General features: G+C 39.6%; 47 protein-coding genes and 1 tRNA gene (2 of these 48 running past the window's edge). 32 read left to right on the forward strand and 16 right to left on the reverse strand.

All coding sequences use genetic code 11. The annotated features are described in order from the left end of the window. Positions 1 to 265, reverse strand: the 5' portion of a protein-coding gene (locus B3297_RS10540) for a Sec-independent protein translocase subunit TatA/TatB (RefSeq protein WP_070564886.1). 257 nt of this gene lie to the left of the window's left edge; 265 of the gene's 522 nt are visible here — the first part of the coding sequence; its start codon is at positions 263 to 265; the stop codon falls past the left edge of the window. 241 nt (positions 266 to 506) lie between these two features. Between B3297_RS10540 and B3297_RS10545 the strand changes: the two genes are divergently transcribed. Next, entirely contained in the window at positions 507 to 1,883 is a 1,377-nt protein-coding gene (locus B3297_RS10545; protein WP_070564888.1) for an MATE family efflux transporter, read from the forward strand. Positions 1,884 to 1,946: 63 nt separating this feature from the next. Here B3297_RS10545 and B3297_RS10550 read toward each other — a convergent pair whose 3' ends face one another. The 3 genes from B3297_RS10550 to B3297_RS10560 all read right to left on the reverse strand — a co-directional run bounded on the left by B3297_RS10550 (position 1,947) and on the right by B3297_RS10560 (position 7,590). Then, positions 1,947 to 3,308, reverse strand: coding sequence for a dihydrolipoamide acetyltransferase family protein (locus tag B3297_RS10550; RefSeq protein WP_070564890.1), 1,362 nt, complete (start codon positions 3,306 to 3,308; stop codon positions 1,947 to 1,949). 112 nt (positions 3,309 to 3,420) lie between these two features. Further along, on the reverse strand, positions 3,421 to 4,680 hold the full coding sequence (locus B3297_RS10555; RefSeq protein WP_070564894.1) for a competence/damage-inducible protein A: 1,260 nt from the start codon (positions 4,678 to 4,680) through the stop codon (positions 3,421 to 3,423). 276 nt (positions 4,681 to 4,956) lie between these two features. Further along, entirely contained in the window at positions 4,957 to 7,590 is a 2,634-nt protein-coding gene (locus B3297_RS10560) for a putative LPS assembly protein LptD (protein WP_236560120.1), read from the reverse strand. Positions 7,591 to 7,791: 201 nt separating this feature from the next. Here B3297_RS10560 and B3297_RS10565 point away from each other — a divergent pair, with 201 nt between their 5' ends. Then, a complete protein-coding gene (locus B3297_RS10565) occupies positions 7,792 to 8,592 on the forward strand; it encodes an N-acetylmuramoyl-L-alanine amidase family protein (protein ID WP_046673952.1) in 801 nt (266 codons plus the stop codon). Between the two features lie 61 nt (positions 8,593 to 8,653). Continuing rightward, entirely contained in the window at positions 8,654 to 9,601 is a 948-nt protein-coding gene (locus B3297_RS10570) for an MlaD family protein (RefSeq protein WP_046673953.1), read from the forward strand. A 168-nt stretch (positions 9,602 to 9,769) separates the two neighbouring features. Here the strand turns inward: B3297_RS10570 and B3297_RS10575 are convergent, their stop codons facing one another. From B3297_RS10575 to B3297_RS10595, 5 genes are all read right to left on the reverse strand, one after another. Beyond that, positions 9,770 to 11,851 (reverse strand): S9 family peptidase, encoded by a 2,082-nt coding sequence (locus B3297_RS10575; protein ID WP_115050747.1) that lies wholly within the window; start codon positions 11,849 to 11,851, stop codon positions 9,770 to 9,772. 180 nt (positions 11,852 to 12,031) lie between these two features. Continuing rightward, positions 12,032 to 13,498, reverse strand: coding sequence for a cell envelope integrity protein CreD (gene creD / locus B3297_RS10580; protein WP_115049684.1), 1,467 nt, complete (start codon positions 13,496 to 13,498; stop codon positions 12,032 to 12,034). Positions 13,499 to 13,502: 4 nt separating this feature from the next. Then, positions 13,503 to 13,994, reverse strand: a complete 492-nt coding sequence (locus B3297_RS10585) for a hypothetical protein (protein ID WP_070564903.1) — start codon at positions 13,992 to 13,994, stop codon at positions 13,503 to 13,505. Between the two features lie 51 nt (positions 13,995 to 14,045). Next, complete coding sequence (locus B3297_RS10590; RefSeq protein ID WP_046673956.1) at positions 14,046 to 14,348, reverse strand: winged helix-turn-helix domain-containing protein; 303 nt, start codon at positions 14,346 to 14,348, stop codon at positions 14,046 to 14,048. Beyond that, entirely contained in the window at positions 14,345 to 14,956 is a 612-nt protein-coding gene (locus B3297_RS10595) for a hypothetical protein (RefSeq protein WP_070564906.1), read from the reverse strand. The genes B3297_RS10590 and B3297_RS10595 overlap by 4 nt, the downstream gene beginning before the upstream one ends. A 149-nt stretch (positions 14,957 to 15,105) precedes the next feature. Between B3297_RS10595 and B3297_RS10600 the strand changes: the two genes are divergently transcribed. The 3 genes from B3297_RS10600 (at position 15,106) to B3297_RS10610 (ending at position 16,874) form a co-directional block, all read left to right on the forward strand. Then, positions 15,106 to 15,187, forward strand: a tRNA-Leu gene (locus tag B3297_RS10600). A 68-nt stretch (positions 15,188 to 15,255) separates the two neighbouring features. Continuing rightward, positions 15,256 to 16,581, forward strand: a complete 1,326-nt coding sequence (locus B3297_RS10605) for a trigger factor (protein ID WP_046673958.1) — start codon at positions 15,256 to 15,258, stop codon at positions 16,579 to 16,581. Between the two features lie 134 nt (positions 16,582 to 16,715). After that, positions 16,716 to 16,874 (forward strand): hypothetical protein, encoded by a 159-nt coding sequence (locus B3297_RS10610; RefSeq protein ID WP_159332757.1) that lies wholly within the window; start codon positions 16,716 to 16,718, stop codon positions 16,872 to 16,874. On the opposite strand, the gene B3297_RS10615 is transcribed toward B3297_RS10610, so the two are convergent. Continuing rightward, positions 16,867 to 21,246: a translocation/assembly module TamB domain-containing protein gene (locus B3297_RS10615; protein WP_115049688.1), complete on the reverse strand. Its 4,380-nt coding sequence runs from the start codon at positions 21,244 to 21,246 to the stop codon at positions 16,867 to 16,869. The two genes, B3297_RS10610 and B3297_RS10615, sit on opposite strands and share 8 nt — an antisense overlap. Positions 21,247 to 21,298: 52 nt before the next feature. On the opposite strand from B3297_RS10615, the gene tsaD reads away from it, so the two are divergent. Continuing rightward, positions 21,299 to 22,300 (forward strand): tRNA (adenosine(37)-N6)-threonylcarbamoyltransferase complex transferase subunit TsaD, encoded by a 1,002-nt coding sequence (gene tsaD / locus B3297_RS10620; protein ID WP_046673959.1) that lies wholly within the window; start codon positions 21,299 to 21,301, stop codon positions 22,298 to 22,300. Positions 22,301 to 22,367: 67 nt separating this feature from the next. Here tsaD and B3297_RS10625 read toward each other — a convergent pair whose 3' ends face one another. After that, positions 22,368 to 23,189, reverse strand: coding sequence for a hypothetical protein (locus tag B3297_RS10625; protein WP_070564915.1), 822 nt, complete (start codon positions 23,187 to 23,189; stop codon positions 22,368 to 22,370). Positions 23,190 to 23,261: 72 nt separating this feature from the next. Between B3297_RS10625 and B3297_RS10630 the strand changes: the two genes are divergently transcribed. Both B3297_RS10630 and B3297_RS10635 read left to right on the forward strand, forming a co-directional pair. Next, on the forward strand, positions 23,262 to 24,170 hold the full coding sequence (locus tag B3297_RS10630; protein WP_070564917.1) for an energy transducer TonB: 909 nt from the start codon (positions 23,262 to 23,264) through the stop codon (positions 24,168 to 24,170). A 130-nt stretch (positions 24,171 to 24,300) separates the two neighbouring features. Further along, on the forward strand, positions 24,301 to 24,807 hold the full coding sequence (locus tag B3297_RS10635; RefSeq protein WP_070564921.1) for a hypothetical protein: 507 nt from the start codon (positions 24,301 to 24,303) through the stop codon (positions 24,805 to 24,807). Positions 24,808 to 24,890: 83 nt separating this feature from the next. Here B3297_RS10635 and B3297_RS10640 read toward each other — a convergent pair whose 3' ends face one another. Beyond that, positions 24,891 to 26,279 (reverse strand): LutB/LldF family L-lactate oxidation iron-sulfur protein, encoded by a 1,389-nt coding sequence (locus B3297_RS10640; RefSeq protein WP_286778907.1) that lies wholly within the window; start codon positions 26,277 to 26,279, stop codon positions 24,891 to 24,893. Between the two features lie 96 nt (positions 26,280 to 26,375). Further along, positions 26,376 to 28,127, reverse strand: coding sequence for an aspartate--tRNA ligase (gene aspS / locus B3297_RS10645; RefSeq protein ID WP_070564927.1), 1,752 nt, complete (start codon positions 28,125 to 28,127; stop codon positions 26,376 to 26,378). Positions 28,128 to 28,561: 434 nt separating this feature from the next. Here aspS and mraZ point away from each other — a divergent pair, with 434 nt between their 5' ends. The 14 genes from mraZ to B3297_RS10715 all read left to right on the forward strand — a co-directional run bounded on the left by mraZ (position 28,562) and on the right by B3297_RS10715 (position 45,594). After that, the gene (mraZ, locus tag B3297_RS10650) at positions 28,562 to 29,023 is read left to right on the forward strand and encodes a division/cell wall cluster transcriptional repressor MraZ (protein ID WP_070564930.1); all 462 of its coding nucleotides are present in this window, start codon (positions 28,562 to 28,564) and stop codon (positions 29,021 to 29,023) included. A 4-nt stretch (positions 29,024 to 29,027) separates the two neighbouring features. Beyond that, positions 29,028 to 29,942 (forward strand): 16S rRNA (cytosine(1402)-N(4))-methyltransferase RsmH, encoded by a 915-nt coding sequence (rsmH, locus tag B3297_RS10655; protein WP_070564933.1) that lies wholly within the window; start codon positions 29,028 to 29,030, stop codon positions 29,940 to 29,942. Positions 29,943 to 29,957: 15 nt separating this feature from the next. Next, on the forward strand, positions 29,958 to 30,371 hold the full coding sequence (locus B3297_RS10660) for an FtsL-like putative cell division protein (protein ID WP_070564936.1): 414 nt from the start codon (positions 29,958 to 29,960) through the stop codon (positions 30,369 to 30,371). Between the two features lie 8 nt (positions 30,372 to 30,379). After that, positions 30,380 to 32,497 (forward strand): penicillin-binding protein, encoded by a 2,118-nt coding sequence (locus tag B3297_RS10665; RefSeq protein ID WP_286776690.1) that lies wholly within the window; start codon positions 30,380 to 30,382, stop codon positions 32,495 to 32,497. Beyond that, complete coding sequence (locus B3297_RS10670) at positions 32,498 to 33,958, forward strand: UDP-N-acetylmuramoyl-L-alanyl-D-glutamate--2,6-diaminopimelate ligase (RefSeq protein WP_070564941.1); 1,461 nt, start codon at positions 32,498 to 32,500, stop codon at positions 33,956 to 33,958. It abuts the gene before it with no gap. A 4-nt stretch (positions 33,959 to 33,962) separates the two neighbouring features. Further along, positions 33,963 to 35,207 (forward strand): phospho-N-acetylmuramoyl-pentapeptide-transferase, encoded by a 1,245-nt coding sequence (gene mraY, locus B3297_RS10675; protein ID WP_070564943.1) that lies wholly within the window; start codon positions 33,963 to 33,965, stop codon positions 35,205 to 35,207. A gap of 2 nt (positions 35,208 to 35,209) precedes the next feature. Beyond that, positions 35,210 to 36,583: a UDP-N-acetylmuramoyl-L-alanine--D-glutamate ligase gene (gene murD, locus B3297_RS10680; RefSeq protein ID WP_286778918.1), complete on the forward strand. Its 1,374-nt coding sequence runs from the start codon at positions 35,210 to 35,212 to the stop codon at positions 36,581 to 36,583. A 30-nt stretch (positions 36,584 to 36,613) separates the two neighbouring features. Continuing rightward, the gene (locus B3297_RS10685; protein ID WP_046673971.1) at positions 36,614 to 37,813 is read left to right on the forward strand and encodes an FtsW/RodA/SpoVE family cell cycle protein; all 1,200 of its coding nucleotides are present in this window, start codon (positions 36,614 to 36,616) and stop codon (positions 37,811 to 37,813) included. A 13-nt stretch (positions 37,814 to 37,826) separates the two neighbouring features. Beyond that, entirely contained in the window at positions 37,827 to 38,930 is a 1,104-nt protein-coding gene (gene murG, locus B3297_RS10690; RefSeq protein WP_070564950.1) for an undecaprenyldiphospho-muramoylpentapeptide beta-N-acetylglucosaminyltransferase, read from the forward strand. Between the two features lie 7 nt (positions 38,931 to 38,937). After that, positions 38,938 to 40,293, forward strand: coding sequence for a UDP-N-acetylmuramate--L-alanine ligase (murC, locus tag B3297_RS10695; RefSeq protein WP_070564953.1), 1,356 nt, complete (start codon positions 38,938 to 38,940; stop codon positions 40,291 to 40,293). Further along, a complete protein-coding gene (locus tag B3297_RS10700) occupies positions 40,286 to 41,113 on the forward strand; it encodes a cell division protein FtsQ/DivIB (protein WP_286778908.1) in 828 nt (275 codons plus the stop codon). The genes murC and B3297_RS10700 overlap by 8 nt, the downstream gene beginning before the upstream one ends. A gap of 35 nt (positions 41,114 to 41,148) precedes the next feature. After that, the gene (gene ftsA, locus B3297_RS10705; RefSeq protein WP_070564959.1) at positions 41,149 to 42,525 is read left to right on the forward strand and encodes a cell division protein FtsA; all 1,377 of its coding nucleotides are present in this window, start codon (positions 41,149 to 41,151) and stop codon (positions 42,523 to 42,525) included. 140 nt (positions 42,526 to 42,665) lie between these two features. Continuing rightward, positions 42,666 to 44,363 carry a cell division protein FtsZ gene (gene ftsZ, locus B3297_RS10710; protein ID WP_286727280.1) on the forward strand — a complete coding sequence of 566 codons (1,698 nt, stop codon included), beginning with the start codon at positions 42,666 to 42,668 and terminating at the stop codon, positions 44,361 to 44,363. A gap of 88 nt (positions 44,364 to 44,451) precedes the next feature. Then, positions 44,452 to 45,594 carry a sugar phosphate isomerase/epimerase family protein gene (locus B3297_RS10715; protein ID WP_070564965.1) on the forward strand — a complete coding sequence of 381 codons (1,143 nt, stop codon included), beginning with the start codon at positions 44,452 to 44,454 and terminating at the stop codon, positions 45,592 to 45,594. 29 nt (positions 45,595 to 45,623) lie between these two features. Here the strand turns inward: B3297_RS10715 and B3297_RS10720 are convergent, their stop codons facing one another. Further along, positions 45,624 to 46,265: a response regulator transcription factor gene (locus B3297_RS10720; RefSeq protein WP_070564968.1), complete on the reverse strand. Its 642-nt coding sequence runs from the start codon at positions 46,263 to 46,265 to the stop codon at positions 45,624 to 45,626. Positions 46,266 to 46,543: 278 nt separating this feature from the next. Between B3297_RS10720 and mscL the strand changes: the two genes are divergently transcribed. The 5 genes from mscL (at position 46,544) to tsaB (ending at position 48,765) form a co-directional block, all read left to right on the forward strand. After that, complete coding sequence (gene mscL / locus B3297_RS10725) at positions 46,544 to 46,951, forward strand: large-conductance mechanosensitive channel protein MscL (protein ID WP_046673978.1); 408 nt, start codon at positions 46,544 to 46,546, stop codon at positions 46,949 to 46,951. A 239-nt stretch (positions 46,952 to 47,190) separates the two neighbouring features. Further along, positions 47,191 to 47,349, forward strand: a complete 159-nt coding sequence (gene rpmH / locus B3297_RS10730) for a 50S ribosomal protein L34 (protein WP_075991291.1) — start codon at positions 47,191 to 47,193, stop codon at positions 47,347 to 47,349. Between the two features lie 60 nt (positions 47,350 to 47,409). Continuing rightward, on the forward strand, positions 47,410 to 47,826 hold the full coding sequence (locus tag B3297_RS10735; RefSeq protein ID WP_070564971.1) for a ribonuclease P protein component: 417 nt from the start codon (positions 47,410 to 47,412) through the stop codon (positions 47,824 to 47,826). After that, positions 47,789 to 48,043: a membrane protein insertion efficiency factor YidD gene (gene yidD, locus B3297_RS10740; RefSeq protein ID WP_083295891.1), complete on the forward strand. Its 255-nt coding sequence runs from the start codon at positions 47,789 to 47,791 to the stop codon at positions 48,041 to 48,043. Before B3297_RS10735 ends, yidD begins: the two co-directional genes overlap by 38 nt. 14 nt (positions 48,044 to 48,057) lie before the next feature. After that, positions 48,058 to 48,765, forward strand: a complete 708-nt coding sequence (tsaB, locus tag B3297_RS10745) for a tRNA (adenosine(37)-N6)-threonylcarbamoyltransferase complex dimerization subunit type 1 TsaB (protein ID WP_070565305.1) — start codon at positions 48,058 to 48,060, stop codon at positions 48,763 to 48,765. Here tsaB and B3297_RS10750 read toward each other — a convergent pair. Together B3297_RS10750 and B3297_RS10755 are read right to left on the reverse strand one after the other, a co-directional pair. Then, entirely contained in the window at positions 48,760 to 49,665 is a 906-nt protein-coding gene (locus tag B3297_RS10750) for a CorA family divalent cation transporter (RefSeq protein ID WP_070564974.1), read from the reverse strand. The genes tsaB and B3297_RS10750 overlap by 6 nt on opposite strands. Positions 49,666 to 49,753: 88 nt before the next feature. Next, positions 49,754 to 50,371: an OmpH family outer membrane protein gene (locus B3297_RS10755; protein ID WP_070564977.1), complete on the reverse strand. Its 618-nt coding sequence runs from the start codon at positions 50,369 to 50,371 to the stop codon at positions 49,754 to 49,756. A 191-nt stretch (positions 50,372 to 50,562) separates the two neighbouring features. Here B3297_RS10755 and gyrB point away from each other — a divergent pair, with 191 nt between their 5' ends. The 4 genes from gyrB to B3297_RS10775 form a co-directional block, all read left to right on the forward strand. Continuing rightward, complete coding sequence (gene gyrB / locus B3297_RS10760) at positions 50,563 to 52,521, forward strand: DNA topoisomerase (ATP-hydrolyzing) subunit B (RefSeq protein WP_070564980.1); 1,959 nt, start codon at positions 50,563 to 50,565, stop codon at positions 52,519 to 52,521. Positions 52,522 to 52,680: 159 nt separating this feature from the next. Beyond that, on the forward strand, positions 52,681 to 54,717 hold the full coding sequence (locus B3297_RS10765) for a ComEA family DNA-binding protein (protein ID WP_070564983.1): 2,037 nt from the start codon (positions 52,681 to 52,683) through the stop codon (positions 54,715 to 54,717). Next, positions 54,714 to 56,798 carry a ComEC/Rec2 family competence protein gene (locus B3297_RS10770; RefSeq protein ID WP_070564986.1) on the forward strand — a complete coding sequence of 695 codons (2,085 nt, stop codon included), beginning with the start codon at positions 54,714 to 54,716 and terminating at the stop codon, positions 56,796 to 56,798. The genes B3297_RS10765 and B3297_RS10770 overlap by 4 nt, the downstream gene beginning before the upstream one ends. Next, positions 56,795 to 57,671, forward strand: the 5' end (the start) of a protein-coding gene (locus B3297_RS10775; RefSeq protein ID WP_070564988.1) for a RecQ family ATP-dependent DNA helicase. It continues 1,025 nt past the right edge of the window; only the first 877 of its 1,902 coding nucleotides appear in the window; the start codon lies at positions 56,795 to 56,797; the stop codon falls past the right edge of the window. The genes B3297_RS10770 and B3297_RS10775 overlap by 4 nt, the downstream gene beginning before the upstream one ends.

Genomic DNA, 57,671 nt, shown 5'->3' on the forward strand with positions numbered 1-57,671 from the left:
GCTCTTCAGCCAAACGAACATCATTAGGAACAACTTCTTCTTTTACTTCTGTTTTAACGTCTATGTCTTTCTCGAAATTATTGATCTGATCTGAAATTTCACGTTTGATACCTTCTGATGCATCTTTGAACTCACGTATTCCTCTTCCTAAACCTCTCGCCAATTCAGGAAGTTTTTTGCCTCCAAAAAGTAACAAGATTGCAAACACAATTAAGATCATCTCTTGTGTTCCGATGTTTAGAAATGCTATTACTGGATTGTACATACTCTTTTTCCTCTTCTTTTGATTACTAACTAGATGCTAAGGTACATTTATATTTCTATAGTTCTTAGACCCAAAAGTAAATTTAAGATAATTTTAAGGTATTTGAAACATAAAAATTACTTAACAAAGTGCGGTTATTTGATGGGTGTAAATTGTTATATTTTTGCTAAATATTTTTTAATATGACGATAGGGCGGAAATATCTTCGTATTTTTGTGGCTATTTTTTGGGGAAATCGATTATGTTGGGAAAATTTAAAACATTTAAACCGTATTACAAAAGTACGATGGTATTGGCGGGGCCAGTGGTGATCTCACAATTGGGACATACGCTGGTGCATACCGCAGATAGTGTGATTGTTGGACATTTTGCAGGAACCATTCCATTGGCGGCAGTTTCGTTGGTACATGCTGTTTTTATGGTTGTTATGGTCATTGGTTTGGGGATAGCGTATGGCATCACGCCATTGATTGCGCAAGAGAATGGCCGTGATAATAAAAAAGAATGTGCTATTTTGTTGTCTAATAGCTTTTGGTTAAATATTATTGCGGGACTCTTGTTATTCGCATTGGTCTATTTTGGTTCAATGTTGGCGATCGATCACCTCAACCAAGATCCGGCTGTGGTGAAGGAGGCAAAGCCTTATTTGCTTATTCTGAGTTTATCGATGCTTCCATTAATGGTATTTAGCACCTTTAAGCAATTTGCTGAAGGCCTGGGGTTTACTAAGCAAGCGATGAATGTAACTATTTGGGGGAATGTACTGAACATTATTTTGGCGATCATCTTTGTCAAAGGGATGTTTGGCATCAGCCCAATGGGGGTCAAGGGAGTCGGATACAGTACATTGATCGACCGTGTGTTAATGATGTCTGTGATGATGACCTATGTCTTGCGATCGCAGAAATTTAAAGGATATATTCAATACTTTAAAGTGACATTGGTCGATCGGGAGCGATTGTTGAAGATCGTACGGATCGGGGCACCCGTGGCTATGCAATATGTCTTTGAAATTGGGGCTTTTGCAGGGGCATCCTTATTAGCGGGTACCATAAGTGCGACAGCGCAAGCTTCTCATCAAGTAGCCATACAGCTGGCCGCGATGACGTATATGATGGCGAGTGGTATTGCTGCTGCTGCAACAATCAAGGTGGGGAATAGTTATGGTAATCGAAATCTTTTTCGTCTCGAACGATTTGCCATCACGTCGTATCAATTGGTGTTGATTTTTATGGTGATTACAGCGTCTTTGTTCGCGCTATTGAATGATTATTTGCCTTATATCTTTACCTCAGATCATGCTGTGGTGATTATTGCTTCTCAGCTGTTGATTATTGCGGGCCTTTTCCAATTGTTTGATGGTACGCAAGTTGTCGGTCTGGGAGTGTTACGTGGGATGGGGGATGTGAATATACCAACCCTAATCACATTTATCGCTTATTGGATTATTGGGCTACCAAGCGGCTACCTCATGGGCGTCGTGTTTAACTGGGGTATCAAGGGGATTTGGTACGGGTTAACGCTGGGCCTGCTAAGCTCTTCGCTTTTACTGTACCTGCGGTTTCAATTGGTGATTAAGAAGAAAAAAATACAGTTCGAACAAAGTATGTTTAAGTAACAAAAAGTATATACTAAATAACAAAAAACGGCTCTGTTAAGAGCCGTTTTTTTATTCTGATTGCTAGATTACTCTATTGCTATCCCAGTTTTCCAGGTAGTCGGCCACACGTTTTAAGAAAGTACCTCCGAGGGCACCATCGATTGCACGGTGATCGTAAGAGAGTGACAGATACATCATATGTCTAATACCAATCATATCGCCATACTCTGTTTCTATGACCGCTGGTTTTTTCGTAATGGTACCGACAGCCAAGATTGCAGCTTGCGGTTGGTTAATGATAGGCGTTCCCATAATATTACCGAAAGCGCCGATATTGGTGAATGTAAATGTACCATCTTGGGTATCGTCAGGCTTCAATTTATTCGCCCGTGACCGTTGTGCGAGGTCGTTGACACTTTTACTCAACCCTACTAAGCTTAATTGATCAGCATTTTTGATGACCGGAACGATGAGATTGCCATTAGGCAATGCTGCAGCCATACCAATATTGATGTTTTTCTTCTTGATGATATTGTAACCGTCGATCGATATATTGACCAATGGAAAATCTTTGAGAGCCTTGCTAATAGCCTCGATAAACAAAGGGGTAAACGTGATGTTTTCTCCTTCGCGTTTTTTATAGGCATCTTTAACTTTATTGCGCCACAAAACTAAATTGGTGACATCTGCCTCAACAAAAGAACACACATGGGGAGAGGTCTGTACGCTTTTGACCATATGGTCTGCTATTAATCTCCGCATACGGTCCATTTCAATGATTTCATCACTGCCATTGGCAACGGTGTGAACATGCGACGGAGCGGCGGAGGTTATTTTTGGAGAATCCGTACCCATGCCCGTGCTAGTATTCGTGTGCTCTGCCGGAATGGCTTTTGTCGATTTTGAGGAGGAATCCCGATGCGATACATACGTTAAAATATCTTCCTTAGTCACTCTTCCCTCTGCTCCGGTACCCTGGATACGGTCAAGTTCATCCTGGGACAATCCTTCGTGGCGTGCTATATTTTTCACTAAAGGTGAATAAAAGCGAAGGGTATTTTCGTATGAAGAAGATGGAATTTCAGCTGTTAAATTGGGCAGCTGGTCTACACCTGGGATGTTCAATGCTATGATCTCTTCGGGAGTTGCCGCTGAAGGAGCGATATTTTCTTGTGCTTGAATCGCAGGTTCTTCATTTTCGCCTTCAATTTCTATAATTGCAACGACTTCACCAACTTGGACAGTCTGGTCTACAGTATAGCAATGCTCTTTTAAAACACCTTTTACAGGGGAAGGTACCTCTGAATCAACTTTGTCAGTTGCAATTTCCAATAAAGTGTCATCTTCCTCAATCAGGTCACCAGGTTGTTTTAACCATTTTGTGATTGTTGCCTCGGATACACTTTCTCCCATTTTTGGGAGCAAGAGTTTATATAAAGCCATATTTTTTAGCAATCTCGTTATAGAAAAACGAAGTTAAATAAATTGTGGTTTACTTTCAACAATTTAAAATATTATTCCTTAAATAACGTGTTTTTTGAAATATTATTTTACTTTATTGTGTATCCTGTTCTTTTTCTTTTACAAGCAACTTCCATAGAAGTAATAAAGCATTCATACGGGTACGTTCGATGTTGATCAGTCTGTCGTTATCAAATTGAAACTTCTTGGTTAAAATTTCCTTTTTCCCGGCAACAGCCACCCAAATAGTGCCAACTGGTTTCTCAGCTGTTCCACCACCTGGTCCCGCTATTCCAGTTGTCGCAATAGCATAGTCGGAAGAAAATGCCTTTTTTGAACCGGAAGCCATTTCGATAGCAGTCTGCTCACTTACTGCTCCATATTGGATCAGTGTTTCTTCCTCGACGTTCAACAATTGTTGTTTTAACGCGTTGGAGTATGGGATGGTACCACCAAGGAATATCGTGCTGCTTCCCGCTACAGCGGTTATTGAAGCGGCGAGGCTACCCCCGGTACAACTTTCTGCAGTAGTCAATGTAGCACCTCGGCGGCCAAGCTCTTTAATCAGATAGGGCTCGATGCTTGTGTTATAGTCCGCGATGACATGGTGTTGTAAACGATGGAGTAGCTTTGTTTTAAAAAGGGCAACCTGGAGCATAATGTCAGATTTATTCCTGCTTTTTCCAGAGAGTCTCAATCGGATAAAGGCCAAGGTTGGTAGATAGGCCAATTTTATGCTGGAAGGAAGTTCTGCTTCGATATCCTTTATTTCTTCTGCCAAATATGATTCTCCGATTCCGCCAACCAAAATGGTCTCGTGACAGATAAATAAGTCAGGATCCTGTTTGGCTAATAGGGGCAGCACATGTTTTTCCATCAGAAATTTCATCTCAAAGGGCACGCCAGGCATAAAAATAAACCTCTTTTGGTCCTGATGGACCAGCATGCCGGGCGCGGTGCCATAGTCGTTAAATAGGACCTCACAATTTGCTAAAACATCGGCCTGCTGTAGATTGATGTCGAGCATTGTTAGATTGCGCGATTCAAATATGTTGGTCACATGCCGAAGTACATGCTCATCGCGGATCAAGGTGGTTCCAAAATATGCTGCGGCCGTTTTTTTTGTCACATCATCTTTCGTCGGCCCCAGGCCTCCAGTGATTAAAATAAGATCTGCCCGCGTTGAAGCCTCTTTCAATGTCGTTGAAATAGCCTCTTCTGTATCAGGGATCGATGTCATTTGAACGATATCGACTTCGAATTGGAGCAGTTGTTTGGCAATCCAGCCTGAATTGGTATCAATAATCTGACCGATGAGAATCTCATCGCCTATGGTAATAATCTCTGCTTTCATCTTTAAAATAATTATGCGACACATCCCTACGGTGAAAAATACATATGTGGGTATGTATCGTGTTTGATTTTCTCAATCTTCTGGTGTTAAAATGTCCATGCGCTAGCGCCTAAAAAATGAAAATTCAATCCCAGAAGATTCAGTATATAAACTTACATAAAATTGCGGCTCAACGAAATGTTTAAGATGTATTTGATGGAAGAAGTTTTTTGAAAAGAAACTGAAAATTCTTTTTGGCCAATATGAATATAACATTTCAAAAAAAAAGCAGTTATTTTAAAAATAACTGCCTCCTGAACTGGCTCTTTTTGTGAGCTTAAGATCTTGTAAGATCGATGCCTTGGCACGAATGGTGACGTTGTAGCTTCGGAACCGCCCAAAAGGCATCCAGCCAAATGACATATCCCAACAATGCAGATCGCGATAGATATTGAAAGAGGTCATGACCACTTCCTTCTGTTTGAAATCGTACCCCGATTGAAAGGTGACTTTCCATTTTGGCGTAACACTGAAGTCGCCATGTAAATTCAATGTGCTTGTGATCTGGCTCTGCATTCTTCGTGTACTGGAGTTGAACGATTTTGCCATATTGAAACTGAACGATGCCGCAAGGTTCCATGGGATGTTAAAGTCCACAAATGCGTTTGGATCTGAGCTGATTCGAGCTAAGGCTTGTGCCTGTTCGGGAGTCATACCCGCTCCTGTCATTTCTTTTCTTAAAGAATCAATATTGTTATTACGTGATTTCGCAGCCTTAGGATTCAGACTATAGTCAAAGGAAAGACCAAAGTTTGTCAGGCGCGCAAGGCTACCGTCTTTAATGGCGTAGCGATTGACACGGACACCATTTTCGTTGACCGAATAAGGATCAAATGTACCGTTGAAGTTTACATTCATCTTTTGGTCGAAAAAAGCTGTACGGCCAGAGAAAGTAATTGGGGACAACTTTAGCGAGTCGGCCACAAAGTTGTAATTTCCACTGAACGTCAGACCTTGAAGAATAGGGATTTTCTTCATACCGCCATCCGTGGTGTCAGATTTACTTTTGACCTTTGCTTCGATATTATTGTCAATGGAGAAACCTATCCCCGCAGATTTTCCTGCGGAAGGGGAACCGTAGACACCCTGGCTAAAGATTGAGTATACATTTCTGTTTCCATATTGATCGTTATAATGCTGATAGAAACCATATTTTGGATCCGAAAAGTCGGGTCTATAGTTCAGGTTGATTGACGGTGTAACAACGTGTCTGATCTGCTTAAGGTTACCTATTTTAGGGAAATAATTACCATAAACCTTGGTCGAAAGTCCGGTCGATACCGAGTAATCGTATGCACGATTGAATCCCTGAACGGTATCGATACGTTGTTTATAACCTGCAGCGGTATTGTCGATGCTTTGTCGCGTACTTTGTAAATACCAACGTTCGGTATAGTTTACACTGGTATTGAACTGGAAATATTTAAAAGCATTGAGTGATAGACTGATTGGAATATTGTGTTGGAAACCATTTTGGAATTTTTTGAAACCTCCTGGTTTAAACAACAATGTATCAATGGTACTGACCGAGTTTTGCGCCTGGAAACTATAACCGACATTGATGCGTTGATACCATTTTTGTTCACCGACACGGTCTTTGCTGTCAAATGGATTAAAAGAGGATACGTTTAAGCTGATGTTGGGTAAACTCATCTGTATACTGCGTGTAGCCATGTCCTGGTTATGCGTTAAGCTGGCCGTGAGGTTTACCTTACCATCGGCAAATACTTTTCCATAACTGATGGACGATCCCATACGGTTACGGGCAAGATTTTCATAGGTATTTTGTGTACTTCCGGTTCCGGTATTTTGAAAGAAAGAACTTGTACCAAAGTTAACACTTGCAGAGAAAGATGTTCCTGGATTGGCTTCCTGCCGTTGGGTATGGTTCCATGTGACGTTAAAATCCTTATTAGAGCCGTAATTGGATGTTCCTTCAATACCTGTTTTGGTATTGGCGTAACGGATATTAAAACCACCGTTAAATTTGTAGTTGACGGTATAGCGCGTATTGATGGAAGCTTCCCACGAACCTTTAGAATACAAGGAACCTCTAATCTCACTGTCCCAGTAATCGTTGAAGGCCAAATACCAACCGATATCCCGCATGGAGAATCCTCTGGTATAATCTTCTCCAAAAGAAGGGAAGAGAAACCCGGATGCTCTTTTATCTGGTTTTGGGAAAAATGCAAATGGAAATGCCACGGGCATCGGTACACCCATCACGACAAGGTAGGCCGGACCAGAAATAATCTGATTTTTAGTGACAATTCCTTTGGTGATATGAATTCCAAAATGGGTATGTGGATAAGGTAGATTACAGGTACTATATAATCCCTTGTAAATAGACATTTCGTCGTAGATATTCTTTCGCACAATATTGGCCTGGATAAATCCACCATCAACTTCGGTCATAATACCGTAGGTATTTCCCTCTTGTTTTTCGTAATCATAATAAAGTGAGTCTACTGTTTTCGGTGATTCACCATTACCCATGATGACAATAGGACGCCCTACATATTTACCACTTTTGTCATAGATCCCAGAAGCAAAAATCTTTTTCTTGTTTCGATCAAGACGGATATAATCGGCAGAAAGTTCAAAATCTTGGTACTTTACTTTTGCTCCGCGATAAAGGTGACTGATATTCTTGGCAACTTCAGATTTCTGCGAGTCAACCGCAATAATGCTCACTTCGGCCTGCAAACCACTTCCTTTTTTCTTGGTTGTATCGTTTACAGATTTGGTCGTATCTGCAGTTTTCGATTTACTCGTATCTTGCGATTTATTGGTCGCCCAAATAGGATCTTTACCTTGAAGTCCGTTCTGTTTTAATGGAATATTACTTTGAGCAAAGCTAGCATTGCTCATTGCAAGAATGATAAATAGTGTTAAAATGTTGATTAACGACTTCAAAATTAAAGACAAATGTTATTTTTGTGAAATAATGTTAAACTTCGAGAGACAAAATTAGTCAAAAAAGCAATAGAAAATATGTTAAATATCGTTATCTATTAAAGAAATAATATTGACGCATTTTGATTCGTTTATAGTAGAGCAAATAATTATTCAATGAAATCAGATTTAAGAATTAGAAAATGGTGTAGTGTTGTGTTCGCTACTTTGGGATTTTTTTTATTGAATTCTTTCACATTAAACAATGGGCAAGCAGTGCCTCCAGACTACCAAATAAAAACGATTGTAATTGATGCGGGCCATGGCGGTAAAGATACCGGAGCACAAGGGCGGCGATCGTTGGAGAAAAATGTAGCCCTTGAAGTTGCGTTAAAATTGGGAAAGCAGATTCAGAAAGATATTCCGGGTATCAAGATCATCTACACGAGAACGACGGATGAATTTGTTGAGCTTTACAAACGTATTCGCTTGGCGAATGCCAATAAAGCAGATTTATTTATTTCAATACACTGTAATTCCAGTGGTGCTAGCGCACATGGTACCGAAACATTGGTCTCTGGCTCGCATCGTTTGGGACAGCAAGATGCTGCAGTTCGTGAAAATGCGTCCTTGTTACTGGAATCAAACTATAAAGAAAATTATCAAGGATTCGATCCAAAAGACCCTGAAAGTGCTATCATCTTCTCCTTGATGAAAAACCGATTCCGTGAAAAAAGTATTCGTCTGGCGCAGATGATTGAAGGTGAGTATGTGAAGGCAGGGCGATATAGTAGAGGATTCTGGGAGAAAGGCTTAGCTGTATTGGCTGAAGCAGGTATGCCCGCTGTGCTTACAGAAATTGGCTTTATTAGTAATAGAGAAGAAGAGAGCTACCTATTGTCTGATGAAGGGCAGCAGGAAATTGTCAATAATTTAGTTTCGGCTCTGAAAATTTATAAAAATTCTGTAGAACGCTAAACAGATTTGCTTTTATGCTGTTTTAAACTTAAATTAATGATCATTACTAAATAGATTATTTGTGAAAATTTCAAACGAGACAAAAGTCGGCATATTAGCAACAGTTGCGATAGTTTTATTATTTATTGGCTATAGCTTTCTAAAAGGAAATGATGTTTTTAGCAGCGACAACACATATTACACAACTTATGAAGCTGTCGATGGCCTAACTCCATCAAAACCTGTTTTAGTAAATGGTTATCAAATCGGTCGTGTATCAAAAATGATTCTCCTACCTGATGGCAAAATTAAGACAGAGTTCAAAATACACTCCCATTATGACGTTCCAAAGAATACAATTGCGCGGATTTCAAGCACAGATTTGTTGGGAAGTAAGGCCATTGTTTTCGAAATGGGCAACAGTAAGGAATTGGCAAAGGATGGAGACTTTTTAGCTTCAGGTGTCCAACCGAATATTATGGATAAGGTTGAACCCATTCAAAAACGGATTGAAACAATTACCATTAAACTGGATTCAACATTATCGGTTGTCAATAATGTCTTAGACAAACAATTTCAGGATGACTTTAAAAGAAGTATTCATAGCATTTCCACTTCTTTGAAAAATGTAGAAGGCATCACCAAAGATGTCGAAGGTCTAGTGGGGGATGAAAAGGGGAGACTCAATCGAATCATGGCCAATCTCGAATCAATTACATCCAATTTTTCACAAAATGGCGAGAAAATCAATGCGATCATGTCTAATCTGAATAATATTACCGATAAGGCCGCCCGATTGGATTTTGAACATACCATGAACAAAGTAAATGCCGCAGTCAATGATTTTCAGGAGATCACGGGAAAAATCAATAGTGGTAAAGGATCTATTGGTTTATTGTTAAATGACGAAGCGTTATATAATAATCTCAATAATGCTTCAAAGGAAATGGATAATTTGATGAAGGATGTGAAAGAGAAACCCGGGAAATATATCAAACTTTCCATCTTTGGAAAAAAAGGCGAGAAATAGATTTAGCAATCAGATCAAATGGGATACATAAAAAAGCCTGCATATTGCAGGCTTTTTGTTTTTATATGTCCACTCCCTGAGTAACGCTTTTTGGAATTTAAACAGGTGAAGGCCGACTTTGTCAGTTGCGAAAATACCTGATTTTACAAGCGGATTTTGCACATCTCGTTATAAAGTTTCCTTAAGCCAGGTAAAGAATTCTCTTTGCCAAACTTGTGCGTTTTGTCCTGACAGTACCCAGTGATTTTCATCAGGTAGGTAGACCAGGCGGCTCTTAATTTTTTTGAGCTGAGCCAATTGGAATGCCGCTAACCCTTGTCCGATTGGAACACGATAATCTTTTCCGCCTTGAAAGATTAAAATTGGTGTGTGCCAATTATTTGCTTTTTCAATGGGGTTGAATGCGGTATAGGATTTCTCATTTTTGCTATCCCAGTACGCCCCACCCAGTTCGTGATTGGCAAAAAAGAGTTCTTCTGTGGTACCGTACCAGCTTCTCATGTCGAATAAACCATTGTGCGCAATGAAAGTTTTGAAACGGTTTTGATGCACGCCAGCTAGCTGATAAACCGAGTACCCACCATAACTAGCTCCAATTGCCGCACGACGAGTTGTATCTACATAGGATTCTTTGGAGATATCGTCTATCGCTGTCAAGTAATCCCGGATTGGCTGACCGCCCCAGTCCTGAGAAATGGCTTCATTCCATTTTACACCCCAGCCAGGCATACCCCTGCGGTTTGGAGCGATGACAATATAGCCTTGTGATGCGATCAATTGTAAATTCCAACGGAAGGAGTAAAATTGCGTCAGGGCAGATTGAGGGCCGCCTTCACAGTAAAGTATGGTTGGATATTTTTTTGCAGGGTCAAAGTTTGGCGGATAGATTACCCATGAAAACAGATCGGCTCCATCGGATGCCTTTGCGATACGTTTTTCAATTTTGTTTTCGCTAATGCTTGCATATTTTGCATCGTTGACTTTAGTGACCGGAGTTAAAGATTTGGTTTTTAGATCAAAGCTGAAGATTTCGGTTGCACGGGTAAACTTTGTAGAGCTAACGATTAATTTGTCAGCTACTTGGCCTACAATACCGGTGATGTCAAAGTCACCTTCTGAAATTTGATGTATTTTTGGTAAACTTTTAGCTTTGATATTGGTCGGTACTTCAAGTTCAAATAATTGAACTGTGCCTTTCGTTGCAGCTGTAAAATAGATTTTCCGGTTGTCGTTGCTCCAGATAAAACTATTGACGGTACCATCCCAATGTGCTGTTAGGTTAAGTCGAATCGAGCTATTCTTATCAAATAGCATGATGTCATTTTTGTCCGATTCATAACCATCGGTCTTCATGCTGAGCCACGTTAGGCTTTTCCCATCGGGAGAATAGGTTGGGGCTGTATCATACCCATTCATTCCTTCTGTCAGGTTAGACGTCGTTCCGCTAGCGAGATCATAGCGATAAATATCGGTGTTGGTACTGACAGCATAATCTGTTCCGAATTTCTTTTTACAGACATAGAGCACTGCCTTGCTATCGGGAGACCAGGCAAAATCTTCTGCGCCACCAAATGGTGCCTGAGGGCTGTAGAAAGCTTGATCCTTTAATAGGTCTACCGGCTCGCCAACTTTACCATCAATATAACTCGCCACAAAAGGATGACTGAATTTGCCATCATTGAAGGTATCCCAATGTCTGTAGTCTAAGTTGTCATAGATATAAACGTCCGACTTTGGTAGTTCGGGATATTTATCTGTGCTGTGGTATTTTTTTACGAGCACGGACTGGCTGAAGAGTATTTGTTTTCCATCAGGAGAAAACTTGACATTTTCTAAAGCAATATCGCCATTCGTCAATTGAACTGCTTCAGCCTTAGATAGGTTCTTCTTCCATAACTGCCCCTTTAACAAATAAATGACGTCGCCATTTGGTTCGATCTGAACGACTGTTTCACCACCTTTTTGGTCGGTGAACTGACTGCTAGTCCCGTTTGTGAGTGAAACTGTATAGAGATTTTTTTCACTTGAATTGCTCTCCAGATTATAATTGGAAACACCGTATACCAATGTTTTGCCGTCTGCAGAAAGTCCTTCGGCCGAAACACGACCAAGGTCCCAAAGTGTAGTTGGGTTGATCGGTTGTGGCGATTCCGACACTAATTTGGAGTTATTTTTTCCGTCTTTGCTTTCTTGCGCATTGCTTAGGTTACACGCCATAATCGCTAATGTAAGTATTGTAAGTTTTTTCATCTGTTTAAACATATCTATGCCGCTGAAAAATTTCTTCGCAAGTTACAGAATTTGGTCATAAATGCTAAGTCGAGTAAAAAAATAGCCATCTCTTTCATTTAGAAATGGCTTATTAGAATTGTAAATCCTTATTTTTTTAATAGTATCTGAATTAATACCCAATAAAGTCGAAGACGTTGTTTATTGATCCACATGGCTATTATCAAATTGATACCAGTTTATTTTTGTTGAAACGCGCATCAAAATCGCCAAAATGATAAAGATGCCAATTGTTCCAGCGATAAGGGAATAATCCCGAAGTTGCATGAGGATATAGATAAAAAGATAAAATAAAGCCAGAATAGAACTCAGCAATAGCGCCGATTTCTGGTCTTTGGTAATTGATTTAATGAAACTGCCAATCAACATAACTGTAGCGACTGAAGCCGTTAAGTAAGCTAGATTAAATCCAATATGCTCGGATAGCGCGAGCAGCAATGTATAGAAAAGAACCATAGCTGCTCCAATCAGAATATATTGGATGATATGGATCCGTTTTTTCTTGATCACCTCGGTGAATAGGAGCGAAGTAAAGGTCAGGATGATAACTAAAATACCATATTTGGCGACCCGTGTTGTTTTTTGATAGTTATTGATATCTGGTAGGAAGTTAATTGTAATCATGTCTGCGTTATCCAATAGGTTATTTGCAGAGGCAATTGTAGTGCTGACGGCTTGTGCTGGCTTTTGCTCATTGCCCTCATTTCCATTTTCGAGGTTGTTATCGAACTGAAAGATCGAACGGGCATCGCCTGTCCATTGTTGCGGCAGCTTCCGACTGAAAGAAGGGATTTCCCAGGAAGCCGAAAAATTGGAGGTTTCGGTATTACGTTTGCCCGGTAAGAATGCACCTGTGAAACTTGGATTAGCCCAGTTACCCTTAGCCTGGATGTTTGTCTGATCACCCAGCGGAAGAAAATTCAATGATTTGGATCCTTTTAGATTTAGTTTTATCTTAAAACGATTGTCTGTTTTCTGCGGATCCAAAGGTACAGGACAGACTAAATTTTGTGTAAATAATTTGAGATTATTAAAGTCTGGGTCGAAAGTTAATTCATTGCCATCCCAATTCAAGGATGGGCGCTTGCCTAAGCCTTTAAAATCCTGGATGCCGAAAATAAGCTTACTGCCTTTCCAGTCAATTTGCTCATTTGGGATCTCGAGTTTTTCTAGGGATATTTTGTCAAAAGAACCGTCTAATGTGATGTTGCTGTTGTAAACTACGGCATTATAAATACCTCGAGAGAGATGCTGTGGCGTTATATCGGTTGTGATATTGGATGTTTTGGGTAATACAAATATCCATTTCAGCTCTTCTCTAAGGTTCGATTTTTCGGCTTTTTCGGCAGAAAGTGGTATAGTCTCGCGATAGGGGATAGCCAACACAGGACTGGAAATAACCTGCTCCTTTCCCCAGTTTAATGCAATACCGCCAGAAACTTCCTGTTCCCTATTTTTCCGTTCTTCTATTAAATCGCTTATTAACGAAAGTGGAATGAGCAATATCAGGGAAAGAAAGAAAATGACAAATAACTTTAGGACAGTGGAATTACTGATTTTCTCAAAAAATGACGATTGCTCTATCGATGATGAATTGTTGTAGTCCATGATTTTAGTTGTTTAAATCTATTTGAATATTTTTACTATATAAGGCAATTTGAAGCTCCGTTAATTGCCAATGAAGGATTTCTTTAAATTCTAAATGATGGAAGTTTTGGAGCGATCGACCTTTCTGAAAATGTCTTTTGTAATAACCGAAATGCTCGGGAAATAAGATTCCGCCAATAAAAATCATTGCCATAAGATAGAGGCTGATCTTTCCATTACCAAGTAAGAGGAATTGCATGGCAATTTCATCTTGTATCTCTGTTCCGGTTTCAGTCAGGATATGAAATACATCGTGATTTTCCAGTTTGGGCATGACATCGAAACCTTTACTTTCATAAAAGAGCCCCAGATTATGGCCGATGCTTCCAACGGGGTAGGTCATAAAATTTGCCTTAGATATTCCCCAAGCTTTTTTGTTCCATTTAAAGATGTCTGCATATACTTTGGAAGACCAATTATAGAGGTGCAGCATCAGTTTTAATCGAATTCCTTTCATTTAATCATGTTTTAAAAGTACTTTGATTTTCAAAGTAAATGAATAAAAAAATTATTTGTATTGTTGCTTTATTAAATTTTCAAGTGCAATAAGGTGATTTTCAAAGGCTTTAAGTCCTTTTGTCGTTCTTTTGTATCGGGTGTTCGGCTTCCGGTCTACAAAGCTTTTTTCGACACTAATGTATTCCTCTTTTTCCAATGTTTTTAGGTTGGAAGCAAGGTTACCGTCGGTTACATCCAACAATTCTTTCAATGAATTAAAATCATATTCTTCATTGGCAGCGAGAACACTCATAATTTGGAGGCGAACCCTGTTTTCAAATATTTTGTCATATAAGGAAAGATCTAATTTCACGATTCGTACTTTTTGTAAACGATAAAACCATAGATGATGTGTAGCACACCAAATCCTAATCCCCACAATAATAAGCCGTTGTCCGGGAAACATATACCAATCAAACCCAGGCAGATTTCCAGTATACCCAGGCCTTTTGCTTCTGCAAAGGTATAGATGCTACCCGCAGTCAGTGCCAGTCCATAAAAGATCAGGAGCATAGCAGCAATCAGCTGGTAGTAGCCTTGGACAAAAAACAACAAGGAAATCATGCCACCCGTTAGTAAGGGGATTGAAACTGCAAATAAAAGAGATTTGCTTGTAATGTTCCAAATCGACTGCTTATTTTTTCTCGCTTTTTTACGTGCCATTAGCCAGCCGGTCACCAGGGATGATAAGAGGACGATGAGCGCAATCATTAAAAACAGTAGGGGCTTATTCAGATTTTCGCCCAAGAGTAGCGCGGTACTTTCGGGTTGCTGTAGAATATAGTATCCCAATAGTGTTCCCAGCAAAGCATAACAGCCCATGAGTACACCTGATAATCCGCTTATTGAAACAAATTTGGACGATTTTTCCATTAATGATCTGATCTGTCCAAGTTCTCTAAATAAATCTTTCTGTTCCATAAAAGTACTTTGATATTCAAAGTAAATGAATAATAATGAATTATGCAAGGGGTTGGGAGAATATTGAAAAAAAATAAAAAAAAGAGTAGAAAATACTTGCAGGATATAGGTTTGGTTTCTATCTTTGTGGCATCAAAAGAAATCCTAATGCGGAAGTGGCGTAATTGGTAGCCGCACCAGACTTAGGATCTGGCGCCGCAAGGCGTGGGGGTTCGAGTCCCTTCTTCCGCACTTGATGTCCTCCCGAACTTAAAACCTCGGGAGGATTTTTTTATGAATGCGATATAGCTAAAAAGAGTATGAATATTTCACACGAGAATGTAGATGCAATCAATGCGGTAGTCAACGTCGCATTAGCACCTGAAGATTATAATCCTCAAGTCGACAAAGAGATTAAAGCGCAAGCTAAAAAAGCAAAATTACCAGGTTTCCGTCCAGGTCAAGTTCCTGTGGGACATATCAGACGTACTTATGGTAAATCTATTTTATTTGACGAGATCAATAAATTAGTGAATGAGAAAATCACCAATTATATTGCTGAAAATAAATTAGAAGTTTTAGGTCAACCACTTCCTTTGGAAGATGATGCACAATACAGCTGGGATTATAAAGACAATTTCAACTTCAAATATGAAATTGGTCTTGCTCCTGCTTTTGAATTGCCTTTTACTGCTGAGACTGAATTTACTTCGTACGAAATCAAAGCTGATGAAGAGACATTGGCAGATCGTATCAAGAACTTGCGTCGTAGCTATGGAAAAATGACTAATCCAGAAGTATCTGAAGAAGGTGATGTATTATATGCAACATTGAAACAAGATAAAGAGGAAGGTCTAGAAAAAACAACTTCTATCCGCACAGATATCGTAGAAGATGCTAAGATCAAAAAATCATTAGTTGGTCTTAAAAAGGACGATGTTGTTAAGATTGATGTTAAAAAAGCATTCAAAACTGAAGATTTAGCACGTATCTTAGGTATCACTGAAGAGGAAGCAACTGCTTTAGACGTCACTAAATTTGAATTGACTGTTAAGAATATCAACCGTTTAGAGGAAGCTGATCTAAACCAAGAATTTTTCGATAAATTATTCGCAGAAGGTGAAGTAACAGAAGAAGCTCAATTCACAGAAAAAGTGAAAGAAGAAGTTGAGAACTTATTCAAACAAAATTCAGATCAAAGATTACGTAATGATATGTATACTTTTGGTATGGAGAAAGTTGATGTATCTTTCCCTGAAGAATTCTTGAAAAGATGGTTGAAAGCAACTAACCCAAGCATTTCTGAAGAAGAATTGAACGAAGGTTTTGCTGACTTCTTGAACAACTTGAAATGGACAATCATCGAAAACCGCGTTGTTACTGAAAATGGTCTTGAAGTTAAATATGATGAAGTTATCAATTTAGCAAAAGAACGTATCTACGCGCAAATCAAGATGTATAACATCAACGAAGAACCTTCTGATGAGCAGTTGAACCAATTTGCAATTCAATTGTTGCAAGATAGAGAGCAAGGTAATCGTTTGTTCGAAGAAGCTAAAGCTTTAAAAGTATTTGATCACTTGAAAGGTTTAGTGAAATTGAATGCTACGGACATTGAATACAAAGAATTTGAGAAATTAGCATAAGCGAATTTTTTAAATAAAAAAAGAGTCCTTCCATTTATTTGGAGGGACTTTTTTATTGCAGTCCGGTAGCGGATTATACACTATTCGTTTATAGTTGTTCAGCTCATCCACAGATCGTCTGTATAGGAAGTTATATGACGCTGGAAAAGGTCGACTGGTGGAATCGAGGCGGAGCTCAGAATAGGCGCAATGCGGTTGGGATTAAAGGTGGACTGCCAAAATTGAAAGAAGCCTACTGGAATGGCAAGAGACCTATTGAAATAGCAAAGGGATTATTCAGCAAGCTTAATTGACCTTGCTTTTCTTTGTTTCAACAGGAGCTGTTGTAATCGTCTTCTTACCAAAAGGGAATAGCCTTTTCAAGAACTCCGAGAAGGTGTTGAATTCTTGCCGATAGAGTAGTCCGAAAGCACTAATATATTCGCCGTCATTGGGGCTAAGAAGAAAGTTGCGTGTATTTAGGCGATTGGAAGCACGTAGGACCAAGCGTCCATCCTTTCTTAAATAAAACATAGCCTCGGCATCGGTTGAGACCCGATCCGAAAACACATTCAAATCTGTTAGCGCCTGACTTCTACGGTCGGAGATACCGCCTGTCAAAACAAGTCTGTCGTTGAATAGACGTAGTGAGGCAGATGCGTCATTTAAAGATTTGATATTAATATCAAAGAAATTGATGTTTAGCGATTGGGCTATGATGTTGTTGATTTGGTTGAATGCTATTTCAGTTCCTGCAGATAGCAAAGTGTTATTGACTTCTTTACCAAAGTCTGTCTGTGTGCCAGGTGTAAAACTTCGTCTCACGATTAGACTAAGCGCCTGTTGATTGACATTGTTGGCATCTGAAAAGTATCCCTGCAGTTCATCCTTAACTCCGGGGTTTTGTGGAAAGTTGATGTCAAACGTGATTTCCGGCTGACTTAACTGCCCTTTTAGGATCATATCGGCCTGTGCCAATACACGTTCAGGGTTTTCTTCCCGGCCTGCAGCATTATACAACGGTGCTAAGCTTGTTCTTTGTTGGTAGATGGCATTGATATTAATGTTCGCTTCAGTTGGGTTTCCCGCCCATCGTACTGTTCCGCCTTCTTTGAGATCAAAAATCTTGTTGATATAATCTTGAGCGGTGAAATTGAATTTTCCGCTGTTTATAATAAAATCCCCAAACATTTCAAAATCTCCCAATGAAGATATCCGCATGTTGAGATTGCTATTTCCCCTTCCTGATAACTCGCCCATACTGGAGAATAGATTTATTTCTGCATTCGGGTTGATCAAGAGGTCCATATTCATCGTCAGACCGTTGAAATCTCGTTTCTTAACGTTTTTCTTTGTTTTGGTCGAGTCTTTCTCAATAAAGTAGATAAAGTCCGTATCTGATATTGTACTGGCACTATTAAAGGGAATATTAATAACGGTGTTTTCTTCGGATTTAGCCCGTATATTGATATTCATGGCAGACGTTAGTCCTTTAAACTGAAAAGTGCCCGAAGCGTAAGCAGTGCCATAATATACATTATTGTCCTTTATTGTGGTATTTAATACCAGGAAATTCTTCGTCTCTGCAGTTACATCGATATCGGGATCACTCAGTTTGTTGAGATCTACAACGCCATCAATGGTTGCTATATTGTTTTTGGGATCGTATACTTTTAGCCCTGTGAGAAAAATTCGGTTATTGGTAACCGCAATTTCGTCAGAAAGTCGGTAGGGTGTTTTGAGGTAATTGATAACCATCGAAGCATTATCCAATTTTCCGGAACCTGTAATTTTGGGGTTCAGGATATCGCCTTCGATATCGAGGTCTGCATTGACCTTGCCCTGAATATTGGATACCAGGCTTCGTAAAAAGGGCTGGAAAACAAACACATCTGTGTTTACGAGTTTAGCTTTGAGATTAAGCTTATTGTTTTCACTTAAATGGTTATAGGAACCTTGTAACTGAATTAATTTATTTCCTTCCTCTATCTTGCTGTCTAGTTTTACCAGTTGATTCTCGGGGTCGTAGTTGGCACTCAGGGCTAGTGAGCCGATGGGAATATTGTTATAGAGGATAGGTGAAGTTTTTATATTGGCTACAACAAATGCAGCTTTGAATACAGAATTAACTTCAATATTTCCGTTTAAGTTGCCGGAGAGATTGATGCCATGTGGCTTGGTAATACCATTTAAGGATGTAAGATTAAAGTCCTGAAATTTGAGATTGATCTGATCACTGACTTCGTTTGACAGGATGCCATCGATATGAACTTTTTGTTCGTCATGACTCAGCGTCAGTTTTTCAAAGTACCATTTTCCTTTCGATATTTTCAATTGCGCATCATTATTGACAAGCCACCGCTCTTTATTGATTAAGATATTCGATGGATAGAAATTGATATAGGCAGGTTTGGCATGGGCAAAGCGTATAACGCCATTGAGATCCAGACTATTGCTCGCTTCAAGTTCCGACATTTTGATGTTGAATTGTAAACTGTCGTTTGCCAAGGTGTTTGAAATATTGACGTTTTTAATATAGGTACTGTCGGTAAAATTGATGCGATCGATGGAGGTCTGCAATTCCATATTTTTCAAATTGGCATTTTGATCCACAATCAGGTGAGTTAGTCGAATACCATTGTATTTGAATTCAGGTGCGTAAAAATTAAAACTGGCCGTTTGTTTTTCACTTTCAAATTTTGCATTGAGCGTCGCACCACTGTCTAGAGCAATGTCTTTTCGGAAGAATGTTGCGATCGGTTTAAAAGAAGTTATATTAATATTCAGGTCAAAGTCCTGGCGATTAAAAATGTTGTTTTCAAACCCGATTGCCGGAGCGTAGCGCATAGCTAAAGCTTTAAAATAAGGAACGATTGTATTGAGGTCTATTCTTCCTTTAAGATCAATGTGTCCGATAGCCGACTGCAAGGTAAGGGAGCGTGCATTTTCATCTCCTTCGGCAAGGAAATTGATATCGCGGATGACGAATTGACCCTTAGAGGAAGTGAAATTGACACTGTCTGATTTAAATTCACCGGTAACATTATTGATGTTGTCCCCAATTAAACTGGTGTGGAATTTCGTGTTAATAATATTGATGGAATCCCCCTGAAAGAAGTTGAGCTTTTTTAGATTCGCTTGTTGGATATCAGCATCCAGGTGATAGTTGGGTTTGACAGACCAATCGATATCTGTGGTAAACTGTAGTTTTAAATTTGGATCATATATTTGCCCTGAAGCAAGAACTAACTGTTTAGCTGTATTTCCTTCAATTTGTATATGTTGATAGCTGTAATTCTTGAAATTGAAATTACTGAGATCTCCTTTTATCTTTAAGCTCAGTTTCTTGGGGTCGGTACCTGTTCCGTCAACCTGTAGGTTGAAGCCTGTAGTTCCCAGATCTTTTAGTTTTGTTATCCTACCTACATCGAACTTTTTAGATTGAAAATTTCCCGCATATTTTATTTCCTTCTGGATATCCAATAAGGCGTCCGCTTCAACATTACCGATTGCAGTCGTGAATACTCCCTTGGTCTTAAATTTATTGTATAGGCCATTTAGGCTACCTTTGAATGAAAATTTGTCGAATATCTGAACAATTTCAGGGAGTTTAAAATTTTTTAGATTGCCGAGATCGCTAATAACGTCATTTAAGTCTTTGTGCTCAGATGAAATTACTACACTGGGAACAATAAATTTAGTTTTGTCAATATCAGGTAGACCGATAATCTGAAGCTTACCTGCCAAACTGGTTTTTTTTCCAATTGTTAAATCGACCTGTGATGCGTTGATGGAAGATACCGTTCCTTCTAAATTTGCGCGCTTGATATTCACGTCAAATTTGACTTGGTGCATAGGAGAGGAAAAGAAAGCAATATCCTCGGAGTGAATACGGGAGTCCCGAACACGAAGTTTTACATGAACTTTATTGATGAAGTCCGAAAAATCGTCAAAGCTGTTGTAGCTAAGCTTGATGTAATTTTTGAATGTAGAACGGTTGGTGGCTAGCATAAGCTCGCTGAGTTCAATGCTTGTCTTGCTTACTGTCGTTTGTCCAAGAAGGCCTTTGATCACTAGACCTTTCTTTTCGCGCAGATTGAATGTCTTTATGTTCGCCGAAATTTGATTGGAATCTATTTTTATCTTATCAAAATGGGCGTTAAGTTTGGAAATACCTAAATCTCCAAAATCGACCACTTTATTGTAATGCTTACGTCTATGATTAACATAGCTAAATGTATTGTTCTTAATAATCAGTTCCTTTATATCGAAGATGATTTTTTTTGAACTTTTCTTTTTTTCTTTTTTAGGTGGGTTAAAGTAACGGATTAAAAATGAGATATTGGAGCTGTCCTGAAATTGCTCAAAAGTGGCTTCGGTATCTTCAATGGTTAGTTTGTTGATCACAATTTTGTTCAATTCAATGAATTGAGAAAGGTTGACGTTGGCTTCTAACCTTCCTGATTTTAATATTTCTTTTCCTTGTGGACTATAGAGTTGAAAATCTTCTACTACAATAGATTTAAAAGGTTTGAAATAGATGCTTTTGAGGCTTATTTTAGTGTTTAGTTCGTTGGATAAATAGTCGACAGCTTTTTGGGCAACATAATTTTGTACCGGTTTCAACTGTAGTGATAACGCCAATGCAAGCAGTATAATGAATATACTACCAAGGACTATTGACACTATTTTAATTATTTTTTTGATACTTTTGTATTAAAATTTATTACCTCAAGCTATGGCTATTATTTTAGGGATTGAATCCTCTTGTGATGAAACCTCCGCTTCTATCTGTATTAACGGTGAAATTCATTCAAATGTTATTGCAACTCAGGCAATCCACGCAAAATATGGTGGAGTGATTCCCGAGCTTGCTTCACGTGCTCATCAACAAAATATTATTCCAACAGTGGAAGAAGCCATTCGCCAAGCAAAAGTAAGCAAAAATCAAATAGATGCAGTGAGTTTTACGCGGGGGCCTGGATTATTAGGTGCACTTTTGGTTGGAACATCATTTGCAAAATCATTTGCACTTGCACAGAATATCCCTTTAATTGACATAAATCATATGCAGGCGCATATCCTGGCTCATTTTATTGAGGATCCGAAGCCGAATTTTCCGTTTTTATGTCTTACTGTTTCTGGTGGTCATACGCAAATTGTATTGGTGAAAGATTATTTTGAAATGGAACTTTTGGGAGAAACATTGGATGACGCGGCAGGGGAGGCTTTTGATAAAACAGCTAAAATCCTGAATCTACCTTATCCCGGTGGACCGCTTATCGATAAATTTGCAAGAGAAGGTAATTCAGCCGCTTATAAGCTGCCCGAACCACAGATTCCAGGTCTTAATTTTAGTTTTTCAGGATTGAAAACTGCGATATTGTATTTGGTTCAAGATCAATTGAAGCAGAACCCAGATTTTCTGACACACCATATGGCCGACTTATGTGCTAGTGTACAATCGCGTATTGTATCAATCCTACTAAATAAATTGAAGAAAGCAGCAAAGGAAACTGGTGTTAAGGATATTGCTATCGCGGGTGGCGTTTCGGCGAACTCTGGCCTGAGGCAAAGCTTAATTGAAATGGGCGAGAAATACAATTGGAGGGTGTTTATCCCAAAATTTGAATATTGTACCGATAATGCAGCGATGATTGCTATTGCAGGTTATCACAAGTTTTTAAAGAAAGATTTCGTTGGTCAGGACGTTGCTCCTATGGCTAGGATGCATCTGTAGTTAATACGGGTATATGAGTTTCCCCGGACACTGTCCTTCGGTGCCGGGGAAACTTAAACTTGTTTATTTATAAGGGGGAACTGTACCCATAGGCTTGTGCCGCAGAGGTAAATAAATTTTTCTTTGGCTGGTAAAAGTTCAGTTCATAACCCTCAGCACCCCAAAAAATGCTGATAAAACTAATTCCTTGCTCAGAACGCAATATGGTTAGTATCTGAAAAGCCTCGTTGTCAAACTGACCGCCATCATCAACACGCCAAGTGCTGATATCATCGTATAAAGCCGGGAAATCCAAATTGATCAGCTGTTCGTCCTTTGCGTAGGAAAATACAGCTAAAGCAGAGTCTTGTTGATTTTCAAACACCGTAAGATTAAACTCGGACTGATCACTGAGGATCGCAACTGTCGTACTTTTATTAATCTTCCTATTGTATTTCTTTTCAAGCTGCTCCTTGATCTCTGGAGAAGTTTCTTTTTGAACTTTTGTAAACTTCTCAATTTTATACTGATCTATAAAAGCTTTGTTGACAAGCATACCAAATTCGCCAGACTTGATCGCGTCACTAATTTTAAATAACGAACCTTCACTATTCGCAAAGTTCTGGGCGGTCTGTCTTCCGTTACTCTCTTTGTTGTCCATTTTATTCTGAACAAATTCAAGCGGGCTTACCTGATTTTCCACAATCACATAGTTGTATTTTTCAGGTCCTTCCATCGCTTGATCCATAGGTAAAGCGATAAGTGAATCTTTTTGTTGGTTTAAAAAACCAAAATATGGCGAAATAGTCTTTTCCTTGTTTTCGTGCTTGATTGCAGTTTTGGATTGATTTTGATTATTCCCGCAAGCATACAATGTAAGTAGAAAAATAGCTGAAAAAAGTGACTTCATAAGTATTTTGAATTTTTTTGTGAAATATAAGGCTTTCGCTCATCATAATGAAAAGATTTAAACTTTAATGTTATGATGAACTCTAAATTGAATATCTACCGCAAAGAATGGCTGGACGTTATTTTTGCTGGTCGCAACAAAATGTACGGTGCTTACGAGTTGCGAAATCTCTCTGATAGAGCAACAAATATGGGGTTAGGAATTGTTGTTTCTTTTGCAGTTTTGCTGATTGCAGGATCCTATACATATAATAAATATTTTAAGCAAACTGTTCCGGCCGTGATTTATGAAGTACGAGATATTGGACCCGACATGCTGGAAGAAATTCAAAAGAAGGTGGAGGAAAAAGAGGAGGTTCCTGAAGAACCTGTTATGATGCAGGAAAAAGCTCCGCAGCAAGTTGCCCAAGATGTATCCAAATTTGATTTGGTTCGGATGCCCGATATAAAAGTGACCGCAGCGAGCAGAGTTACCGAAGAGCTTGTGAGTCAGGATGAGTTGAAAAATCCCAATACAATGACCTCAAGGATCACATTGAAAGCAAATCCATCGGGGACATATATTGCGCGCGGTGAATTTGGTTCTTCAAAAAGAGATGGTGATATTACTGGTTCTAAAGATGGTTCATTATCGGGAGGCGGAACTGATGATAATGCTAACAATACATTTACATCAGTAGAAATTATGCCAACACCTGTGGGGGGACTGCCTGCCTTTATGAAGTGGATCGCCGAGAATTACAACTTTCCACAACAGGCCTTAGACCAAGGAGTTTCGGGTGTTATAGAGGTTTCTTTTGTCGTTGAGAAAGATGGATCACTGACAGATATTGCTGTTAAACGTGATATGAAATTTGGTACGGGAGATGCTGCTATAAACTTATTGAAGAAAGCGAAAAAATGGAAACCAGGAGTGCAAAACGGGCTTAAAGTACGTGTAGCGTATACTTTACCGATTCGTTTAAGTGCTGTTTCCCAATAAATGGTTCTTAACTTTATTTAACAGATCATCAATTAAACTTTCGATAGCCGAGACGACTCTTACTGATAAATAAGTTGAAAATGAGTACTTATTAAAAAGAGTGATTGTTGGTTTTATAAAAAATAAAGAAATGAAAAAGTTGATGTTAAGTTTGGCGCTATCTGGATTGATGTTAGCCGGTTTCGCTCAAGAAAAAAAAGATGTTAAACCAGAAATGAAAGAAGTGCAAGCTTCTATGCATAAACATAAAACAGGAAGAATGCACGATAGTTTTAAAAATAAAACTCCAGAGGAAGTTGCTAAAATGAAAACTGATCGCATGGATCAAAAGTTGAAATTTACAGATAAACAGCGTAAAGATATCTATGCTTTTAATTTGAAGCAAGCAAAGGATCATCAGAAATTAGCTGCTGAACGCAAAGAATATCGAGCAAAAGTGAAAAAACAACGTGTGGCAGAACATGAAAAAATGATGGGAATGTTAACTCCAGAGCAACAAAAAACGTTAAAGGATTCCTATGCTGAAAATCGTAAAATGCACAAAGAACATTGGAAAAGAGACAGACAGCTGAAAAGAAAGGACTTTAGAAAAGGAGAAGTGAATAAAACAAATGATGCTGAAGTAAAAGCTTCATAACAATTAAACAAGGATAGTTTTCATATTAAATAGTGGTGAGTGTTAGTAGAGGAGGGAACCATTGGTTCCCTCTTTCTTTTTTGTTATTCTTTATTTTTTTGATGTTCTTTCCATTGTTTAGAGAAAGATTTGTCTGCCAATTTTGGTAGTTCCCGTTGATCTCCCCAGGTTTTCTGAAAGAGTTTTTTGAGGAAGAAATTCTTGAATTTTCCGCCAAAGAAATCAATCAGTTTTCTTCGCATTATCCCGTAGGTGAACCACTGCCAGACTTTTTGTTCCGTTTTTGTTGCCAGCCCCTGATCAACTGAATCTTTTCTGTTGACGAGAAGCATGCGCTGTATGTCAATACCAACGGGGCAGACCTCGGTGCATTTTCCGCAGAGTGTGGAGGCGTAGCTCAGGTGTTTGAATTCCTTCATGCCATTTAAATGCGGCGATATCAACGATCCAATAGGTCCTTGATAAGTCGTTTCATAGGTATGTCCACCGATGTTCTGGTAGATTGGACATACATTCAGACAGGCGCCACAACGGATGCAGTACAAACCCTGACGTTGTTCTTTTTGCGCTAAGAGCTTGCTGCGGCCATTGTCAAGCAGTATAACATACATTTCTTCGGGGCCATCTGATTCATAAGGCTGTTTTGGCCCAGTGAGTAGCGTATTGTATACTGTTAGATTTTGACCCGTGCCATGTGTGGACAGGAGTGGCCAAAAGACTTCTAAATCTTGTACATTGGGAATGATTTTTTCTATTCCAACGACGGCGATATGTGTTTTGGGGAAGGTCGATGTCAATCGGGCGTTTCCTTCATTTTCGGTAATTGCTATACTTCCAGTTTCAGCAATTAAGAAATTGGCTCCAGTAATCCCAATTTCTGCCGATAGGTAACGATCTCGAAGTAATTCACGGGCCTTCATTGTAAGTTGCTCCGCAGATGCATCTAGTGGTGTGTCAAATTTTTCGTGAAAAAGCTTGGCAATATCTTCCAGGCTCAAATGCATGGCCGGTGTAACAAAATGATAGGGCTTTTGATCCAGCAGCTGAATGATATACTCGCCAAGATCAGTTTCTATGGCTTCAATATTTTTGGAAGCCAGAAAATGATTAAGCTCAATCTCTTCTGTCGCCATCGATTTTGACTTTACGACAGATTTTGCTTTTTTACGTGCAATGATCGAATAGATTTCGTCCAAGGCTTCCGTAGCATCATTGGCCCAGATTACTTTTCCGCCTCGAGCCGTGAAGTTTGCTTCAAATTGCAACAAATAGCGATCGAGATTTTCCATGACCTTCCATTTGATCAGGTTCGCTTTTATCTTACTATTTTCAAGGTCCGCAAATTTGCTCTTGCCTTTTTCGAAAGCCATGCTGTATTTGTCGATATTGTAATTGATAATATCGCGGTGTTTGGTGTCAAATGCTTTTTGCGCACTTTCCTTAATAAACGTATTAGGGGTACTCTCTGCCATCTAATCTGCTAATTTTTCACAAAAAAAGTTGGTAAAAATTACCAACTTTTAAATATACTGTTAATAAATTGTTTCTCGAAAATCGAGTTAAATAATTTATGCTTTTATCGCAATATTTAAGCTTAGCTCGTCCAGTTGCTCTTGGTGAATGGTTGACGGTGCGTCAATCATAACATCTCTTCCCGAATTGTTTTTTGGGAAGGCAATCACGTCGCGGATGGAATCTAAACCTGCCAATAAGGATACGAGTCGGTCAAAGCCAAAAGCCAATCCGCCGTGTGGGGGAGCCCCATAGGTAAAGGCTTCCATCAGGAATCCAAATTGTTTTTTTGCTTCTTCAGGGCTGAATCCCAAATGTTTGAACATGAGCGATTGAAGGTCTCTGTCGTGGATACGGATTGATCCACCGCCTACTTCTACACCGTTTAAAACAAAGTCATAGGCATTTGCTCTCACTTCTCCAGGGTTGGTATCTAAAAGTGGGATGTCTTCCGGTTTTGGAGATGTGAACGGATGGTGCATGGCATGGAAACGGCCACTTTCTTCGTCCCATTCCAATAGTGGAAAATCAACAACCCATAATGGAGCAAAGGTTTCTTTGTTGCGGAAACCAAGTTGTGACGCAACTTCAAGGCGTAATTCATTGAGTTGTTTGCGAACTTTGTCTGTTCCACCAGCCATAATTAACAATAGGTCGCCAGGTTTCGCGTGGAACGCTTCTGCAATTGCCGACAGTTGTTCTGGTGTGAAAAATTTATCAACGGACGACTTCACTGAACCGTCTTCATTCACACGCGCATATACCAAGCCTGTTGCGCCAATCTGTGGACGCTTGATAAAATCTGTCAATGCATCCAGTTGTTTTCTGGTATAATGTGCACAATTTTCCGCATTGATACCAACCACTAACTCTGCTGCATCAAATACAGGGAAACCTTTTCCTTTGGCAACCTCGTTTAGTTCAACAAACTGCATTCCGAAACGGATATCCGGTTTGTCTGATCCGTAAAGGCGCATCGCATCTGCGTAAGTCATACGCGGAACATTGCCTAAGTCGATACCTTTGATTGTTTTGAAGATATGTTTTGCAAGTCCTTCAAAGATATTTAATACATCTTCCTGTTCTACAAAAGACATTTCACAGTCTATTTGCGTGAATTCTGGTTGGCGGTCTGCACGCAAATCTTCATCACGAAAACATTTTACAATTTGAAAATAGCGATCAAATCCTGAAACCATCAATAATTGTTTGAAGGTCTGTGGGGATTGTGGTAACGCATAAAATTCTCCAGGATTCATACGGGAAGGTACGACAAAGTCGCGTGCTCCCTCCGGAGTTGATTTAATCAGGTATGGAGTTTCTACTTCCAGGAAGTTTTGGGAGTCAAGATAACGGCGTACCTCTTGTGAGGTCTTATGACGTAAAATAAGGTTTTCACGTACGGGGTTACGACGCAAATCCAGGTATCTGAACTTCATTCTGATGTCATCACCACCATCTGTTTCATCTTCTATTGTAAAAGGAGGTAATTTAGCGGCATTTAATATTTCAAGATTTGAAACCTTGATTTCAATATCTCCAGTGGAGATTTTAGCATTTTTATTAGAGCGTTCGATAACTTCTCCAGTTACCTTGATGACATATTCTCTTCCGAGCTCACGGGCACTTGCGCGCAAGGAAGCATCATCATCTGCATTGAACGTTAATTGTGTGATACCATATCGGTCTCTAACATCGATGAAAGTCATACCGCCCAAATCGCGCGATTTTTGAACCCATCCACTTAGGGTAACCGTTTTCCCTAAGTCAGCTAGTGTTAATTCTCCACAAGTGTGTGTTCTGTGCATATCGTTATGAAAATTATATTTGACGCAAAATTATTGGTTTTACTCGACAATAACGAATTCTGTTCAGGTTATTTGAGGAGCCTTCTCCCACTTTCTGCCACATCTTTTGTTTCTGTTTTTGACTCCTCCCACTTTGCCCCCTTTTGGGACAAAAATTGGCCAAAATTAAATTTCTAAAGAGGAAATTTTTACAATTCATTGCTGATTTTGATAAAAAAAGAGCAAAAAATCACTTCTGGCGTAATAGCTTATTTTTCAGGAAAATTGGCTTTTAACTGCTTGTAAATAAGGTTTTACATGTGTTTTTTTTGAAGTCGACTTCTGTTTGTTGTAGCGATTTGTTGATGTGGAAAACTTTTTTATGTTATAAAGTGGGGGAAAGTGGGAGAAAGTGTATACTTTTACATTTAAATTAGAATAGGATAATTGACGACATGACTCAGTTGATCGGAGAATTCGAATGCAAGTTAGACGCCAAAGGAAGAATGGTGTTACCAGCTGCGCTCAAGAGGCAAATGCCTCATGTAGAGCGGGATGGTCTTGTGGTGAATCGCGGTTTTGAGAAACATCTTGTATTTTATCCAAGGGAAGAGTGGGATTTGATGACGGCTAAACTGGCTAAATTGAATCAATTCGATCCTAAAGTTCGGGCGTTTGTCCGTGCTTTTACGCGTGGCGCTACGGAATTGACATTGGATGCTGCGGGTCGTGTTTTGTTGCCCAAAAGTTTGCTGGAATTTGCAGGAATAAGCACTGAGCTGGTTTTGGCTTGTCAATTTAATAAGATTGAGGTTTGGTCAAAAGAAGGGTATGAGGAATTGATGGGTGATGGCGGTGTAGAGGATATATCATCTTTGGCTGCGGAGGTAATGGGAGATATTAATTTTGGACTATAAGCGTATGGAGAATGTATATCATGTTCCGGTAATGTTACAAGAATGCATGGATGCTTTGGCTATTAAGCCGGATGGTATTTATGTGGATGTGACTTTTGGTGGTGGTGGCCATTCTCGAGAGATTCTGAAGAGATTAGGGCCGAAGGGGAAGTTGTTTGCTTTTGATCAGGATCCGGATGCGTTGGAAAATGCAATTGACGATCCTCGCTTTACGTTGATACACCAAAACTTTAGGTTTCTAAAGAATAGCCTTCGTTTGGAAGGTGTACGTTCTGTAGATGGTATTTTAGCAGATCTAGGTGTTTCTTCGCATCAATTCGATGCTGCAGATCGTGGCTTTTCTATTCGCTTTGATGCAGACTTGGATATGCGTATGGATCAGGTGGGCGATTTGGATGCAAAGTCGCTTTTGGCAACCTATTCGGAGGAGGATCTGCATCGTATTTTTGGTATGTATGGTGAAATCATGAACGCTAAATCGCTTGCGAAAACAATTGTTACTGCGCGTTTGTCACAGCCGATCCAGACTGTTGCTGAATTGAAAGAGGTGATTCAACGTATGGTTCCAAAGGGTAAAGAACATAAGTACCATGCGCAGGTATTTCAGGCTCTTCGTATCGAAGTGAATCGCGAGTTGGAGGCGTTGCAGGAATTTTTGTTGCAGACAGTTGATGTACTCCGTGTTGAGGGCCGATTGGCTGTGATGTCCTATCACTCTTTGGAGGACCGTTTGGTTAAGAATTTTATGGCCAAAGGTAAGTTTAAAGGGGAAGTTGAAAAGGATTTTTTTGGAAATGAAATTAAGCCATTTCATGTGTTGAGCCGTAAAGCAATTACGGCATCTGCACAAGAGTTGGCGATAAATAATAGATCGCGCAGTGCGAAACTGCGTATTGCTGAAAAGTTGAATTTGTCTTAAAAATGGAGCGAGAGGATGAGCAGAAATACGATAAGACAGAAAGAATTGAGTGAAGAAGTTCAGGAGGAACTGCAAGAAACTGTCGAGGAAAAGGCGGAAGAAACAGAAGCGTTTATTAAAACGCTTTTTACCGTTGGAGACCTTTCGTTAAATAAAATATTGCATTACTTGCCTTTCGGAGCTTTTGTTGCCTTTCTGATGTTACTGTATATTTCCAATCGTCATTTTGCAGAGCGAACTATTCGGAGTATCGATAAAGTGAGTAAAGAGGTAAAGGAATTGGGCTGGGATCATAAGTCTCTCTCTGCCGAACTGATGAAAATGTCTACACAGACAGAAATTGCCAAACGTGTCGATTCTTTGGGGTTGAAAGAGCGTGTGGAACCACCGATCAAGATTGAAGTTATAGAGAATAAAGAAGATAAATAGGAAGAGTTATGAGTATCAGAAATACGATTCTTGTGCGTGTCTATTTTGCTTTTGGGCTTATCGTACTACTTGCGTTTTTGGTATTTGGAAAAATGGCCAAGTTGCAGTATGTCGATGGAGAGCATTGGAAAGCTTTAGCGGATAGCCTTTCTATTCAGGAACGGGAGGTGGAAGCTGCTCGTGGTAATATTTATTCAAATGACGGAAGCTTATTGGCTACTTCGGTGCCTGAATATGAGCTTCGTTTTGATGCAATGGCGATTCCCGAAGAAGATGAAGAGTATTTCAATTTGAAAGTTGACTCCTTGGCTATTAAACTTGCTGATTTTTTTAAAGATAAATCATCTCGGCAGTATTTGACATTATTAAAACAGGCACGGAATAAAAAGCAGCGCTACTTGTTGCTCAAACGTAATGTGTCACACCAAGATTTAAAGCGGGTAAAACAATTCCCTTTACTTAAATCTGCACGTGTCAATAAAGAACGTTTTCCAAGTTGTTTGATTACAGATAGGCAGAATAAGCGTATTTTACCTTTTGTCAATCTCGCTGCGAGAACCATCGGTTATAAAAATGTGAAAGAAAATATTCATGTTGGTTTGGAAGGGGCATATGGCGAATATATCGACGGAAGAAGCGGAAAGAGGTTAATGCAGCGTATTGCTGGTGGGGTATGGATTCCTGTTAACAAAGATATTGAGGTTGCCCCGGTTGATGGGTCTGATATTATCTCTACTATTGATGTGAATATGCAGGATATGGCGCAAAGGGCTCTGGAGAAGCAGATGATTACGAGTAATGCGGATGAGGGCTGTGTTGTGATGATGGAGGTGAAAACAGGCGAGGTGCGTGCGGTGGCTAATTTTATGCGCGATAAAGACGGAGTCTACCGTGAAAAGTTCAATCTTGCAATAGCACAAAGTGCAGATCCAGGTTCAACATTTAAGTTAGCTTCTTATCTGGCTTTGATTGATGATAAGAAAATAGACTCGAGTACAACTGTGAATATTGGTAATGGTAACTGGCCAATTTATAAGCATACGATTCGTGATTCACATGCGCCTAAGAAGTCTATAATTTCAGCGAAAAGGGCTTTTGAGGAGTCGTCGAATGTGGGTGTTACGAAGTTTGTATATCAAGCTTATAAGGATAACCCGGATCAGTTTACATCAAAGCTACATTCTTTTGGTTTTGGTAAGACGCTCGATCTACAGATTCCCGGAGAAGGTGTGCCTTTGGTGAAAACGTCGAAAAGCAAAAGCTGGAGCGGGTTATCGTTGGTACAGATGGCTTACGGCTATGAAATGAAAATTACACCATTGCAAACGTTGACATTTTATAATGCTGTCGCAAATAACGGAAAGTTGATAGCGCCGCTATTTGTTAAGGAAATTCGGCATTTAGGAAATACAATTCAAACGTTTCAAGCGAAAGTGATTAACGAAAAGATCGCTTCGGATCATGCTTTAGCAGAGGTGAGGGGAATGATGGAAGGTGTTATGACTGAAGGAACAGGTAGAAGTGTTGCTAGTCCGTTATATAGCTCTGGTGGTAAAACAGGTACAGCACAGATGGCTGATGGTTCGAGAGGGTACGGTGCCAGACGATATCAATCTTCATTCGCGGGGTATTTTCCTGCGGAGGATCCAAAATATTCCATTATTGTGGTAATCCGTAACCCGAGAAATGGATACTATGGTGCATCGATTGCAGGGCCCGTGTTTAAAGAGCTTGCAGACATGGTATATGCAAACGATATGGAAATGGAGGGGAAAAAGACGTTTAAAGCGGTCAATGTAGGCGGAAGAATGCCATTGACTTTGCAGGGTTCGAAGGAAGCTAGTAAAAAAGTGTACGATAGGTTGGGAATTAATACCGTGAATTGGGATACAATTGGCCGAGGAGAGGTGGATACCTCTACACGAGGCGTGCCATTTATGGATTTAAAATATAAAGAAGGAATTGTTCCGAATGTGGTTGGCATGGGTTTGATGGATGCTTTATATGTTGTGGAGAATGCCGGATTTAAGGCGCACGTGACGGGAAAAGGAAGAGTTGGAATACAGTCGTTAGCTGCGGGGCAAAAACTGCCTTTTGGAACGGCGATAAATTTAGAACTTAAGTAAATGATGGATTTAAAAAAAGTATTGCATGCTATCCCTGTACAGCAGGTTGTAGGGAACCTCGAAGAGGTTGATGTGCACTCTTTGTGCTTTGATTCCAGAAAAGTGGAGTTGGGAAGTTTGTTTATCGCAGTGCGGGGTGTTCAAACAGATGGTCACTTGTTTGTAGACAAGGCAATTACCTCGGGAGCAAGAGCCGTTATTGTAGAGGAGTTGCCCGAAGAGACGTTAGACTCTGTCGCTTATATCTTGGTGGCTGATTCTGCTTATGCTTTAGGGGTTGCTGCGGCTAATTTCTACGAAAATCCTGCTGAGCAGTTGAAACTTGTTGGGGTGACCGGTACGAATGGTAAAACGACAGTAGCCACATTGTTGTTTCAGCTGTTTACTGAGCTAGGCTACCATGTAGGCTTATTATCTACAGTACAAAACCAAATTGGAACAAAGATTATACCAGCAACGCATACAACACCAGACCCTATTCAATTGAATAAATTGTTACGGGATATGGTTGATGATGGCTGTGATTATGCGTTTATGGAGGTTAGTTCGCATGCTGTCGTTCAGGAACGTATTGCAGGCTTGGTGTTTGCGGGTGCAATATTCACGAACATTACGCATGATCACCTGGATTTCCATAAAACTTTTGATAACTATATTAAAGCGAAAAAGAAGTTTTTTGACGATCTGGATGCGAATGCTTTTGCTTTGACGAATGCTGACGATAGAAATGGTCAGGTCATGCTTCAAAATACAGTGGCACATCGGAAAAGCTATGGCTTACGTTCTGGAGCGGATTTTAAAGCAAAGGTGATTGAAAGCCATTTCGATGGTATGTTGATGAGTGTTGATGGACAGGAAGTATGGGTAAAATTGATCGGCGATTTCAACGCATATAACCTTTTGGCGGTTTATGGTGCCGCTATCTTGCTTGAGCAGGAAACGGTGAAAGTATTGACCGCACTCAGTACCTTGAAGGGGGCAGAGGGGCGGTTTGAAACGATGAAATCGACTTCTGGTGTTTTTGGAATTGTGGACTATGCGCATACTCCTGACGCAGTTGAAAATGTATTGAAGACCATCAGTTCATTGCGACGTCCAGAACAAAAAATTATTACTGTATTGGGATGCGGAGGCGATCGGGACAAAACTAAACGACCTGAAATGGCTGAAGCGGCTCTGCGTTATAGTGATCGATTTTTGATTACGTCCGACAATCCGCGTACAGAAGATCCTTATCAGATTATTAAAGATATTGAAGCCGGTGTGGCAGCAGACCAAAAGGCGAAGACGCTTTCTATAGCTGATCGTAAGGAAGCGATAAGGACAGCATATCAGCTGGCTAATCCTGGGGATATTATCCTGGTTGCAGGAAAAGGGCATGAGAAATATCAAGATATAAATGGTGTAAGACATCATTTTGATGATAAAGAAGTTTTAGAGAATACATTTAACGAACAATAGAAATATGTTATACCATCTTTTTACGTGGCTTAGCGAATATATTCATATACCTGGAGGAGGTTTGTTTCAATACATCTCTTTTAGGACATCTATGGCTGTAATCGCTTCATTGATTATTACCACGGTTTTTGGGGGAAAATTGATTCAATTCTTGCATAATAAGCAAGTTGGAGAGACAATTCGTGATTTGGGGCTTGAAGGAGAAAAAAAGAAAGCTGGTACGCCGACAATGGGTGGGATCATCATTATTGCAGGTATTCTTATCCCTACCTTGTTATTTGCTAAATTGACGAATATCTATGTGATTATCATGGTTGTGACAACACTTTGGATGGGCGCAATTGGATTTTTAGATGATTATATCAAGGTCTTTCGACATAATAAAGAAGGCCTAGCTGGTAAGTTTAAAGTTGTTGGACAAGTTGGCTTGGGAGCAATAATTGCTTGTACGATGTACTTTCATCCAGATATCGTAGTTCGAAAAGGGGTCGATAAACCAACCTCTACCAAGCCTGTTGAAGTGGTTATCAATGAAGGTACAGGTGAGAAGACCTACGCTGAAAACGTAAAATCATCGAAGACGAATATTCCGTTTTATAAAAATAATGAGTTTGATTATGCCAAGGTGTTTAAAATATTTGGACTACAGAGCGATTATCTGACTTTTATCGTCTTTTTAGTTGTTGTTATTTTTATCGTTACGGCAGTTTCAAACGGCGCAAATATTACGGACGGTATCGATGGTTTAGCCACGAGTACATCCGCTATCATTGGTGTTACTTTAGCCATTTTAGCGTACGTGTCGGGTAACGTGATCTTTTCAGATTACCTCAATATTATGTATATCCCCAATTCCGGAGAACTCGTGATTTTCGCTGGGGCATTTGTTGGCGCTTGCGTAGGTTTCTTATGGTATAATACGTATCCTGCTCAAGTTTTTATGGGTGATACGGGAAGTTTAGCGATCGGCGGTATTATTGCTGCCTTTGCTATTTTGATCCGGAAAGAATTATTGATCCCAATTTTGTGTGGTGTGTTTCTGTTGGAAAACCTTTCGGTTATTCTTCAGGTGTCGTATTTCAAATACACGAAGAAGAAATATGGTGAGGGTAGACGGATCTTTTTGATGTCACCATTGCACCATCACTTTCAGAAGAAGGGGTATCATGAAGCGAAAATTGTAACACGTTTTGTTATTGTAGGAATCATATTGGCCATTCTTACTATTGTAACATTGAAAATTAGATAATGATGTCAAATATTGCAACAACATATTATCCTCAATCTGGAAGTTTGGTCATTTTAGGGGCAGGCGAAAGCGGTGTTGGAACGGCGATTCTTGGGAAAGAAAAGGGATTTGATGTATTTGTGTCAGATAAAGGGCTTATTGCAGACCACTATAAGGAACAACTAAAAGCGGAGGGAATAGCTTTCGAAGAAGGTCAACATGACGAAGGCCGTATCTTGAATGCTGCACTGGTTGTAAAAAGCCCTGGTATTCCAGCGACCGTACCATTGGTCGTTGCATTGAGAGCAAAGAATATACCTGTGATTGCAGAAATTGAATTTGCGGCGCAATATACGGATGCAAAGTTAATCTGTATTACAGGGTCAAACGGAAAGTCTACGACGACGATGTTGACTTATGAAATGCTTAAGCATGGCGGTTTAAACGTCGGATTGGCAGGTAATATCGGGAAAAGCTTTGCATTGCAGGTGGCTAAAGAACAGTTCGATTGCTATGTATTGGAAATATCGAGCTTTATGCTGGACGATATGTACCATTTTAGAGCAGATGTTGCTGTTATACTGAATATTACTCCTGATCATTTGGATCGCTATGACCATAAAATGGAAAATTATGTGGATTCAAAATTCAGAATGATTCAGAATCAAACGGAGAAGGATTATTTTATATACTGCCTGGACGATCCGGAAACAGTTAAAGGATTGGAAAGACATCATAGTAAAGGGACCTATTTGCCTTTTACACAAGAACAACTTGTTGAATTGGGGGCTTATTTAAATGCCAACAAAACAATAATTATTAATACACCAAATAACGATACATTCACTATGAGAGCTGAGGAATTGTCATTGCAGGGGAAGCATAATATTTATAATAGCATGGCTTCTGGGTTAATTGCGAAAGTGCAGGAATTGAGAAATCAAGTGATGAGAGAAAGTATGGGATCGTATGTGAATATTCCACATCGCCTTGAACATGTAGCCTGTATCGGCGGTGTAAATTACATTAACGATTCAAAGGCGACGAATGTAAATTCGGTATGGTATGCTTTGGAAAGTTTCTCTACACCAATCGTGTTGTTGTTGGGTGGCGTGGATAAAGGAAACGATTACAGTATGCTTGCTGATTTGGTCAAAGACAAGGTGCGCGCTATCGTTTGTTTAGGAAAAGATACGGCTGCAATTCATAAAGCATTTGAACAAGATGTGGAGATTATTGTCAACAGTACCTCCATGCAAGATGCCGTGGTATTGTCGTCCCACTTAGCTCAAAAAGGTGACACCGTCTTATTGTCTCCTGCTTGCGCTAGTTTTGATTGGTTTAAGAATTATGAAGATCGTGGCGATAAATTTAAGGCTGCTGTAATGGAATTATAAATGGTGTAACCCAATAAGAGGAGGAAGGATATGCTACAGAATATAATGTCTAAATTGAAGGGTGATCGATGGATATGGATCATTGTGATTATCTTATCGGGATGGTCACTTTTGGCTGTATACAGTTCGGTGGGTACCTTGGCTTATAAAGAAGGGAAAGGGACTGAAATGTATCTGTTAAAGCATTTCTCTATCATTGCCATAGGCTTTGTCCTGATGTATCTTTCTCACAAGTTAGATTATCGGTATTATGCGGGTATATCCAAAATAATGATGGGTATTACAATCCCTTTATTGTTGTTTACGCTGTTGTTCGGAAGTAAAGTTAATGAAGCTAGTCGTTGGTTGACTATCCCTGGTATAGGTTTGACCTTTCAAACATCGGATTTAGCAAAGTTGTCACTTATCGTCTTTCTTGCAAGGATGTTATCCCGGAAGCAGGAAGAGATCAAAGATGTGAAAAAATCGTTCTTACCCATTATGGGGTCGGTGTGTGGTGTGTTTATTCTGATTGCCTTGGCCAATCTATCTACCGCATTGATGCTGTTTGGCGTGAGTGTTTTATTGCTCTTGATCGGACGGATTAGTTTTAAGCAGATTGCCATTGTTTGTTGTGGCGGAGGGGTGCTCCTTATGATGGTTATCTTCTTTGGTCCCCGTAGAACGACTTATATCAGCCGGGTAAAATCTTTTTTTCATACTGAAAAAGTGGATAAAACGGTATCCTTCCAGGATGATAAAAATTATCAGGCAAACAATGCGAAAATTGCTATAGCAACTGGTGGGCTTTTTGGAAAAGGACCGGGAAATAGTGTGCAACGTAATGTGTTGCCGCACCCTTATTCCGATTTTATTTACGCGATTATCATTGAAGAATATGGAACAGTCGGGGGGGTGATTCTGCTATTTCTGTATTTGGCATTTATGTATCGATGTATACGTATTGTCACGATGAGTCCCAAAGCTTTTGGTACTTTTCTGGCTGCGGGTTTGGGATTTAGTTTGACAATTCAGGCTTTGGCCAATATGGCTGTTGCCGTCGGATTGGGACCAGTAACGGGGGTTCCGCTTCCACTAGTGAGTATGGGAGGAACCTCGATTTTATTTACGAGTGTCGCCTTGGGAATCATCCTGAGTGTGAGTAGAAATATTGAAGAATTAAAAGGTAAAGAAGAGCTGGATGAAAAGCCTAAACCGAAAAAAGTGGTTATAGGATCTATTCCTGCATAATAATAAATTAAGCATGGCAATTCGCGTAATTATCAGTGGTGGTGGAACCGGAGGACATATCTTTCCGGCGATTTCAATTGCAAATGCGTTGAAGGCAATGGATCCTGCAAATGAAATTCTATTTGTGGGTGCCAATGGCCGGATGGAAATGGATAAAGTGCCCGCAGCAGGATATAAGATTGTTGGACTCGACATTCAGGGAATCAATAGAAAGCAGCTGTGGAAGAATATCTTTTTGCCGTTTAAGCTTATGAAAAGTTTAAATAAAGCAAAAAGCATAATTAAGGATTTTAGACCGGATGTGGCTGTAGGGGTAGGTGGTTTTGCTTCAGGTCCATTGCTAATGATGGCCAATAAGCTGGAGGTGCCAACAGTCGTGCAAGAACAGAATTCCTATGCTGGTGTAACCAACAAAAAAGTTGGTGCTAAGGCTGCAAAAATATGTGTGGCTTATGAGGGGATGGAGCAATTCTTTCCTGCGGACAAAGTATTGCTCACCGGCAATCCAATAAGACGCGAGTCTATTGCGATAGCGGGAAAAAGAGAGGAGGCCTTAGCGTTCTTTGCGTTAGATCCACACAAAAAAACAATTTTGGTACTTGGCGGTAGTTTGGGGGCTAAAACATTAAATGAAAGTGTTGTTGCTTACCTGAATGAGCTAAAGGAGGAAGAAGTGCAGCTGATTTGGCAATGCGGTAGTTTCTATGTTGAAAACCTACACGCGGAGTTGACAGGTAAACTTCCAGGTAATATCAAGATGCTGGCCTTTCTTCAGCGCATGGATTATGCTTATGCTGCGGCAGATTTGATTATTAGCCGTGCTGGAGCCGGTACCATCTCTGAGCTCTGTGTGGTTGGAAAACCTGTTATCCTTGTGCCTTCACCCAATGTGGCCGAAGATCATCAGACCAAAAATGCAATGGCATTGGTCAATAAAGGTGCTGCATTACTGGTGAAGGATAGTGATGCACAAAGAGACTTAATACCTGCTGCTTTAACTTTATTAAAAGACGCAGATCATGTCTCACAATTAAGTGGGAATATTAAAAAACTCGGTAAGTTGAATGCTGATGTGCAGATTGCCGAGGAGGTGTATAAATTGGTTAAAAAAAAATAGACGAAGTATGAATCTAGATGCAATAAAACAAGTTTACTTGATCGGAATAGGTGGTATAGGCATGAGTGGCCTTGCACGCTATTTTAAGCATTTGGGCTGTGAGGTGGATGGATATGACCGTACAGAAACTGAGCTGACTAAAACCTTAGTCAAGGAAGGGATCGCGATCTCCTATCAGGATGATATCAATACGATTGATGCTATTTTTAACGTACCTACGACGGAGACATTAGTCATTTTTACACCGGCTATTCCTAAAGATTCGAAGATTAAAGCTTTTTTTGAATCACAAGGACATACGCTCTATAAACGATCTCAAGTTTTGGGGATCATTAGTGAAAGTAGATTTACAGTAGCGGTTGCTGGTACACATGGTAAAACGACAACTTCTACAATGGTGGCACATGTATTGAAAGATTCGGGCTACGACTGTTCGGCCTTTTTGGGTGGAATCAGTTCTAACTACGGTACCAATGTGCTTTATGGAAATAATAATACAGTTGTGGTTGAGGCTGATGAGTTTGATCGTTCATTCCTGACGCTTCACCCCAATATCGCAATAGTAACTTCTTCTGATGCGGATCATCTGGACATTTATGGCGATCGGAGCCATTTGCTTGAATCGTTCCAAATGTTCTTGGATAAAGTTGTTGAAGGAGGTACACGTATTATAAAAAAAGGCCTCGAGTTTGAGGGGCAAATAAGTTATTCAGGCCATGAAATCGCTGATGCATATGCTTCCAGTGTGCATGTACGCGATGGAGAGTTCTTTTTTGATTACCAAGATACCAACGGACGAATAGATGATATTCATTTGGGTATCCCTGGTATCCACAATGTTGAAAACGCGGTAGCTGCGATTGCGGTAGCCCGTTTACTTGGAATTGCAGACGAAGCTATTAAGAAAGCGTTGACGACATTTAAAGGCGTGAAAAGAAGGTTTGAATATATTGTCCGTAAACCTGGAGCGGTGTATATTGATGATTATGCGCACCATCCAGAGGAACTGCGTGCATTTTTAACTTCGATGCGGAAATTGTATCCTACGAAAAAGTTAAATGTGGTCTTTCAGCCGCATTTATTTACGCGTACGCGGGATTTTGTGGATGGTTTCGCCGAGGTATTGTCCATGGCTGACAAGCTGTTGTTAATGGAAATCTATCCTGCACGGGAGCTTCCTATTGAAGGGATCAATTCGAGTTGGTTATTGGATAAAATTACGGCAGCGGAAAAACAGCTTGTAACTGCAGAAGAAGTCTTGGAATTTGCACGCGATGAAAAGCCGGAACTGATTGTTACAGTTGGGGCAGGTGATATTGACAAATTGGTTAAACCGTTACAGGCAATTTTAGAGCATGCTTAAAAAATTACGTAACATACAATGGAATCGTGTCCTCTACTTTACACTATTTTTTATAGGTGTAATTGTTGTCGTCGTGATTATGACTATTGTGGGGAAACGTGATGAGCAGCAAGTTTGTAAAGATATTAAGATTGTCATTGAAGGTACAGAAGCCTTTATTGATCAGGCGGATATCTCTAAGTTAATAGAACATAACTATGGTAGTTTCGTGGGAAAGAAAGTCAATGGAATTCCCTTTCAGAAAGTTGAAAAAACCTTACGTAAATTACCTTATGTGTCCGATGCCAGTATACATGCCGATATGGATGGTACGATCAGAATTAATATTAATCAGCGCGAGGCTGTCATGCGGATCATCAACAAAAATGGAAAGGAGTTTTATGTTGACCCCAAAGGATTGAAGATACCGACAACGTTGAAGTATATACCGCACATCATGGTTGCAACAGGGAATATCGCAGAAGGATATAATGAAGCACTGGATACCATAGCAACACCATTGGTTAAAGATTTGGTTAAGGTCGTTGAATTTATCAAAAATGACGAATTATGGAGTAATCAGGTTGTGCAGATATATGTGAACTCGGATAAGGATATTGAACTTGTACCTCGTGTAGGGACACAGCAATTAATTGTTGGATCGGCAGATTCATTGGAACAAAAATTTGAATTATTAAAGACCTTTTATACGCAGATCATGCCAAAGGTAGGTATAAATGCTTACGGTGTTGTCAATGTGAAATATGGAGGTCAGATCATCTGTGAAAAACGAGGAAACTGGAGTTTTTCAGGCGATCAAACAAAAAAAAGTAGCAAATAATACATTATAGTAATACAGCAACAATACAGGAAATTATGAACTCAAAGGCAGCAGAAATTGAAAGAGAAAACCCAATTATCGTGGGACTCGATATTGGTACTACCAAAATTTGTGTTACGGTTGGGAGACGTAGCTCAGGAAACAAAATTGAATTATTAGGTGTGGGGAAAGCGGACTCTGCCGGTGTAAGCCGCGGAGTAGTTGCTAATATCCAGAAAACTGTGGGAAGTATTTTAGAGGCTGTTGAGATAGCCGAAGCGCAGTCTAATGTGGATATTAAAGTGGTGAATGTGGGAATTGCTGGCCAACACATCAAAAGTATTCAACACCGTGGAATATTTACCAAAACCGATGGTGACGACGAAATCATTCGACGCGATATCGAACGACTGATTTCGGATATGTATAAACTGGTACTGCCTCCAGGAGAAGAAATTATACATGTTTTACCACAGGAATTTACGGTAGATAACGAGCCGGGGATTCGCGAACCTATCGGTATGGCGGGGCGTCGTATTGAAGCAAATTTCCATATTATATCGGGACGTGTAACTGATATTAAAAACATCAAAAAATGTATTGATAATTCCAATCTGGAAGTTGCTGAATTGATTCTCGAGCCTTTAGCGTCTTCAGAAGCTGTATTGGATGAAGACGAAAAAAATGCTGGTGTTGTATTAGTAGATATCGGTGGTGGAACCACAGATGTTGCCATCTTCCATGAAGGAATTATTCGTCACACAGCCGTGATTCCTTTAGGCGGTAATATCGTCACAGAAGATATCCGTCAGGGATGTTCTGTTTTGCGTTCCCAAGCTGAATTGTTGAAAACTCGCTTTGGATCAGCTTTAGCTGATGAAAACAAAGAAAATGAGGTGATTTGCGTGCCCGGATTAAAAGGTCGTGAACCAAAAGAAATTTCTGTTAAAAACCTAGCTTATATCATCCAAGCTAGAATGGAGGAAATTATTGAGCACGTGTATTATGAAATCAAATCTTCTGGATATGAAAATAAACTGATCGGTGGTATTGTGATTACCGGTGGTGGTGCTCAATTAAAACATTTGGTACAACTTGTTGAATATATTACTGGAATAGATTGTCGTATCGGATTTCCGAATGAATATCTTTCTAAGAACGAGGTTTTACCAAAACCGTTGTTTGAAGAATTGAAAAGTCCGTTGTATGCAACAAGTATCGGCTTGTTGATCAAGGGAATCCAGTCGCACGAGGAAGAGGAAGATAGCCGGAGAGAAATGCACGCCCCATCTAAAAAAGTGCAGGCCGCTACGGTGACAACAAAAGAAGTTTCTGAACAGCAACAAAAGGAGCAAGGATTATTGTCATGGTTCAAACGTTTTATCAAAGACGGTAATGAAATCGATGACGCAAGTTTTTTAGATAAGAAGTAAGTTTTCCACAATAGTTGAAGTTTTCCACAATTTAACAAATGTGGAAAACTTTTGTTGAAATTATATTATTATTACATTACATATAGTGGGTTTGATTCGTTTTGATATCATCTTCATTGTAAGTTAAATAGGGATAAGTTATGTCAATACAGTTTGAAATGTTAAAAGAACAATCTTCAATAATCAAGGTTATTGGGGTTGGTGGTGGTGGCGGCAATGCCGTAAACCACATGTATAAACAAGGAATTAGTGGGGTAGATTTTATCGTGTGTAATACTGATGCGCAAGCATTGGAATTGAGCCCGATCCCAAATAAAGTTCAATTGGGGATAAGTCTGACCGAAGGAATGGGAGCAGGAGCAGATCCTGATGTAGGTGAAAATTCAGCGATCGAAAGTATTGAAGATATCAAACGTATGTTGGGTACCAATACCAAGATGTTGTTTATTACAGCTGGTATGGGCGGTGGTACTGGTACCGGTGCTAGTCCTGTATTAGCGAAAGCTGCCAAAGAATTGGGTATTTTAACTGTTGCGATTGTAACTACGCCCTTTACGTTTGAAGGTAAACGCCGTCGTTCACAAGCGGAGGAAGGACTTTCGGAATTACGTAAATATGTAGACTCTTATCTTGTGATCTCAAATGACCGCCTTCGTGAGATCTTTGGTAATTTGACCATGACTGCGGCTTTTGCAAAAGCAGATGATATATTGACTACCGCGGCAAAAGGTATCGCCGAAATAATAACTATCCCTGGTTATGTAAACGTCGATTTTAAAGATGTTCGCACTGTTATGAACGATAGTGGTGTTGCCATAATGGGAAATGCTGTTGCCGAAGGTGAAGATCGTGCATTACGTGCAGTGGAAGGTGCCTTAGCTTCTCCATTGTTGAAAGACAATGAGATTGAAGGTGCTCGCTATATTTTATTGAATATTACTTCTGGAACGAAAGAAGTAACTATGGATGAAGTTGCGATCATTACGGATTACATTCAGGAAAAAGCTGGTTTGTCAGCAGATTTGATCTGGGGTAACTGTATTGATGAGAATTTTGAAGACGAATTGTCAGTAACAATTATTGCCACTGGTTTTCAAACATCTGAAGAACGTGATAAAGAACGTGAAAATACAAAGGTGTCTATGCCCTTAACTGCTGAACCGGCTAATTCTTTTATCAAACCTGTTTCTCAGGTAGCACCAAGAGAAGTTCCAGCTACGAATAGTTTCGTAACTCCGGTTCAACGTGTGGATACACCAGCACCTTCTACAAATACTTCTACTCCAAATAATTTGCAATCTGACTTGTTCACTTCTCCCAGAAATGCGGTACAACAACAGGTAGCTGTTGAGGAACCACAGGTAATACGTCATGATTTGGGTTTTGATGGTGGTTATGAAGAGGAAACTACATTTGGAGATAGTGATTTTCAGTTGAAAACCTCACCGTCAGTGTTTCAATTCCAGATGCCAACAGTGTTTGATTCTTACACAGCTCCTTCTGCGTCAGGATATGAGGAAAAACCTACATTTTCATCAAGTACAACAAATGAGCAAGTAGAAGTCCCTCAGGTAGAAGAAGAGCAAGTTTCGTTTGAAGATCAGCTGGTTCGTACAAAAGAACGCATCTTGCGTCTTAAAGAATTGAGCATGAAACTAAAATCTTCTAATGGTCTACATGAGTTGGAAAACGAGCCTGCTTATAAGCGGAAACAAATGTCATTGGAAGATACACCGCATTCTTCACAATCTCAGGTGTCTCGTTTTACACTTTCCTTTGAAGACGGAAATACTGAAATTAGACCGAACAATTCTTTCCTACATGATAATGTAGACTAATTGATTCACCATAAAATAACAAAAAGCCATCCAATCGGATGGCTTTTTTAGTATCTTTAAATACCGAAATAAGACAATTATACAAGCTATGACGACAAAATTAAATAACCCTGTATGGGTAATGAGTTCTGCATTTGATAAATTATCCTTACCAGAGTTGATTCAGACGACCAAAAGAATCGGAGCAGGGGGGATAGACCTTTGTGTGTTTAGAAAAGATGGTACCCGTGAAGATCATACCGCAACGCATTTGGATTATGATGATTTTACTCCTGCAAAAGCGAGGGAAATCATTGAGCTGTTCAATCAGGCTGATTTAAAACTTTCGCTTGGTGCTTTTGAAAATATGATTGGCGGAGATCCTGAGCAACGAGTGAAGAATCAAAATCATTTATTGAAATTGATCCGTATTGCACATTTGCTGGGAGGTGATGCAAATAACGTTAAGGTAGGGACATTTGTGGGCTACAATCATGAATTGGGCAATCAAATTGATGGATTTCAGAAAAATCTTGAAGAATACAAGCGTGTATTTGCGCCCATTGTTAATTATGCAGAGAGTTTAGGTGTAACGATCCTTTATGAGAACTGCCCAATGGAAGGATGGCGCTCATCACGTTATAGCTCTACCTATAACAATCTTCCAGCAGTGCTTGCTGCTCGTAAATTAATGTATGCGATGATACCAAGTAAGGCTCATGGTGAGATCTATGATCCTTCACATGATGTCTGGCAAAATACAAACCCAATAGACGTTATTCGTAATACGGACATCACGCGCTTACAACGTATACATGTGAAGACTACGCGTAATCTACAGACTGCTGCACGTATTGATTGGGGCGGGATGTATCCCATGCAGCATGTTGACGCCGAATTGGCTAAAAAAGCGAATGTAAGTATACCGGGCCACGACTGGGATAGACATCATTACGAAGCTATGTTGCCAGGCTTTGGCGGATCTGACAGTATGGATTGGCGCGGGTTTGTTGACTTATTGCAAGAGCGTGGTTTCAGTGGTCCCTTTGAGATCGAAAATGAAGCTAAAAACTCGAAAGACACGGGTGATTTTTCTGCAACGGTTCAAGGTTTTACAACCTGTCTTAACTTTTTGGCACCGATGCTATGGGATTTAGAAGCAGAGGTGGGGTATTCTTATAAGAAATCTCAACCTTTAAAAGATCTGAACGTAAAAGATGTTCCTGTTGTCACGATGGATGAGTTAATTTAGTATGATAAAAATACACTCCAACAAAATGACTAGTTGTTGGAGTGTATTCTGAACAGTTCGATAAGTTCAGGAATATTAGAAACATTGAGTTTTTCAAAGATTCTGCTTTTATACGTGCTCACTGTTGAAGGGCTTAAGTCCAACAAGCTAGATACTTCAATAATCCCCAGTCCCTTTATCAATTGTTTAGCAACGTCCACCTCTCTATTTGACAAACGTGCCAACGGATTTAGTTTTGTCAGCTCAGACTTACTCTGCGTCAATTTCTGAATGTATAGGTCCTGTACGTTGCTCGACATATACTTTCCTCTATCCTGAATAGCCAAAATAGCATTGGAAAGTTCAGCCATAGCTGTTGTTTTGTTTAGGTAGCCTACTGCTCCGGCTTCGATATAACGTAAAGCATAAAGTGATTCGTCATAAGATGAGAAAATCAAAATTTTAATGCTTGGCCGAATTTGAAGGATTTCCTCAACGACACGTATATTATTTCCTCCCGGCATATTAATGTCCAATAATAATAGGTCGAAATCCTCTACCTTTATTTTTTCAAGAACCTCGTCAAAGGTTTCAGCTTGGAATATTTCTGCTTTTTGAAGAGTTTCTTTAATAATAACGGAGGCTCCTAATCGTACAATGCCGTGGTCGTCTGCTATAAGAATCTTTTTCATAGATATGCTATCTGATGCTGGGCTTTAATTACTGTATGAAATAAAGTACTAACAATATACAATATATCTTGATATTTTACTAGTTAACGGGCAAATATAAGAAATTAAAGTTAATAAAAATTAGTGGGGTGCGGGGTACATGTCTTTTTTATAAAGTAGGACATGGGTTAGAAAATATAGCACAATATGAGTTTAACGATAAAAAATTAGCATATTTTAATTAGATTTATGTGACAATTATTAGTTTTGTCATAATTCATGGACTAAAAAATTTAAATATGGGATTTTTAAAAGAGTTTAAAGAGTTTGCAATGCGTGGCAGCGTAGTAGATCTAGCTGTCGGTGTTGTCATTGGTGGAGCTTTTGGTAAAATTGTTACCTCATTGGTTGATGATATTATCATGCCACCCATTGGTTATTTAACTGGGGGTGTTGATTTTTCATCCAAAAAATTGATTTTGAAAGCTGCTGATGAAGCGACTAAACAAGCTGAAGTATCTATTAATTATGGAAACTTTATTAATGTGGTTATTCAATTTTTAATTGTAGCATTCTGTATTTTTTGTGTTATTAAGGCTTTAAATTCGTTGAAACGTAAAGAGGAAGCAGCTCCGGCGGCCCCTGCAGCACCGACAAAAGAAGAAACGCTTTTGACTGAGATCAGAGATATTCTGAAAAATAAATAGGGCAGGGTTTATACTTCATTTATAAAAATCAGCACAGTCAAACTGTGCTGATTTTTATTTTACGGTAGTTGAAAAATTGTTTTTTGAAGCTGTAGCTGAATAAATTAGCTTATCCGTTTTACATTAACTTTAAATGTTCGTAATATTGTTTGTTTTTGTCTAAAATAAACTTTACTTTTGCATTCCTCTTGGGGAGTTTTGTATTAATTGAAGTAAGAACAAATTAGCATAATAGCGTCATGAAAAGAACATTTCAGCCATCGCAAAGAAAAAGAAGAAACAAACACGGTTTTAGAGAGCGCATGAGCTCTGCAAACGGTAGAAGAGTATTAGCTTCACGTAGAGCTAAAGGTAGAAAACGTCTTACAGTGTCTGACGAATACCGTCACAAAGGTTAATCTTTGACAAGGATCGGTGGCCGCTTATAAGAGCTTTTTCTAATAAGATTAAGTCATCGTATGAAAAATACATTTACAAAAGAAGAACGGTTATGTGCGAAAAGGCGTATTGATACGCTTTTTAAAAGCGGTTCTTCTTTTGTCTTGTATCCATTTAGAATTGTTTTTATCTTCGAGAAAAACAATGAGGCTGACGATATTCCCTCAAGTCAGTCTATTATTTCCGTATCCAAACGTAGGTTCAAAAGAGCAGTTGATCGCAATTCGATTAAACGAATGATGCGTGAGAGTTACCGTTTACAAAAATCGAATGATTTGATTCCGTTTTTGTTGAAACATAATGTAACTTTGTATCTAGCTATTCAATATGTAGGCAAGCAGATCTTAGCGTATGATGTGTTTAGCACCGCAATGAATAAAATGCTGAAAAAATTGCAGGATGAATGTGCTGAAGTTTATTTGGAAAAAGGGGATTAGACCCTTGTTTAGTTTTATTTTCTTGGCTATTATTCGTTTCTACCAAGTTTTTATCTCACCGTTTTTAGGCGCTAATTGTAGATATACACCTACCTGTTCTCAGTACGGTAAGGAAGCGATTCTGAAATATGGTCCCTTCAAAGGTGGGTGGATGGCTTTGAAACGAATTGCACGTTGCAATCCCTGGGGCGGCCACGGGCATGATCCTGTACCTTGATTTCTATAATGACGATGAATAATTTAATTTTACAAATTGATACTTCAACCACGATTTGCTCGGTTGCTTTGAGTGAAAATGGTCAAACGTTACAGGTTCTCGATCTCGATGAACCTAATGCTCATGCGGCTAAATTGACTATTTTGATCGCCGAAGTCCTTAAACAGACTAACCGAACGATGCAGGATTTAAGTGCTGTGGCGGTGAGCATGGGACCTGGCTCTTATACAGGTTTACGTATAGGGGTATCTACGGCCAAAGGTCTCTGTTATGCGTTAGATATACCTTTAATCGCTATTAATACGTTAGAAGCTTTGTTTCTAGGGTATAAGGAGCAATTTGGTTTAACAGCAGGTGATGCTTATCTTCCCATGATCGATGCCCGTCGTATGGAAGTGTATACGGCTGTTTATGACCATAATGCTGCATTGGTGAAAGCAACATCAGCAGAAATTATCGATTTCGATTATTTCAATGAATTATTGCTGAACTACAATCGTGTCCATTTATTTGGTTCGGGTGCCGATAAATTTGAAGATTTGTTCAACGCAACGGATCGAGTGAATGTATTGAGCGGATTTGATGATTCCGCGGCTTTTCTGTCGACGTTGGCCTTTGATAAATTTCAGCGGAAAGAGTTTGAGGATGTTGCTTATTTCGAGCCATTCTATCTTAAAGATTTTTTGGTTACTACGGCAAAGAAAAAGGTTGGCTTATCATAGCCAACCTTTTCTTTTGAACCACAGATAAATGGCAAGGGATATGGCCACCATGATCCCCATGGCTACTGGATATCCATAGTACCATTCAAGTTCGGGCATATTTTTGAAATTCATTCCATAAATTCCTGCCACAAAAGTGATGGGCATAAAAAATACGGAGAAAATTGTCAGGATACGCATAATCTCATTCGTGTGATTAGATGAGATGTTGAAATACACATTAAGCAGTTGAGCTACATTTTCCGATAAGTTTTCGTACAAGGTTGATGTCCGGACCTGCAGATCTTTTAAATCCCGGGTATAGACATCTTTTTTTGACGAAGAATGAAAATGCTCGACGACCTCCCTGTAGAGAAAGATGACCTTTCGCGCAACATCAATCTGCCTTTTGATAAAATAAAGATTTTTCAGTATCGGCTGTTGTTTCATGCGTTTGAGGAATATCAATTCTTCGTAAGCATCGATTCGTGTGGAAAGTTGCTCTAACGTTTGGCTAAAGGTAAATACAGCTGCAGTCGTGATAAATACAGCCAGTTTACGGCTATTTCTTGTCTTGATGGAAGTGAATTCAATATTTTTAAGTTTTTCTAAAAACTCGATGCGACGTTTGTGTACCGTAATCACAAAATCACTTCCATAGAAGATGGTCAGGCGATCGGTGATTTCTCCGATACTGTCTGAATTTTCTTTGAAATTGTCCGACATGACACGAAGAATCACAAAAGTATAATTCTCAAATTCTTCAATTTTAGGTAGATGTTCTGGTTCTTTGGAATCCTTGATCGAAGCTTCATTCAAATTGAAGCGCTCTTTGATGAAGGCGAAGTCTTCTGAAGTTGGCTCAGCTATATCTATCCATTCGTAGTTTGCGATTTCTTTTTCAACAATCGTTCTGACCATAAATCTAATTTTAGTAAGGACAAGATAAGAAAGAAAATAAAAAAAGCCATCAACTTAGTCGATGGCTTTCCTTAATTGTGATGATCTTCTATTTGTTTGAAGATTTATATTCTTCGTTCAACTGTTTGATTACCTCATTCGTGATTTCCAAAGATGGGTCGGCATACAATACAGTTGGGTTGGTCTTCGAATAAGTCAGCACCAACTTGTAGCCATTTTCTGCAGCATGCTTTTTCAGGAATTCAGTAATTTTATTATAGACATTGTTGAATTCTTCAGACTCGTCTTTTGCAATGGAAGAAGAAGCTGTTTGGTCTAAACGTGCAAGCTCATCTTGTTTACGTGCCAGTTTTTGTTCCGTAGCTTGTCTATCAGGAGCAGACATTGTAGCGGCATTTTTTTGATATTCGGCAACTTCCCGTTGGAACGCAGTACTTTTGGATTGCAGATCTGTTTGTGCTTTCTTTACTTTGTTTTCAAGCTTTGATTTAATGTCTTTAAAATATTGATATTTTTCAGAAAGTGAATCCGAATTTAAATAGACGATTTTATCTTTGTTACTTTCCTGGCTCTCCTTGCTTACCGTATTGGAATCATTTTTTGCAGGTTCGTTTGCTGTTTTTGCACCTTGGTTACATGATGCAATAGTTCCAACCAATAAAAGGCCAAAGGAAACTTTCGATACAATTGAAAATATAGTGTTCATTTTTTTGTTATTTGCAAATTATTACTGAAAACAAACCTAACATAAAAAAATCGAAATTCTAGTTTTTAGTAATAAAAAAGTAAAATTATCCCTGGTATTATAATTCGGAATATAGGCTCAATACTTCCTTATGGACTTGATAAATCGGCCAAAATTTCGTATTTTTGAATATTACATTTAAGAGGTTTTCAATGAGCGAAGAAAATAAAAATGCATCCACCTATTCGGCCGATAATATTCAGGTATTAGAGGGTTTAGAGGCGGTTCGTAAGCGTCCATCCATGTATATTGGTGACACCGGTGTAAAAGGATTGCACCATTTGGTATACGAGGTAGTTGACAATTCAATCGATGAAGCTGTAGCGGGATATTGTACAGATATCTTCGTTACTATCCATAAAGATAATTCGATTTCTGTCCGGGATAACGGTCGTGGTATTCCTACAGGGATCAACAAAAAAGAGAATAAATCAGCTCTAGAGCTTGTAATGACTGTATTGCACGCCGGAGGTAAATTTGATAAAGATACATACAAGGTTTCTGGTGGTCTGCACGGTGTCGGTGTTTCCTGTGTGAATGCGCTGTCTACTCTTTTGAAGGCCGAGGTTCATCGCGATGGAAAGATTTTCCAGCAAGAATACCAAATAGGTAAACCCTTATATGATGTGAAGGAAGTTGGTGTTTCGGATAAGACGGGTACTATTGTAACATTCCATCCAGATGCGACGATTTTCACGCAGACAACGGTTTATAATTACGATACATTGGCCAATCGTCTTCGTGAACTTGCCTTTTTAAATAAAGGTGTGAGTTTGACGTTGAATGATGAGCGTGAAGCAAATGAAGACGGTTCTGAAAAGAAAGAGACATTCTATTCAGAGGGCGGTCTGAAAGAGTTTGTGAAGTTTTTGGATGGTAACCGTCAGTCGTTGATTCCAGAACCAATTTATGTTGAAGGCGTAAAACAAGGTATCCCTGTTGAACTGGCTTTACAGTATAACGATACCTATTCTGAAAATGTCCATTCTTATGTGAATAACATCAATACGATTGAAGGTGGCTCACATGTTGCAGGTTTCCGTCGTGGTTTGACTCGTACCTTGAAAGCGTATGCGGACAAGTCAGGTTTGCTTAAGAACTTAAAAGTAGAAATTACAGGTGATGACTTCCGTGAGGGATTGACAGCAGTAATTTCAGTGAAGGTTGCAGAACCTCAATTCGAAGGGCAAACCAAAACGAAATTAGGTAACTCTGAAGTCATGGGGGCTGTAGATGTTGCCGTAGGTGAGATCTTAGGCGTTTATCTGGAAGAAAATCCACGTGAGGCAAAATCTATCGTTCAAAAGGTTGTCATTGCGGCTCAAGCACGTGCTGCTGCACGTAAAGCCCGTGATTTGGTACAACGTAAAACCGTTATGGGAGGCTCCGGACTTCCTGGTAAATTGGCCGATTGCCAAGACAATGATCCTACAAAATGTGAGATCTATTTTGTCGAGGGGGATTCTGCGGGTGGTACTGCCAAGTCTGGTCGTGATAGAAAACATCAGGCGATCATGCCTTTACGTGGTAAGATCCTGAACGTCGAAAAAGCAATGGAACATAAGATCTACGAAAATGAGGAGATCAAAAACATGTTTACAGCTTTAGGCGTCAGTGTGGGTACAGCCGAAGATGCTAAGGCGCTGAATCTTGAAAAGTTACGTTATCACCGCATCATCATCATGACCGATGCCGATGTGGATGGGTCCCACATTACAACTTTGATCCTGACATTCTATTTCAGATACATGAAGGAATTGATCGAAAGAGGATATGTATATATCGCTACACCGCCGCTATACTTGGTGAAAAAAGGGAAAGAGCATGAGTACGCTTGGAATGAAGACCAACGTATCAATGCGATTCAACGTTTGAAAGGATCAGGTAAAGAAGATAGTGTACACGTACAACGTTATAAAGGTCTTGGAGAGATGAATGCTGAGCAGTTATGGGATACAACCATGAATCCTGAAACGCGTACCTTAAGACAGGTGACAATTGAAAATGCAGCTGAATGTGACCGTATCTTCTCGATGTTGATGGGTGACGAAGTTGCCCCGCGTCGTGAATTTATCGAGAAAAATGCACGTTATGCGAAAATTGATATTTAATTGATCTGATCATAAAAGAATAGAAAAAGCCTGATGAAATTTTTTCATCAGGCTTTTTTTATTGTTTTATATTTCCTAATTTCATAGGAGTGAATCGTTTTTCTGCCGGGATAAAGGGTTCATCGCCTAGCATTTAGCCAATATTAATTAAAACCTATTATGAAATATTGTAGCAAAATTTTGCTCTTTATAGGTTGTTTTATTGGAATAACCTGTTTGGCGCAAACAAATGAAAAAATCGATCTCCAAGATTTATTTGAAAGCTTATCGGATGAGCTCGCAGCAGATGCTGATTTGAGTGAATTCACTGAAAAGTGGTATCATTATCTCAAACACCCGATCGATCTCAACAAAACGGATGGAAGAGAACTCACAGAATTACAGTTTTTGGACCCTTTATTGATCGAGCGCCTACTGGAGCATAGGACCATTTCAGGAAATTTTATTGACGTGCTTGAACTACAGTCTATTGAAGGATTTAATGAGCGTGTAATCAGTTTACTGTTACCTTTTGTGAGGGTAGGCCCCGGATCTCCTCTTGAAACCCTGAAATCGAGAAATTTTAAACAGGAATTTACGGTACGATATGCCCGGACACTCGAAAAAGCAAAAGGGTACCGTATTGTCGATACGACGAAATCCCATTATCTCGGCGATGCCAATCGCTATGCTTTTAGGTATAGAGCCCAATTGAACGCTGTGGTTCAATTAGCGGTCAATATGGAGAAAGATGCCGGGGAGCCCTTTTTTAGGGATAAACAAAAAATGGGATTTGATTTCTATAGCCTAAGTGTATCGATAAAGCATTTTGGCCGATTCAGGAATATCGTAATCGGCGACTATGCTTTACAATTCGGACAAGGGCTCAGTATGTGGAACGGTTTGAATTTTGGAAAAGGGGGATTGGTACAGCATACAGCAAGACAAGGGATTGGAGTAAAGTCATATACTTCCTTAAATGAGGCAAATTTTATGCGGGGCATTGCCGGGACACTACAGATCGGTCAATTTGAGGTTACACCCTATATCTCCTATCGATCCATTGATGGAAAAGTTCACCGTATCGCTTCTCCTGCTACGATTTCAACAATCGCGAGTACCGGACTGCATCGGACAGCAACCGAACAGCAATACCGTCATGCTGCATCTCAACTAGCCTATGGACTGAATCTATTGTGGCGCTATAAAAGGATCAAAATGGGTATTCATTTCAATCAGACTCAATTGAATGCCTTTAAAACAAAAGGCAATGCTATACGGCAAGAGGCGGACTTTGAAGGTGATTTGCTCCGAAATATAAGTTTATACGTAAACTATACGATTCGAAACACGTATTTATTTGGTGAATATGCCAATAGTATCGATGGCGGTTCAGCATTATTGACAGGAGCTATCATAAGTTTACATCCACGTTTATCATCGGTTATATTGCTTCGGGACTACAAGAAGAATTTTCATACTTTTTATGGACAAGGATTTGGTGAATCGGATAACAGCTCCAACGAACAGGGTGCTTATTTGGGACTTACCTATCAACTGGGAAGAAAATTGCTCTGGTCGAATTATGCCGATGTATTTCGTTTTCCAGGAGCAAAGTATCAGGCTGATACGCTATCTACAGGCGCCGATTTCTTTAGCCAGCTGAGTTACATGTGGTACAAAAAAGGCCAACTTTCGTTGCGCTATCGCAACCGATTGAAACAAGTGAACTACCAGGGAGAGGGGCAAACCGAGCATGGGCTTGTGAATACCGGCAAACAGCAGTTCAGGATAGAATTTCAATACCGCCTAAGTTCAATATGGACTATTCGCTCCCGGGTAGAAGCCAATTTATTCCAAAAAGAGTATCAGGAAAATGGTTTCGGATATATGTATTATCAGGATATACTTTGGAAGTCTACCACTGGAAAATTGCAGTCGAATATGCGGATTGCGTATTTCGATGCGGCAAGTTATGACAATCGGATCTATGCTTATGAGCGAGACGTATTATATGCCTCTGGGTTTGGAATGTACAATACAAGGGGATGGAGAATGTATTTCAACCTACAGTATCGATTAAGTCGCCATCTTCAGGTATGGGCCAAATATGGGGTCTATTATTATCCGGGACGAGAGCATATCGGGACTGGATTAGACCAAATTGAGGGCAATAGAAAATCCGAGGTTAAGGTACAGTTGCGGTGGCAGTTATGAAAGAGCTGAGTTTTACACAAAGATTAGAGCGGCTGCCTATTCTTAAGATAGCTATCTTATATATTGCGACACTTCTTTTCGTCCCTAAAATACCGATTTCGCGCCCTATTTTTCAATTTATACAGCAGGTATTGGTTGTGATGACTCTGTTAACGATAATTAGTTATTTTTTTAAAGGTACAATTCGCAAATACGGGTATACCTGCGGGTATTATGTATCTATTGTATTATTTGGGATCTTCCAATTTTGGCGCGAGGACCCTTTGGTTGCAATCGGTCATTTCTCCCATATAATGACAGATCGTTATGTGGTCAAAATTATTGAAGAGCCCAAAGTGAAGCGTGGTATCATTCGTTTTTCTACAGAGGTAATAGGGGCTTACCAAAAAGGTGAATTTATAGAAACGACAGGTAGACTCATGTTATCCCTAAAATCCAGCCAGAAGAATACGCTGCAGTTTGGTGACCTATTGTGGTTAAAAGGTCAGCCCCGGGAAATAGCTCCGCCATTCAATCCAATGGAGTTTGATTATAGGGCGTATTTGAAAAGGCAGTATGTCTACCATGAACTTTTCGCAGTCTCTGGTCAGTACAAGCTGATCAGCCGGCAAGAAACAACGACTTTTTCGTTGATTGCGCTCGCTTTACAAATGAGAAGATATTTTTTGCTCAAGCTTCGACCCCATATTAAAGGGGATGAGAACTTTGCTATTGTGTCAGCTTTATTATATGGTTCGCGGAGCGATATCAGTGCCGAAAGCATACAGGCCTTCACCAATACGGGAACGATACATGTGTTAAGTGTATCCGGAATGCATGTTGCTGTTTTATTCGGGTTTTTATCCCTTATTTTCAAACGAATTGCCTGGCCTTCCTATCTCAGATGGTTGCCGCTAATTTTGTTATGGAGTATGATCTGGATATATGCTTTTATTGCAGGGCTTGATCCGCCCATTACGCGGGCGGCTATTATGATTAGTTTTGTACTCTGTGCACAGCATTTTAAACGAGGCTTTTCAACGCTCAATTCGCTTATTATTGCCGCAGTATTGATTCTGTTGATCGTTCCAAGGGCGGTTGCTGATGTGGGTTTTCAGCTGTCCTTTTTAGCTGTTTTGGGTATGACGATATGCTCGCCGCTTGTCGAAGCATTCCTTCCGGTCAAAAGACCGATATTGCGGCTTTTGAGAGATACATTGGCTGTTTCTGTTGCTGCGCAAATACTGACAACACCACTGAGTCTTTATTATTTTGGGCAATTCCCAACTTATTTTCTGGTAGCCAACTTATTAGTCGATTTTCCTTCAACCCTAGCGATGTATCTCGGTTTTATCATGACAATTAATCCAATGGAGGGGATTAACGATTTAATGGGTTTGCTCTTGGAGCATCTCATTGCTTTCATCTTATACGGTTTGAAATGTATTGACCGTTGGGCTTTTTCAACAATAAAAGTTGATCCTATGGGGCTTGAGCTCCTATTTTTGACCTATTTTGCACTGTTTTCTTGTTTATATGCTTTTCAGTGGAAAGATAAAAAATACGTTTGGTTAGGGGGATGCTGTGCAATTGGAATGCTATTGATCACTGTGCAAAAACGCTTAGAAAATAAAGATGCAGAACGATTTCGGGTCTATAATACGAAACAAGAGTTGACGATCGGTTATTTCAAAGGTGGGCGCGGTATCATTTACAGCACATTTGATTCTTTGCAAGCCCGGGGCTTGCAATATGCATGTGGAAGAGAAATTCAATTATTGACGAAAGAAGAAGTTCAGTTTGTGGCTTTGCATGGCCAGGAGCGTAAAAACTATCTTGTTACGCTCCCCTTGGGTAAAATCGCTATTCTGTGCCATGCCGTAGAAACTATGCCACATGCTGACCTCGTTATCGTTAGGAAAAATTTATTAAATGGTTTACCCCGATTATTGAGGCAAATCAGACCAAAACTTGTTATACTGGATGGATCCAATTCACAGGAAAAATCCAAGCATATACAACGTACGTTAGATAGTTTGGGGATACAGAATTATCTCATGAAAGATAATTTTGCGTATGTTTGGGATAAGGAGAATTTATGACGCAAGATAGTATATCAATCTTAAGGCAATACTGGGGATTCGATTCATTTAGACCCCTGCAAGAAGAAATTATTCAATCGGTCATTTCAGGTAAAGATACTTTGGCTTTGTTGCCAACCGGCGGAGGGAAGTCGATCTGTTTTCAAGTACCTGCCTTGATGCGAGAAGGGATTTGTATTGTCGTTACACCGCTTATCGCATTGATGAAAGACCAGGTTGAACATTTGAAAAAAAATGGAATTCAGGCGGTCGCAATATATGCTGGAATGCGGAAGAGGGAGGTGGATATTACCTTGGATAATTGCGTCTATGGGCAAATAAAATTTCTCTATCTTTCTCCTGAAAGATTGTACAATGATGTAGTAAGGGAGCGCATACGATTTATGAATGTAAATCTATTTGCGATAGACGAAGCACATTGTATTTCTCAATGGGGATATGATTTTAGACCGCCCTATTTAGAACTTGCTAAATTACGGGAACTGCATCCCAAGGTGCCTTTTCTAGCCCTTACAGCGACCGCAACGGAGCGTGTCATCAGCGATATACAACAGAAACTGAGCTTTCCGAAAGAAAATGTATTTGTCAAAAGCTTTCTCCGGGACAATTTGGCGTATATGGCCATTGAAGAAGAGGATAAGATGGGACGTATGGTCCGGATTATACATAAGTTGGGCGGATCCGGTATTGTCTATGTCAGAAACCGGCGAGAAACGCAGGAGATAGCCCGTATTTTGGTCAATAACGGCATTTCGGCAGATTATTACCATGCCGGACTTTCGGGGCAGGAACGGGATCAGAAACAGCAAGGGTGGATGACAAATGTTGTTCGCGTTATTGTAGCTACCAATGCGTTTGGGATGGGAATTGATA

This window comes from Sphingobacterium sp. UBA3519 (assembly GCF_002377215.1).
Classification (GTDB): domain Bacteria; phylum Bacteroidota; class Bacteroidia; order Sphingobacteriales; family Sphingobacteriaceae; genus Sphingobacterium; species Sphingobacterium multivorum.

Excerpts from the sequence above, each read along its gene's own strand:
- B3297_RS10545 (WP_070564888.1), top strand. The coding sequence starts at position 507 with ATGTTGGGAAAATTTAAAACATTTAAACCGTATTACAAAAGTACGATG.
- B3297_RS10550 (WP_070564890.1), bottom strand. The coding sequence starts at position 3,308 with ATGGCTTTATATAAACTCTTGCTCCCAAAAATGGGAGAAAGTGTATCC.
- B3297_RS10555 (WP_070564894.1), bottom strand. The coding sequence starts at position 4,680 with ATGAAAGCAGAGATTATTACCATAGGCGATGAGATTCTCATCGGTCAG.
- B3297_RS10560 (WP_236560120.1), bottom strand. The coding sequence starts at position 7,590 with ATGAGCAATGCTAGCTTTGCTCAAAGTAATATTCCATTAAAACAGAAC.
- B3297_RS10565 (WP_046673952.1), top strand. The coding sequence starts at position 7,792 with ATGAAATCAGATTTAAGAATTAGAAAATGGTGTAGTGTTGTGTTCGCT.
- B3297_RS10575 (WP_115050747.1), bottom strand. The coding sequence starts at position 11,851 with ATGAAAAAACTTACAATACTTACATTAGCGATTATGGCGTGTAACCTA.
- creD (WP_115049684.1), bottom strand. The coding sequence starts at position 13,498 with ATGGACTACAACAATTCATCATCGATAGAGCAATCGTCATTTTTTGAG.
- B3297_RS10585 (WP_070564903.1), bottom strand. The coding sequence starts at position 13,994 with ATGAAAGGAATTCGATTAAAACTGATGCTGCACCTCTATAATTGGTCT.
- B3297_RS10595 (WP_070564906.1), bottom strand. The coding sequence starts at position 14,956 with ATGGAACAGAAAGATTTATTTAGAGAACTTGGACAGATCAGATCATTA.
- B3297_RS10605 (WP_046673958.1), top strand. The coding sequence starts at position 15,256 with ATGAATATTTCACACGAGAATGTAGATGCAATCAATGCGGTAGTCAAC.
- B3297_RS10610 (WP_159332757.1), top strand. The coding sequence starts at position 16,716 with ATGACGCTGGAAAAGGTCGACTGGTGGAATCGAGGCGGAGCTCAGAAT.
- tsaD (WP_046673959.1), top strand. The coding sequence starts at position 21,299 with ATGGCTATTATTTTAGGGATTGAATCCTCTTGTGATGAAACCTCCGCT.
- B3297_RS10625 (WP_070564915.1), bottom strand. The coding sequence starts at position 23,189 with ATGAAGTCACTTTTTTCAGCTATTTTTCTACTTACATTGTATGCTTGC.
- B3297_RS10630 (WP_070564917.1), top strand. The coding sequence starts at position 23,262 with ATGATGAACTCTAAATTGAATATCTACCGCAAAGAATGGCTGGACGTT.
- B3297_RS10635 (WP_070564921.1), top strand. The coding sequence starts at position 24,301 with ATGAAAAAGTTGATGTTAAGTTTGGCGCTATCTGGATTGATGTTAGCC.
- B3297_RS10640 (WP_286778907.1), bottom strand. The coding sequence starts at position 26,279 with ATGGCAGAGAGTACCCCTAATACGTTTATTAAGGAAAGTGCGCAAAAA.
- aspS (WP_070564927.1), bottom strand. The coding sequence starts at position 28,127 with ATGCACAGAACACACACTTGTGGAGAATTAACACTAGCTGACTTAGGG.
- mraZ (WP_070564930.1), top strand. The coding sequence starts at position 28,562 with ATGACTCAGTTGATCGGAGAATTCGAATGCAAGTTAGACGCCAAAGGA.
- rsmH (WP_070564933.1), top strand. The coding sequence starts at position 29,028 with ATGGAGAATGTATATCATGTTCCGGTAATGTTACAAGAATGCATGGAT.
- B3297_RS10660 (WP_070564936.1), top strand. The coding sequence starts at position 29,958 with ATGAGCAGAAATACGATAAGACAGAAAGAATTGAGTGAAGAAGTTCAG.
- B3297_RS10665 (WP_286776690.1), top strand. The coding sequence starts at position 30,380 with ATGAGTATCAGAAATACGATTCTTGTGCGTGTCTATTTTGCTTTTGGG.
- B3297_RS10670 (WP_070564941.1), top strand. The coding sequence starts at position 32,498 with ATGATGGATTTAAAAAAAGTATTGCATGCTATCCCTGTACAGCAGGTT.
- mraY (WP_070564943.1), top strand. The coding sequence starts at position 33,963 with ATGTTATACCATCTTTTTACGTGGCTTAGCGAATATATTCATATACCT.
- murD (WP_286778918.1), top strand. The coding sequence starts at position 35,210 with ATGTCAAATATTGCAACAACATATTATCCTCAATCTGGAAGTTTGGTC.
- B3297_RS10685 (WP_046673971.1), top strand. The coding sequence starts at position 36,614 with ATGCTACAGAATATAATGTCTAAATTGAAGGGTGATCGATGGATATGG.
- murG (WP_070564950.1), top strand. The coding sequence starts at position 37,827 with ATGGCAATTCGCGTAATTATCAGTGGTGGTGGAACCGGAGGACATATC.
- murC (WP_070564953.1), top strand. The coding sequence starts at position 38,938 with ATGAATCTAGATGCAATAAAACAAGTTTACTTGATCGGAATAGGTGGT.
- B3297_RS10700 (WP_286778908.1), top strand. The coding sequence starts at position 40,286 with ATGCTTAAAAAATTACGTAACATACAATGGAATCGTGTCCTCTACTTT.
- ftsA (WP_070564959.1), top strand. The coding sequence starts at position 41,149 with ATGAACTCAAAGGCAGCAGAAATTGAAAGAGAAAACCCAATTATCGTG.
- ftsZ (WP_286727280.1), top strand. The coding sequence starts at position 42,666 with ATGTCAATACAGTTTGAAATGTTAAAAGAACAATCTTCAATAATCAAG.
- B3297_RS10715 (WP_070564965.1), top strand. The coding sequence starts at position 44,452 with ATGACGACAAAATTAAATAACCCTGTATGGGTAATGAGTTCTGCATTT.
- B3297_RS10720 (WP_070564968.1), bottom strand. The coding sequence starts at position 46,265 with ATGAAAAAGATTCTTATAGCAGACGACCACGGCATTGTACGATTAGGA.
- mscL (WP_046673978.1), top strand. The coding sequence starts at position 46,544 with ATGGGATTTTTAAAAGAGTTTAAAGAGTTTGCAATGCGTGGCAGCGTA.
- rpmH (WP_075991291.1), top strand. The coding sequence starts at position 47,191 with ATGAAAAGAACATTTCAGCCATCGCAAAGAAAAAGAAGAAACAAACAC.
- B3297_RS10735 (WP_070564971.1), top strand. The coding sequence starts at position 47,410 with ATGAAAAATACATTTACAAAAGAAGAACGGTTATGTGCGAAAAGGCGT.
- yidD (WP_083295891.1), top strand. The coding sequence starts at position 47,789 with ATGAATGTGCTGAAGTTTATTTGGAAAAAGGGGATTAGACCCTTGTTT.
- tsaB (WP_070565305.1), top strand. The coding sequence starts at position 48,058 with ATGAATAATTTAATTTTACAAATTGATACTTCAACCACGATTTGCTCG.
- B3297_RS10750 (WP_070564974.1), bottom strand. The coding sequence starts at position 49,665 with ATGGTCAGAACGATTGTTGAAAAAGAAATCGCAAACTACGAATGGATA.
- B3297_RS10755 (WP_070564977.1), bottom strand. The coding sequence starts at position 50,371 with ATGAACACTATATTTTCAATTGTATCGAAAGTTTCCTTTGGCCTTTTA.
- gyrB (WP_070564980.1), top strand. The coding sequence starts at position 50,563 with ATGAGCGAAGAAAATAAAAATGCATCCACCTATTCGGCCGATAATATT.
- B3297_RS10765 (WP_070564983.1), top strand. The coding sequence starts at position 52,681 with ATGAAATATTGTAGCAAAATTTTGCTCTTTATAGGTTGTTTTATTGGA.
- B3297_RS10770 (WP_070564986.1), top strand. The coding sequence starts at position 54,714 with ATGAAAGAGCTGAGTTTTACACAAAGATTAGAGCGGCTGCCTATTCTT.